The 57,671-nt window shown below is 73.4% G+C and carries 47 protein-coding genes, 3 tRNA genes and 1 pseudogene (1 of these 51 running past the window's edge); 16 read left to right on the forward strand and 35 right to left on the reverse strand.

Annotation, left to right across the window (positions count from 1 at the left end; translation table 11 throughout):
- Positions 1-68 precede the first annotated feature (68 nt).
- The 3 genes from ABZ570_RS06205 to leuC form a co-directional block, all read right to left on the reverse strand.
- Positions 69-752 (reverse strand): HU family DNA-binding protein, encoded by a 684-nt coding sequence (locus ABZ570_RS06205; protein WP_358057613.1) that lies wholly within the window; start codon positions 750-752, stop codon positions 69-71.
- 171 nt (positions 753-923) lie between these two features.
- Positions 924-1,511: a 3-isopropylmalate dehydratase small subunit gene (gene leuD, locus ABZ570_RS06210; RefSeq protein WP_358057615.1), complete on the reverse strand. Its 588-nt coding sequence runs from the start codon at positions 1,509-1,511 to the stop codon at positions 924-926.
- A gap of 15 nt (positions 1,512-1,526) precedes the next feature.
- Complete coding sequence (gene leuC, locus ABZ570_RS06215; protein ID WP_358057617.1) at positions 1,527-2,969, reverse strand: 3-isopropylmalate dehydratase large subunit; 1,443 nt, start codon at positions 2,967-2,969, stop codon at positions 1,527-1,529.
- 49 nt (positions 2,970-3,018) lie between these two features.
- On the opposite strand from leuC, the gene ABZ570_RS06220 reads away from it, so the two are divergent.
- Entirely contained in the window at positions 3,019-3,705 is a 687-nt protein-coding gene (locus ABZ570_RS06220) for an IclR family transcriptional regulator (RefSeq protein ID WP_358057620.1), read from the forward strand.
- A 153-nt stretch (positions 3,706-3,858) separates the two neighbouring features.
- Here ABZ570_RS06220 and ABZ570_RS06225 read toward each other — a convergent pair.
- The 4 genes from ABZ570_RS06225 to ABZ570_RS06240 all read right to left on the reverse strand — a co-directional run bounded on the left by ABZ570_RS06225 (position 3,859) and on the right by ABZ570_RS06240 (position 5,348).
- Positions 3,859-3,934 (reverse strand) — tRNA-Glu (locus ABZ570_RS06225).
- A 225-nt stretch (positions 3,935-4,159) separates the two neighbouring features.
- Positions 4,160-4,232, reverse strand: a tRNA-Glu gene (locus tag ABZ570_RS06230).
- Positions 4,233-4,366: 134 nt separating this feature from the next.
- A tRNA-Gln gene (locus ABZ570_RS06235) sits at positions 4,367-4,438 on the reverse strand.
- A gap of 106 nt (positions 4,439-4,544) precedes the next feature.
- Positions 4,545-5,348 (reverse strand): fumarylacetoacetate hydrolase family protein, encoded by an 804-nt coding sequence (locus tag ABZ570_RS06240; RefSeq protein ID WP_358057623.1) that lies wholly within the window; start codon positions 5,346-5,348, stop codon positions 4,545-4,547.
- Between the two features lie 225 nt (positions 5,349-5,573).
- Here ABZ570_RS06240 and ABZ570_RS06245 point away from each other — a divergent pair, with 225 nt between their 5' ends.
- Entirely contained in the window at positions 5,574-6,956 is a 1,383-nt protein-coding gene (locus ABZ570_RS06245) for a hypothetical protein (protein WP_358057626.1), read from the forward strand.
- 34 nt (positions 6,957-6,990) lie between these two features.
- A complete protein-coding gene (locus ABZ570_RS06250; RefSeq protein WP_358057629.1) occupies positions 6,991-7,866 on the forward strand; it encodes a 3-methyladenine DNA glycosylase in 876 nt (291 codons plus the stop codon).
- Between the two features lie 41 nt (positions 7,867-7,907).
- Here ABZ570_RS06250 and ABZ570_RS06255 read toward each other — a convergent pair whose 3' ends face one another.
- The 8 genes from ABZ570_RS06255 to ABZ570_RS06290 all read right to left on the reverse strand — a co-directional run bounded on the left by ABZ570_RS06255 (position 7,908) and on the right by ABZ570_RS06290 (position 14,168).
- Positions 7,908-8,486: a GNAT family protein gene (locus ABZ570_RS06255; RefSeq protein WP_358057632.1), complete on the reverse strand. Its 579-nt coding sequence runs from the start codon at positions 8,484-8,486 to the stop codon at positions 7,908-7,910.
- 59 nt (positions 8,487-8,545) lie between these two features.
- The gene (gene arfB, locus ABZ570_RS06260; RefSeq protein ID WP_358057635.1) at positions 8,546-8,971 is read right to left on the reverse strand and encodes an alternative ribosome rescue aminoacyl-tRNA hydrolase ArfB; all 426 of its coding nucleotides are present in this window, start codon (positions 8,969-8,971) and stop codon (positions 8,546-8,548) included.
- 9 nt (positions 8,972-8,980) lie between these two features.
- Entirely contained in the window at positions 8,981-9,283 is a 303-nt protein-coding gene (locus ABZ570_RS06265) for a hypothetical protein (RefSeq protein ID WP_358057638.1), read from the reverse strand.
- A 148-nt stretch (positions 9,284-9,431) separates the two neighbouring features.
- Positions 9,432-10,295, reverse strand: a complete 864-nt coding sequence (locus ABZ570_RS06270; RefSeq protein ID WP_358057641.1) for a trypsin-like peptidase domain-containing protein — start codon at positions 10,293-10,295, stop codon at positions 9,432-9,434.
- Between the two features lie 48 nt (positions 10,296-10,343).
- Positions 10,344-11,303 (reverse strand): VWA domain-containing protein, encoded by a 960-nt coding sequence (locus ABZ570_RS06275; protein WP_358057644.1) that lies wholly within the window; start codon positions 11,301-11,303, stop codon positions 10,344-10,346.
- A complete protein-coding gene (locus tag ABZ570_RS06280) occupies positions 11,300-12,343 on the reverse strand; it encodes a DUF58 domain-containing protein (protein ID WP_358057647.1) in 1,044 nt (347 codons plus the stop codon). The genes ABZ570_RS06275 and ABZ570_RS06280 overlap by 4 nt, the downstream gene beginning before the upstream one ends.
- Complete coding sequence (locus tag ABZ570_RS06285; protein ID WP_358057650.1) at positions 12,340-13,389, reverse strand: MoxR family ATPase; 1,050 nt, start codon at positions 13,387-13,389, stop codon at positions 12,340-12,342. The genes ABZ570_RS06280 and ABZ570_RS06285 overlap by 4 nt, the downstream gene beginning before the upstream one ends.
- Before the next feature lie 239 nt (positions 13,390-13,628).
- Positions 13,629-14,168 (reverse strand): hypothetical protein, encoded by a 540-nt coding sequence (locus tag ABZ570_RS06290; RefSeq protein ID WP_358057653.1) that lies wholly within the window; start codon positions 14,166-14,168, stop codon positions 13,629-13,631.
- 395 nt (positions 14,169-14,563) lie between these two features.
- Here ABZ570_RS06290 and ABZ570_RS06295 point away from each other — a divergent pair, with 395 nt between their 5' ends.
- Positions 14,564-15,499 carry an endonuclease/exonuclease/phosphatase family protein gene (locus ABZ570_RS06295; protein WP_358057847.1) on the forward strand — a complete coding sequence of 312 codons (936 nt, stop codon included), beginning with the start codon at positions 14,564-14,566 and terminating at the stop codon, positions 15,497-15,499.
- Between the two features lie 14 nt (positions 15,500-15,513).
- Here the strand turns inward: ABZ570_RS06295 and cimA are convergent, their stop codons facing one another.
- Positions 15,514-17,094: a citramalate synthase gene (cimA, locus tag ABZ570_RS06300; RefSeq protein WP_358057656.1), complete on the reverse strand. Its 1,581-nt coding sequence runs from the start codon at positions 17,092-17,094 to the stop codon at positions 15,514-15,516.
- Positions 17,095-17,456: 362 nt separating this feature from the next.
- On the opposite strand from cimA, the gene ABZ570_RS06305 reads away from it, so the two are divergent.
- From ABZ570_RS06305 to ABZ570_RS06320, 4 genes are all read left to right on the forward strand, one after another.
- Positions 17,457-18,017 (forward strand): peroxiredoxin, encoded by a 561-nt coding sequence (locus ABZ570_RS06305; RefSeq protein ID WP_358057659.1) that lies wholly within the window; start codon positions 17,457-17,459, stop codon positions 18,015-18,017.
- A gap of 2 nt (positions 18,018-18,019) precedes the next feature.
- Positions 18,020-18,550, forward strand: a complete 531-nt coding sequence (locus ABZ570_RS06310) for a carboxymuconolactone decarboxylase family protein (RefSeq protein WP_358057662.1) — start codon at positions 18,020-18,022, stop codon at positions 18,548-18,550.
- Positions 18,551-18,638: 88 nt separating this feature from the next.
- Positions 18,639-19,097 carry a PRC-barrel domain containing protein gene (locus ABZ570_RS06315; RefSeq protein ID WP_358057665.1) on the forward strand — a complete coding sequence of 153 codons (459 nt, stop codon included), beginning with the start codon at positions 18,639-18,641 and terminating at the stop codon, positions 19,095-19,097.
- 76 nt (positions 19,098-19,173) lie between these two features.
- Positions 19,174-19,905, forward strand: coding sequence for a tyrosine-protein phosphatase (locus ABZ570_RS06320; protein WP_358057850.1), 732 nt, complete (start codon positions 19,174-19,176; stop codon positions 19,903-19,905).
- Positions 19,906-20,052: 147 nt separating this feature from the next.
- On the opposite strand, the gene ABZ570_RS06325 is transcribed toward ABZ570_RS06320, so the two are convergent.
- Together ABZ570_RS06325 and ABZ570_RS06330 are read right to left on the reverse strand one after the other, a co-directional pair.
- The gene (locus tag ABZ570_RS06325; protein ID WP_358057668.1) at positions 20,053-21,150 is read right to left on the reverse strand and encodes a branched-chain amino acid aminotransferase; all 1,098 of its coding nucleotides are present in this window, start codon (positions 21,148-21,150) and stop codon (positions 20,053-20,055) included.
- A gap of 202 nt (positions 21,151-21,352) precedes the next feature.
- Entirely contained in the window at positions 21,353-22,384 is a 1,032-nt protein-coding gene (locus ABZ570_RS06330) for a 3-isopropylmalate dehydrogenase (RefSeq protein WP_358057671.1), read from the reverse strand.
- 148 nt (positions 22,385-22,532) lie between these two features.
- Here ABZ570_RS06330 and ABZ570_RS06335 point away from each other — a divergent pair, with 148 nt between their 5' ends.
- Complete coding sequence (locus ABZ570_RS06335; protein ID WP_358057674.1) at positions 22,533-23,402, forward strand: FAD:protein FMN transferase; 870 nt, start codon at positions 22,533-22,535, stop codon at positions 23,400-23,402.
- Between the two features lie 332 nt (positions 23,403-23,734).
- Positions 23,735-24,091, forward strand: a complete 357-nt coding sequence (locus ABZ570_RS06340) for a hypothetical protein (protein ID WP_358057677.1) — start codon at positions 23,735-23,737, stop codon at positions 24,089-24,091.
- A 64-nt stretch (positions 24,092-24,155) separates the two neighbouring features.
- On the opposite strand, the gene serA is transcribed toward ABZ570_RS06340, so the two are convergent.
- The 5 genes from serA to ABZ570_RS06365 form a co-directional block, all read right to left on the reverse strand.
- Positions 24,156-25,754 (reverse strand): phosphoglycerate dehydrogenase, encoded by a 1,599-nt coding sequence (serA, locus tag ABZ570_RS06345; protein ID WP_358057680.1) that lies wholly within the window; start codon positions 25,752-25,754, stop codon positions 24,156-24,158.
- A 367-nt stretch (positions 25,755-26,121) separates the two neighbouring features.
- Positions 26,122-27,135, reverse strand: a complete 1,014-nt coding sequence (gene ilvC, locus ABZ570_RS06350) for a ketol-acid reductoisomerase (RefSeq protein WP_358057683.1) — start codon at positions 27,133-27,135, stop codon at positions 26,122-26,124.
- 90 nt (positions 27,136-27,225) lie between these two features.
- A complete protein-coding gene (gene ilvN / locus ABZ570_RS06355; protein WP_358057686.1) occupies positions 27,226-27,741 on the reverse strand; it encodes an acetolactate synthase small subunit in 516 nt (171 codons plus the stop codon).
- Complete coding sequence (locus tag ABZ570_RS06360; protein ID WP_358057689.1) at positions 27,742-29,628, reverse strand: acetolactate synthase large subunit; 1,887 nt, start codon at positions 29,626-29,628, stop codon at positions 27,742-27,744. It abuts the gene before it with no gap.
- Positions 29,629-29,810: 182 nt separating this feature from the next.
- A complete protein-coding gene (locus ABZ570_RS06365) occupies positions 29,811-32,204 on the reverse strand; it encodes a bifunctional diguanylate cyclase/phosphodiesterase (RefSeq protein WP_358057692.1) in 2,394 nt (797 codons plus the stop codon).
- Positions 32,205-32,315: 111 nt separating this feature from the next.
- Here ABZ570_RS06365 and ilvD point away from each other — a divergent pair, with 111 nt between their 5' ends.
- Both ilvD and ABZ570_RS06375 read left to right on the forward strand, forming a co-directional pair.
- On the forward strand, positions 32,316-34,163 hold the full coding sequence (ilvD, locus tag ABZ570_RS06370) for a dihydroxy-acid dehydratase (RefSeq protein ID WP_358057695.1): 1,848 nt from the start codon (positions 32,316-32,318) through the stop codon (positions 34,161-34,163).
- 7 nt (positions 34,164-34,170) lie between these two features.
- A pseudogene (locus ABZ570_RS06375) lies at positions 34,171-34,650 on the forward strand (substrate-binding domain-containing protein); the annotation flags it as partial.
- Positions 34,651-34,676: 26 nt separating this feature from the next.
- On the opposite strand, the gene ABZ570_RS06380 reads toward ABZ570_RS06375, so the two are convergent.
- Positions 34,677-37,121, reverse strand: a complete 2,445-nt coding sequence (locus tag ABZ570_RS06380) for a bifunctional diguanylate cyclase/phosphodiesterase (protein WP_358057697.1) — start codon at positions 37,119-37,121, stop codon at positions 34,677-34,679.
- A 243-nt stretch (positions 37,122-37,364) separates the two neighbouring features.
- Between ABZ570_RS06380 and ABZ570_RS06385 the strand changes: the two genes are divergently transcribed.
- Positions 37,365-37,739, forward strand: a complete 375-nt coding sequence (locus ABZ570_RS06385; protein WP_358057700.1) for a PH domain-containing protein — start codon at positions 37,365-37,367, stop codon at positions 37,737-37,739.
- A gap of 34 nt (positions 37,740-37,773) precedes the next feature.
- Here the strand turns inward: ABZ570_RS06385 and ABZ570_RS06390 are convergent, their stop codons facing one another.
- Complete coding sequence (locus ABZ570_RS06390; protein ID WP_358057703.1) at positions 37,774-38,703, reverse strand: 2-hydroxyacid dehydrogenase; 930 nt, start codon at positions 38,701-38,703, stop codon at positions 37,774-37,776.
- A gap of 69 nt (positions 38,704-38,772) precedes the next feature.
- Here ABZ570_RS06390 and ABZ570_RS06395 point away from each other — a divergent pair, with 69 nt between their 5' ends.
- On the forward strand, positions 38,773-39,948 hold the full coding sequence (locus tag ABZ570_RS06395; RefSeq protein WP_358057706.1) for a PQQ-dependent sugar dehydrogenase: 1,176 nt from the start codon (positions 38,773-38,775) through the stop codon (positions 39,946-39,948).
- A gap of 88 nt (positions 39,949-40,036) precedes the next feature.
- The gene (locus ABZ570_RS06400; protein WP_358057709.1) at positions 40,037-41,659 is read left to right on the forward strand and encodes a metallophosphoesterase; all 1,623 of its coding nucleotides are present in this window, start codon (positions 40,037-40,039) and stop codon (positions 41,657-41,659) included.
- A gap of 16 nt (positions 41,660-41,675) precedes the next feature.
- Here the strand turns inward: ABZ570_RS06400 and ABZ570_RS06405 are convergent, their stop codons facing one another.
- From ABZ570_RS06405 to ABZ570_RS06415, 3 genes are all read right to left on the reverse strand, one after another.
- Positions 41,676-44,033 carry a 1-deoxy-D-xylulose-5-phosphate synthase N-terminal domain-containing protein gene (locus ABZ570_RS06405; protein WP_358057712.1) on the reverse strand — a complete coding sequence of 786 codons (2,358 nt, stop codon included), beginning with the start codon at positions 44,031-44,033 and terminating at the stop codon, positions 41,676-41,678.
- A 176-nt stretch (positions 44,034-44,209) separates the two neighbouring features.
- Positions 44,210-45,709 carry an Asp-tRNA(Asn)/Glu-tRNA(Gln) amidotransferase subunit GatB gene (gene gatB / locus ABZ570_RS06410; RefSeq protein WP_358057715.1) on the reverse strand — a complete coding sequence of 500 codons (1,500 nt, stop codon included), beginning with the start codon at positions 45,707-45,709 and terminating at the stop codon, positions 44,210-44,212.
- Between the two features lie 145 nt (positions 45,710-45,854).
- On the reverse strand, positions 45,855-46,958 hold the full coding sequence (locus tag ABZ570_RS06415) for a hypothetical protein (protein ID WP_358057718.1): 1,104 nt from the start codon (positions 46,956-46,958) through the stop codon (positions 45,855-45,857).
- Between the two features lie 103 nt (positions 46,959-47,061).
- On the opposite strand from ABZ570_RS06415, the gene ABZ570_RS06420 reads away from it, so the two are divergent.
- The gene (locus ABZ570_RS06420; RefSeq protein WP_358057721.1) at positions 47,062-48,021 is read left to right on the forward strand and encodes a helix-turn-helix domain-containing protein; all 960 of its coding nucleotides are present in this window, start codon (positions 47,062-47,064) and stop codon (positions 48,019-48,021) included.
- A 39-nt stretch (positions 48,022-48,060) separates the two neighbouring features.
- Here the strand turns inward: ABZ570_RS06420 and ABZ570_RS06425 are convergent, their stop codons facing one another.
- From ABZ570_RS06425 to ABZ570_RS06455, 7 genes are all read right to left on the reverse strand, one after another.
- Positions 48,061-49,410, reverse strand: coding sequence for an Ig domain-containing protein (locus ABZ570_RS06425; protein WP_358057724.1), 1,350 nt, complete (start codon positions 49,408-49,410; stop codon positions 48,061-48,063).
- Positions 49,411-49,558: 148 nt separating this feature from the next.
- Positions 49,559-51,034, reverse strand: coding sequence for an Asp-tRNA(Asn)/Glu-tRNA(Gln) amidotransferase subunit GatA (gene gatA / locus ABZ570_RS06430; RefSeq protein ID WP_358057727.1), 1,476 nt, complete (start codon positions 51,032-51,034; stop codon positions 49,559-49,561).
- Entirely contained in the window at positions 51,031-51,336 is a 306-nt protein-coding gene (gene gatC, locus ABZ570_RS06435) for an Asp-tRNA(Asn)/Glu-tRNA(Gln) amidotransferase subunit GatC (RefSeq protein WP_091190253.1), read from the reverse strand. The genes gatA and gatC overlap by 4 nt, the downstream gene beginning before the upstream one ends.
- A gap of 70 nt (positions 51,337-51,406) precedes the next feature.
- A complete protein-coding gene (locus ABZ570_RS06440; protein WP_358057731.1) occupies positions 51,407-53,962 on the reverse strand; it encodes an EAL domain-containing protein in 2,556 nt (851 codons plus the stop codon).
- 155 nt (positions 53,963-54,117) lie between these two features.
- Positions 54,118-56,253 carry an NAD-dependent DNA ligase LigA gene (ligA, locus tag ABZ570_RS06445; protein ID WP_358057853.1) on the reverse strand — a complete coding sequence of 712 codons (2,136 nt, stop codon included), beginning with the start codon at positions 56,251-56,253 and terminating at the stop codon, positions 54,118-54,120.
- Between the two features lie 122 nt (positions 56,254-56,375).
- Positions 56,376-57,389 carry an ADP-ribosylglycohydrolase family protein gene (locus ABZ570_RS06450; protein ID WP_358057733.1) on the reverse strand — a complete coding sequence of 338 codons (1,014 nt, stop codon included), beginning with the start codon at positions 57,387-57,389 and terminating at the stop codon, positions 56,376-56,378.
- Positions 57,390-57,420: 31 nt separating this feature from the next.
- On the reverse strand, positions 57,421-57,671 hold the 3' portion of the coding sequence (locus ABZ570_RS06455; protein WP_358057736.1) for a VOC family protein. 118 nt of this gene lie beyond the right edge of the window; the window shows 251 of its 369 coding nt (coding positions 119-369); its start codon lies off the right edge, out of view; the stop codon is at positions 57,421-57,423.

Consider the following 57,671-nt stretch of genomic DNA (forward strand, 5'->3'; position numbering starts at 1 on the left):
GGCCTTGTTGAGCGCTGCGGTGGTGAGCGTCGGGCGGAACGGCTCACCGGCCTCGCTCGTGCGGCGCCTCAGCGCCGCGCCGCGGTCTTCTTGGCCGGTGCCTTCTTGGCGGTCGTGGTCTTCTTCGCCGCCGTCGTCTTCTTGGCGGGTGCCTTCTTGGCGGGCGCCTTCTTCGCGGGTGCCTTCTTGGCGGCCGTGGTCTTCTTCGCCGCCGTCGTCTTCTTGGCGGCCGTCGTCTTCTTGGCGGCCGTCGTCTTCTTCGCCGCGGTGGTCTTGGCCGCCGCGGCCTTCTTCGCCGGCGCGGCCTTCTTCGCCGCGGCGGTCGTCTTGGCGGCCTTCGCCGCCGTGGTCTTCTTGGCGGCGCCGGCCGCGGTGGTCTTCTTCGCCCCGGTCGCCTTGGCCCCGGCCGCCTTCGCGCCGGCGGTCTTGGCGGCGGCCGCGGCGGTCTTCTTGGCGGCGGCCGTGTTCTTCGGCACCTTGCCGCTGGCCACCATCTCCTTGAAGCCAGCACCCGGACGGAAGGTCGGGACGGAGGTCTTCTTGACCTTCACCGCCTCGCCGGTCCGTGGGTTGCGCGCTGTTCGGGCGCCCCGGACGCGCTTTTCGAACGCTCCGAATCCGGTGATCGCCACCTTCTCGCCCTTGGTGACCGCCGCCTGGACCTCAGCGAGGACCGCGTCGAGCGCGGCCGTCGCCGTCTTCCGGTCCCCCAGGCGAACGGCGAGCGCCTCGATGAGCTCGGCCTTGTTCACGACTTCCTCCCGATTGTGCAACTGACTCGACGCGAGCCATTCTGCGCGCACGGTATGCCCTGTGCTGCCGGGACACAAACATTCGGTGGAAAAAAGCCGTTGTGTCGTAACGGATTCGCCCCCACCGGGGAACCGGTGGGGGCGAAAACGGATCTGCGCTCGGGCCTACGGCTATGCCACCGAGGGCAGGAAGGACCGCCGGCGGGCCTCGTACGCGCCGATCTCGGCCTCGTGTCGGAGGGTGAGTCCAATGTCATCCAAGCCCTCCATCAGCCGCCAGCGGCTGTGGTCGTCCAGCGGGAAGGCCCAGGTGGCGTCCCCCGCGTGGACCTGGCGGGCGGTGAGGTCGACGGTGACCGGAGTGGTGGGGTCGGATTCCACCAGATCCCAGAGTTCCTCCACCGCTTTCAATTCCAGCTCGACCGGGAGGAGGCCTTCCTTCAGCGCGTTGCCACGGAAGATGTCGCCGAAGCGAGGAGAGATCACGGCACGGAAGCCCCAGTCCCGCAGGGCCCAGACGGCGTGCTCCCGGGAGGAGCCCGTACCGAACTCGGGGCCGGCGATCAAAATCGACGCACCCGAATGGGCGGGATCGTTGAGAACGAATGACGGGTCCTCCCGCCACGCGCTGAAGAGCCCGTCGGCGAAACCGGTACGGGTCACCCGCTTGAGGTACACGGCGGGGATGATCTGATCGGTGTCCACGTTGGATCGGCGCAGCGGCACTCCGGTGCCGGTGTGGGTGGTGAACTTGTCCATCTCTCGGCTGCCCTTCTACAGGTCGGCGGGGGCGGCCAGCCGGCCGACCACGGCGGTGGCGGCGGCGACCGGCGGGGACACCAGGTGGGTACGCCCGCCCCGGCCCTGGCGGCCCTCGAAGTTGCGGTTGGAGGTCGAGGCCGAGCGCTGGCCCGGCTTCAGCGTGTCGGGGTTCATGCCCAGACACATGGAGCAGCCGGCGAAGCGCCACTCGGCGCCGGCGTCGGTGAAGACCTTGTCCAGCCCCTCCGCCTCGGCCGCCTCGCGCACCGCGGCGGACCCGGGGACCACCAGCATGCGTACGCCGTCGGCGACCTGGTGGCCGCGCAGCACGTCGGCGGCGGCGCGGAGGTCCTCCAGCCGGCCGTTGGTGCAGGAGCCGACGAAGACCACGTCGACGGCCAGGTCGCGCAGCGGGGTTCCGGGCTTGAGGTCCATGTATTCCAGGGCCCGGCGGGCGGCGGCCCGCTCCGGCTCGGTGACGAACTCCTCCGGGTCGGGCACGGCGGAGCCCAGCGGGGCGCCCTGACCGGGGTTGGTGCCCCAGGTGACGAACGGCGTGATCCGGCTGGCGTCCAGGGTCACCTCGGCGTCGAAGGTGGCCCCCTCGTCGGTGGGGAGCGTCTTCCAGTACGCCACCGCGGCGTCCCAGTCGGCCCCCTGCGGCGCGTTCGGCCGCCCCTTCAGGTACGCGAAGGTCGTCTCGTCCGGCGCGATCATGCCGGCCTTGGCACCCCACTCGATGGACATGTTGGCGATCGTCATCCGCCCCTCCATGGAGAGGTCACGGATCGCCGCGCCCCGGTACTCGACGATGTGGCCGCGCCCGCCGCCGGTGCCCACCTGCGCGATCAGGGCGAGGACCAGGTCCTTGGCGGTGACGCCGGGGGCGAGCCGGCCGACGACGTTCACCGCCATGGTCTTCGGCCGGGCCTGCGGCAGCGTCTGGGTGGCCAGCACGTGCTCCACCTCGCTGGTGCCGATGCCGAAGGCGAGCGCGCCGAACGCGCCGTGGGTGGCGGTGTGCGAGTCGCCGCAGACGATCGTCATGCCCGGCTGGGTGAGGCCCAGCTGCGGGCCGATGACGTGCACGATGCCCTGGTTCTCGTCGCCCAGCGGGTGCAGCCGTACGCCGAACTCGGCGCAGTTGCGGCGCAGCGTCTCGATCTGGGTGCGGGAGGTGGGGTCCGCGATCGTGAGCAGGTCGCCGCGCCGGGATCGGAACGCGGGATCGTCGTACCCGGTCGGGGTGTTGTGGTCCTCGGTCGCGATCGTCAGGTCGGTGCGGCGGACCCGGCGCCCGGCCAGCCGGAGCCCGTCGAACGCCTGCGGGCTGGTGACCTCGTGGAGCAGGTGCAGGTCGATGAAGAGCAGGTCCGGCTCGCCGTCGGCGGAGCGGACGACGTGCGCGTCCCAGACCTTCTCGGCCAGGGTCCTCGGTTGAGTGACTCCCACCATCTGGACATCCTAAATTCTGGGAGGTAAATTTCGGCTTGTGGGACACAGTATGAGCGGTGTCGGCGTTCTCGACAAGGCGGTGGTCATCCTGGCCGCCTGCGTCAACGGCGCCAGCCTGGCCGAACTCGTTGAACGCACCAAGCTGCCCCGGGCCACCGCGCACCGGCTGGCACAGGCGCTGGAGATCCACCGGATGCTGGTCCGGGACACCCAGGGACGCTGGCGCCCCGGCCCCCGGCTCGGCGAGCTGGCGAACGCCGCGCCGGACGTGCTGCTCACCGCGGCCGAGCCGCTGCTCTCCGCGCTGCGCGACGCCACCGGCGAGAGCGCCCAGCTCTACCTGCGCCGTGCCGACGAGCGCATCTGCGTGGCCGCCGCCGAGCGGGCCAGCGGCCTGCGGGACACCGTGCCGGTCGGTTCGGTGCTGCCCATGACGGCCGGTTCCGCAGCCCAGATCCTGCTCGCCTGGGAGCCGCCGGAGGCGGTCATGCCGCTGCTGCCCCGGTCGAAGTTCACCGGCCGCACCCTGGCCGAGGTACGCCGTCGCGGCTGGGCGCAGAGCGTCGCCGAGCGGGAGGCCGGTGTGGCGAGCGTCTCGGCGCCCATCCGGGACCGGACCGGCCGGGTGATCGCGGCGATCAGCATCTCCGGCCCGATCGAGCGCCTCGGCCGCCGCCCCGGCGAACGCCACGCCATGGCCGTCGTCCGCGCCGGCCAGCGCCTCTCCGGCCTCTGATTTCGCCCCGCTCGCTCGCCAGCCCCGTTGATCATGAGGTTGGCGGCAGTTCGAGAGAGCAAGAATGCCGCTAACCTCATGATCAACGGGCATCGGTGCGCCGGACGGGCGAAACGCGAGCGGCCCGCCCCGGGAGTGGGACGGGCCGTTCAGTGGTAGCCCCGACCGGATTCGAACCGGCGCTACCGCCTTGAGAGGGCGGCGTCCTGGGCCGCTAGACGACGGGGCCAGGCACTTTTCCTGCTTCACCGCCCTGACGAGCGGTGCGGGCAGTAGTCTACCGGCATCGCGTTCGCGCCTCGCGGCGGGGTCCCGGCCCTGGCGATCCGTCGACCGGCAGGACGCGGGCAGCACCGCGAGCCGAACGGGCGGGACGGGACCCGAGCATGGCCGGACGAGACCTGGGCATGACGAAACAGCCCGCCCCACCAGGTGGGACGGGCTGTGCACGCTGTAGCCCCGACCGGATTCGAACCGGCGCTACCGCCTTGAGAGGGCGGCGTCCTGGGCCGCTAGACGACGGGGCCAGAACCATCTGCTCCCCCGCCCGGAAGCGGGGAAGCTGACTCTATCAGAGATCATCTCCCGCCCCTCGGCTGAGGAGCGGAGCGGAGCTCCGCCAGAATCCAGCGTCCGGGATTCTCGCGAATCCGCGGCTGCGCTGGGGTACCAGGACTCGAACCTAGACTAACTGAACCAGAATCAGTCGGGCTGCCAATTACCCCATACCCCATCGGCCCCTTGCGGTGCCGGGAATGAACTTTACCCTCCCGGTGCCGGGGGGCCAAATCCAATCCCTCGAACCACCCCTGACCAGCGGAAACGAGACGTCGGACGGATCAGGCGACCGGCACCACCTGGTTGGTGAGCTCGCCGATCCCCTCGATCCGCACGGTGACGGTATCCCCGTCGGTGAGCGGACTAACCCCCGCCGGGGTCCCGGTCAGCACCACGTCGCCGGGGAGCAGCGTCATCACGTGCGAGATGTACGACACCAGCGCCGGCACGTCGAAGACCATGTCCTTGGTCCGACCGAGCTGCCGCACCTCCATCTCCTCCGGGTTGCGGCCCACCTCACAACGGACCTCCAGGTCGGTCACGTCCAGCCCGGTGGTGATCCACGGACCGAGCGGGCAGAACGAGTCGAAGCCCTTGGCCCGGGTCCACTGCCCGTCCGAGCGCTGCAGATCCCGGGCGGTGACGTCGTTGGCGCAGGTGTAGCCGAAGATGGCCCGCTCGGCGGCGGCCCGGTCGGCGCGCCGCGCGCCCGGCGCGCCGATGACCACGGCCAGCTCCGCCTCGTGCTCGACCTGCTTCGAGAAGATCGGCAGGCGGATCGCGTCCCGCGGCCCGATCACGGAGGTGGACGGCTTGAGGAAGAGCAACGGCTCCTTGGGCACCTCGCTGCCGTGCTCGGCGGCGTGCTCGGCGTAGTTGCGGCCGACGCAGACCACCTTGCTGGGCAGGATCGGCGAGAGCAGCCGGACGTCGGAGAGCGCCCACCGGGCACCGGAGAACTGGAGCTGCCCGAACGGGTGCCCCTCGATCTCGGCGATGGTCAGGCCCTGCGGCCCGACCCCCGGCTCCCCCTCGACGACCCCGAACGACATTCCCTTGGCATGAGCGAAACGAGCGATACGCACCCGGCCAATCTATCGCCGCCGCCGCGCGGGCCACGCCGGACGCCGGCGTGGCGTCATCGCCGGACGCGGCAACGCCCTGTCAGCCCTGGACGGCGGCGCGCCACGCCCTCGCCGGGCGTGGACGCGCCAGGGTACGCCGCCGCGCGCCGCCAGCGGCGGGAATGCCAACTTCGTACCCGCACGGCGGGCCGGGGCCCATAGCTTCGGGTCCGGGAGGTTCGGCCCATGACTGCAACGAGACGACACCACAGATCCCTGGCCGTGATCGTGAACTGCCTCGGGGTCATCGCCGCCCTACCGGCCCTGCCCGCCGCGGCGCCCCGGGCCGCGGCCGCACCCGCGAATCCGGCCCCGGCGGCGGCACCGGCCGCCCCGGTGGACCGCGCGACACCCATCCCGACCGGGGCGCCGGCGGCCCCACCGGCGGTGCCACCCGCGAAGCCGGCACCGGTCCCGATGTCGAATCCGCCGGTCACCGTGGCGATGACCGCGGCCAACACCCCGGCGCCCGGCTACCAGATCCAGCTGCGCAACGGCGGGAACAGCGTGGTCGAGACGACCGTACGGCAGCAGCTGCCGGCGGGATCGACAGCGACCATGGTGAGTTCGGGCGGTCGGGTCGCCCCCGGGGCCGGCTCCGCCAGCTCCCGCGAGGTGACCTGGCGGCTGCGGCTGCCGGCGCAGGGCACCACCACCCTGCACACCGCCCTCAGCACGACCGCGGCCGGGCGGCCGGTGTCCGCGCCCGCCTGCGCGTACGGCACGGACAGCACCCGGCCGTACGACTGCGCCACGGCGACCTGGACGGACGGCGCGACGGCCGCGGCGGCGACGGCGGCGACACCCGGGTGGCGCCGGCCGCCGGTGCTGCTGGCCGGGCTGGCCGTGCTCCTGGTCGTCACCCCCGGCGTGCTCGCGTGGCGGTTCCGCCGCCGGCAGCGTTCCGACCTGGCGCCGGCCGGTCCGGCGGCGACGAGCGCCGGCGCTCCGACCCTCGCGGGCGGGGCGGCCGGCCCGCCGGAGCGGGGCACGGTCTATCCGCGCCCGGCGCTGCCGACCCGGGCCGGGCGCCGCACCCCGCCGCTGTGGCTGATGGTCGGGGTCGCCGTGGCGGTGCTGGCCGGCGTGGTCGGGGCGGCGGCGTGGACCGCCACCCAGCGGGTCGCCGCGATCGACACCGCCAAGCAACCGACCAGCGGCGCGTGGATGGGCAGGAGCGTGACCGGGGCGGTCGGCACCCCGCTGCGCGAGTCCGCGTTCGAGTTCACCGTCTACCGGGTGGTCTGTGGTGCCGGGGCGCTGCCCTCCGCCACGGCCGGCGGCCGGCAGTGCCTGGCCACGGTCGGGGTGCGCAACCTCACGTCGGACGAGCAGACCTGGCACGGGGAGCTGCAACGGGCGTACCTGCCGGACGGCAACTGGGTCGCCGCCGACGAGGACGCCACCCGGGTCGCCAACCTCGGGCGAGACGTCTTCGCCCAGCCGGTCGCCGCCGGGAGCCGGGTGATCCTTCCGCTCGTCTTCACCGTGCGCGGCGGCGACCAGCCCAAGCAGTTGGAGCTGCGCAGCGGCGTCTTCTCGGCCGGCGTCCGGGTGGACGTGCCCTGACCGGAGGCCGGGCGGCGGTCGTACCCTGGGGTCCGTGACCGCCGCCCTCGCCCCCGCCACCGCGCTCGACGCGGCCGACTGGCAGACCCGGCGGCGCGCCCACGAGCAGCGGGTGGACGCCTGGCTGACACCGCACCTGGCCCGGCGGCGCTCCGGCGTGAAGCACCCGGTGGAGGACTTCCTCTTCACCTACTACTCGCACCGCCCCGCCCAGCTGCGCCGCTGGCACCCGGGCGCGGGGGTGGTGCTGCGCGACGCGGACCCGGCCGAGTTCGGCCGGGACTACTGCACCACCGCCGCCGGGCTCACCCTCGACACCGACCGGGTACGCGCGCGGCGCGCCGAGTCGATCGACTGGATCCGTACGCTGCTCGCGGCGACCGCCGCCCGCCCGGCCCACCTCGGCTGTTTCGGGATGCACGAGTGGGCGATGGTCTACCGGCAGACCCAGGACGAGGTACGCCACAACTCCTGGCCGCTCCGGCTCGGCCCGGAGGCCACCGCCGCCGTCGTCGAGGAGCGGGGCGTACGGTGCAGCCACTTCGACGCGTACCGCTTCTTCACCGCGCCGGCCCGGCCGCTGAACCTGCTGACCCCGACGCGGGAGACCCAGCACGCGCTGGAGCAGCCGGGCTGCCTGCACGCCAACATGGACCTCTACAAGTATTCCTACAAACTCTCGCCCCTGGTCCCCGCGGAACTCGTAGCCGACTGCTTCGAGCTGGCGAGAGAGATCCGGACCCTGGACATGCGGGCCTCCCCGTACGACCTCGCCGAGCTGGGCTACTCGCCCGTCCGAGTCGAAACCGTCGAGGGCCGGCACGAGTACGTGCTGGCACAGCGGTCGTTCGCGGAACGGGCCGCGCCCCTGCGTTCGCGCCTGATCGCGGAATGCGACCGACTCCGGTAGAGCTCCAGGATGTCCGCACGCCCCGGTCCCGATTGCCGGACTCAGCCCGCCGGGTACCCCCGGTGCGCGGCCCACTCGGGCGCGAGGATCGACATGACGGTGGCGTCGACCCAGTCGTCGCCGTCGCGGAGCACCTGGCGCAGCGTGCCCTCGGCGACGAAGCCGACCTTCTCGTAGACCCGGCGGGCGCGCGGGTTGAAGGCGAACACCTCCAGCGAGATCCGGTGCAGGCCGAGCTGCTCGAAGCCGTACCCGACGATCAGCCGGACCGCCTCGGTGCCGAGGCCCCGGTCGCGGCCGGCGGGCCCGATCAGGGTACGGAAGTTGCAGCTGCGGTTGTGGCCGTCCCACTCGTTGAGGACCACCTCGCCGACGCAGGCCCCGGTCGCCCGGTCCACCACGGCCAGGTCGAGCCGGTCCGGCTGGCTGTTGCGGGTGCCGTACCAGGCGCGGAGCCGGTTGAGGTCGAAGGCGTCCCCGGGCGGGCTGCCGGTGAGCCGGGCCACCTCCGGGTCGGCCAGGGCGTCCTGAAAGGCGGCGACGTCGTCGTCGACGACGAACGGGCGCAGCACGACCCGGTCGCCGGTGAGGGTGGGCTTGACGGAGAAGTCGACGGGCACGCGGCGAATTGTCGGCCGGGCGCGGGTGCGTCACAAACCGTTTTCCCGGGCGCGGCCGGTCAGTCGCCGTCCACCCGCCGCTCGCGCTTGCGCTGGGACTGGCGCTTCTTCTCGGCCAGGCGGCGCTCCTTCGCCGCGCGGGACGGGCGGGTCGGGCGGCGCGGCTTCGGCGGCGGGGCGACCGCCTCGCGCAGCAGGGCGGCCAGCCGGTCGCGGGCAGCCTCCCGGTTGGCCAGTTGCGCCCGGTGCTCGCTGGCGGCTACGGTCAGCACGCCGTCGACCAGCCGGCCGGCGAGCCGCTCCAGCGCGCGGGCACGCAGGGGGTCGGGCACGCTCGGCGAGTTGGCCAGGTCGAAGCTCAACTCCACCCGGGAGTCGGCGGTGTTCACCCCCTGGCCGCCCGGCCCCGACGAGCGGGAGAAGCGTTCCCGCAGCTCGGCGGCGGGGACCACGAGTCGCTCGGTCACCCGGAGTCCGTCATCCACGCCCTGAGGCTATCGCCGAACCGGGTGACCGGGGGTGGGGGTGGCGGTCGGGGTGGGCGCGGGACCCGCCCGCTCGTGGTCCGACCCGACCGCCGCGTAGGCGGCCGCGCCGACGAGCAGCAGGGCGATCACGCCCACCTTGGTGATGACCGCGCGGGTCGCCAGCCAGGCGGTCCGCCGGGCGCCGGGGACGATGTTCCGGGCGGTCCGGTAGTCCTTCCAGCCACGCTTCGCACGGGCGTATGCCGCGCCGATGCCGGCGCCGATGACCAGGCCCATCAGGAGGAGGGCCGCGATGACAGCTTGCTCCACCCACGCCAGTATCCATACTCACCGTAATATTTCCATGGCCCGATGGTCCCGCGCCGGATATCCGACAGTTCACCCGATCCGGCCGGAAGGTCTGAGAGCTTCCGCAGGTCACCGCCGCGGCCGTCGGCGCCGGCCGGCCGGCGCCGGGTCAGCCGCCCCGACCGATGATCGTGTCGGCGGTCTGCTGCACCTGGTCGATGGGGATCGCGAACCCGATGCCGATCGAGCCGTTGCCGTCGATCGTGGCGATGGCCGTGTTCACCCCGACCACCTCGCCCCGCGCGTTGACCAGCGGGCCACCCGAGTTGCCCGGGTTGATCGAGGCGTCGGTCTGTACCGCGGTGTGCCGGCCGTTGCCGATGCGCACCTGCCGGTTGAGCGCGCTGACGATACCGGCGGTCACCGTGCCGGCCAGGCCGAGCGGCGAACCGACCGCGAGCACCGGCTCGCCGACCCGGGTGGTGTTGGGCTTGGCCAGCGGCAGCGGTGACAGCCCGGCCCCCGCGGGCACCTTGAGCACCGCCAGGTCGCTGCTCGGCTCCCGACCCACCACCTCGGCGGTGAACCGGCGGCCGTCGGAGGTCTCCACGGTCACCGGGCCGGCGCCTCCCTTGGCCAGGATGTGGTCGTTGGTCACGATGTGCTGCTCGTGGTCGATCGCGAAGCCGGAGCCGCTGGCCGAGGAGGCGGACGCCCCGCCGACCATCACCGAGACCACCCCGGGCACCGTCTTCTCGGCGGCGGTGACCAGCTCCGCCGGTACCGGCGCGGCGGAGGCCGGGGCCGACCCGGGCCCGTCGCGGCCGGCCACCCAGGTGCCCGCCGCCGCCCCGGAGAACGTGGAGAGGGCCACCACCGCCAGCGCGCTCAACAGCCGGCCGCGCCAGGTCCGGCGCCCCGGGCCGGCCCGCTCCGATCCGGGTACGTCCCAGCGCCCACGCCCGTCCGGATCCAGCTCCGGTGAGACGAACCACGGGCCGCGCGGCTCGCCGAGTCCGGTCTGCACTGCCATACCTGGCTCCTCACGTGTCGTGCCGACATGCCGGGTGGGTGGTGCGGATCAGGGCAGCCGGGAGAACCACCGCAGGGATCCGGCGGCCGCGCCCATGGCGAGGACCAGTCCCAGGCCGATGAAGCGGGCGGAGATGTCCTGCCGTTCCTTGCGATAGCCGACCGACGTGCCGATGTCCTCGTACACGGCGCGCAGTTCGGCGCTGGTGCTCGCCTCGTGGAAGCCGCCCCCGGTCTCCTCCGCGACCGCCTTGAGGGTCTGCCCGTCGACCGGCACCTGGATCGGCCGCCCGCCCCGGTCCACGAACCCGGACGGGGTGCCGAACGAGATCGCGTGCACCGGGACCTTGTCCGTCACGGCCTGGGCGGCGGCCTCCATCGGGTCCATCCCGGAGGTGTTCGCGCCGTCGGACAGGATGATGATCCGGGCCGGCGGCGGATCCTTGGCGGCCTTGGCGTCGAGGCTCTTCACCGCGCCCAGCGAGGTGCTGATCGCCTCGCCGATCGCGGTGCCCTGGACGCCGGTGACCCCCTCGGCGAGCCGGCCGATCCCCTCGTGCAGGGCGTCCCGGTCGGTGCCCGGCGGGACCAGCACCGCCGCGCTGCCGGCGAAGGCGACCAGCCCGACGTTGAACTCCTTCGGCAGTCCGTCCACGAACCGGCGGGCGGCCTGTTTGGCGGCGGTCAGCCGGTCCGGGTCGACGTCGGTGGCGAGCATCGAGGTGGAGACGTCCACCGCCACCATGACGGTGGCCCGTTCCCGGGGCACCCGTACCTCGGCGCTGGGCCGGGCGAAACCGACCACCAGCAGCGCGAGCATGGCGAGGAAGAGCCCCGCCGGCACGTGCCGGCGCCAGGCCGGTCGGTGCGGCGCGACCCGGTCCAGCAGGCGCAGGTTGGTGAAGCGGACGGCGTACCGGCTCTGCCGGCGCTGCATCGCCAGGTAGCCGACGAGCAGGGCGGCGACGCCGAGCAGGAGCAGGAGCCGGGCGGGCGACTGCCAGGTCACGCGGTACCTCCCCGGGCCGCGGCGGGCGCGGTGGCCAGCCGGCGCTGGTGGTGCACGTGCCGCACGATGTCGGCGGCCCAGTCCCGGTCGGTGCGCAGCGCCAGGTGGGTCGCCCCGGCCCGGCGCAACACGTGGCGCACCTGGTCGCGCTGGGCGGCGGCGGCCTGGGCGTACCGCTCGCGCAGGCCGCGGTCGCCGGTCCACACCTCGCGGCGCTGCCCCGTCTCCGGGTCGACCAGGGTGACCAGGCCGACGTCCGGCAGTTCCAGCTCGCGCGGGTCGGTCACCTCCACCGCGAGCACCTGGTGCCGGACGGCGAGCCGGCGCAACGCCGTCTCCCAGGCCGGGGCGGCGTCCGGGTCGTCGGGCAGCCCGTCGAGGAAGTCGGAGACAACCACCACCAGGCCGCGCCGGGTGGCCACCCGCTGGACGCCGGCCAGCCCGTCGGTGAGGGCCGGTGGGGCGACGACTCCCGGTCGCGGCGCGTCCCGTGCCGGCCCGCCACCGGGCGTCCCGGACTCCTCGTACCCACCGGTGCGCGGCGCGCCGAGCAGAGCACGCAGCAGCCCGAGCAGGTGCGTCCGCCCGCCGCGGGCCGGGAACCGGCGTACGCCCCCGGGGGCGAGGATCTGCGCGCCGAGGCGGTTGCCGACGCCCGCGGTGAGGAACCCGACGGCCGCCACGGCGGCCACCGCCAGCTCGCGCTTGTCCAGCGTGGCGGTGCCGTACTCCATGCTGGGGCTGGCGTCGACCAGCAGCCAGGTGGTCAGCTCCCGGTCGGCGTCCACCTCGCGGACGTGCGGCACCGTGGTCCGCGCGGTGACCGCCCAGTCCATCCGGCGTACCTCGTCCTCACCGGGGCGGTACTCCCGGCTGCCGGCCACCTCGCTGCCGGGGCCGGGCAGCAGGCCGCGGTACTGGCCGTGCAGCAGCCCGTCGAGGCGGCGGGTGACGGCCAGTTCGAGTCGGCGCAGCCGCTGGTCGGGGGCGAGATCCACCAGGCCGGGCTCGGGCAGCGTCGCCGTGGCCCGGCGCCTCATGCCGCCGCCAGGTCGGGTGCCGCCTCGGGACGACCGGCGGCGACCCGGGGCGGCGGCACCGCCTCGATCAGCCGGCGTACCACCGCGTCGGCGGAGACGCCGTCGGCCACCGCGTCGAAGGTGAGCACCAGCCGGTGGGACAGCACGTCCACCGCCAGGTCCCGGACGTCCTCGGGGAGCACGTACTCCCGCCCCCGGATCAGCGCCTGGGCGCGGGCGGCGGCGACCAGTCCGAGGGTGGCCCGGGGACTGGCCCCGTACGCCAGCAGCGGCGCGATGTCGGGCAGCCCGAAGCGGCCCGGGTCCCGGGTGGCGAGGATGAGCCGGACCACGTACTCGGCGAGCGCGTGGTGGACGAAGACCTGACTGGCGCGGCGCTGGAGTTCGCGCAGTCGGGCCGGGTTGAGCACCGGTCGCGGTGTCGGCCGGTCGCTGCTCATGCGGTAGAGGATGGCCAGTTCGTCGGCCTCGCTCGGGTAGTCGACGACGATCTTCATGAGGAACCGGTCCCGCTGGGCCTCGGGAAGCTGGTAGACACCCTCCGACTCGATCGGATTCTGGGTGGCGAGCACCAGGAACGGCTCGGGCACCGGCCAGGTCCGGCCGCCGATCGAGACCTGCCGCTCGGCCATCGCCTCCAGCAGCGCCGACTGCACCTTGGCCGGGGCGCGGTTGATCTCGTCGGCGAGCACCAGGTTCGCCATGACCGGGCCCAACTCGACGTCGAAGGCCTCGGTGGAGGCGCGGTAGATACGGGTACCGACGATGTCCGAGGGCACCAGGTCGGGGGTGAACTGGATGCGGGAGAAGGTGCCGCCGACGACGGTGGCGAGGGTCTGCGCGGCGAGGGTCTTGGCCACGCCCGGCACGCCCTCGAGCAGGCAGTGTCCGTCGGCGACCAGGGCGGTGAGCAGCCGTTCGACGAGGCGGTCCTGCCCCACGATCACGCGTTTGACCTCGAATAGCGTCTGCTCCAACTCGACGTCGTCAGCATCGACGTCGACCGGGCTGGGCACGCTGGCCAGGGTGTCCGAGATGTCCGTCACGGTGCTTGCTTCCCGTGCTGCCACCGGGGCAAACGTGGGATTGTCGGCCCCTGACGGGTCGTTCCGGGCCGCTAAGAGGACGAGTCCCCCGACCGCGCCGCAACGGTACGAGCGGGGCGGGTCGGCGCAGGCCGGGCCGGACCGTACGGCCCGCCGGCGTGGGTACGGCGCTTGGCCCCTGCCGAAGGCGGGTACGGCGCTGGCCCCCGCCGGAGCGGGGGCCAGCTGGGCGGGGCGGATCAGTTGGCGATGACGATGTGGAACGGCTTGTCCGCGAACCCGCCGGAGGAGTTGCGGGTCTGCACGAAGACGGCGTTGGGGATCAGGTACCGGGGCGCGACCGAGACCTCGCCGCTCGGCGGGACGTTGTTCGGGTCGTTGGTGCCGATGGTCGCGCCGAACGCCTTGAGGTGCGCGTCGTAGTCGAGCGTCACCTGGTACTGCCCGGCGTTCTGGCCCGGCAGGTTGCTGGCGAACTTCGAGGCGGCCACGACGTTGCCCGAGTGCTGGAGCAAGGTGCCGTTGCTGCTGACGACGGCCCAGGCGACCGTGCCGGCGGCGGGCGGGGCGAGGGTGGCTCGCATCGCGGCGGTCGCCGCCCGGGACTCGGCGGCGGTCACCGGAGGCTGGTGGCCGGGCTGCCGGACGCCGGGTTGGGCGGCCTCGGCCGCAGCCTTCGCCGGCGGGTGGGCGGCGGCCGCGATGCCCCCGCCGGCCAGGGTGAGGGTCAGGACGCCGAGCGCTACCAGCGCCGCCTTGCGTCTGAGGAACATGGCCATGACAGGTCTCCCTTTTGTGACCGTGCTGATACGGCCGGCCCGCGATTCGCGGGTCGGTTCACTACCGGGGGAAAGCCGGGCGAAAAATAGCGGATCCATCGGGAGATCGAGCTACTCGCGCACCACACACACCCGACCTGAGCTGGGATTACTACGCAGAGTTGGGACGTCGCAACCACCTGGAAAGTAGCACCGCAAAAAGCAGCAGGTCAATAGCTCACATTTGCGTTTCGCCTCCTCGCGGCAGCTTGAAGAATCGCGAAAGGCGAATGGGCGACCATTCACGAAATGCCGTTGCGGGGCACGCCACGAGCCCCCGGGACGGTACGGTGACGGCCGTGACCACGACGACGGACGAGGCGCGGACCGGAGCCGGGACCCGCCGGATCGCGACGGTGGCGTGCTGGCTCCCCGTCGCGCTCGCGGCCGCCTGGGCGGTGCTCCGGCTCGGCTGGTCGGACCGGGGGCCGATGGTGCAGGCGATCGCCTTCACGCCGTACGCCGCGGCCGGCTCGCTGGTGCCGCTGGTGCTGGCGCTCGCCCTGCGGCAGCGCGGGGCGGCGGTGGTCGCGGCGGCCACCACCCTGGTGCTGATCATCGCGGTGGCGCCGCGCGCGGTCGCCGCCACCCAGCCGGCGGTCGACGGCCCGGCGCTGCGCCTGCTCACCGCCAACCTGCTCGTGGGCGGCGCCGACCCGGGCCGGTTGGTCGGTCTGGTCCGCGACCGGCGGGTCGACGTGCTGACCGTGCAGGAGTTCACCCCGCAGGTCGCGGCCGAGCTGGACCGCCACGGGCTGGCCACCCTGCTGCCGTACCGGGTGCTGAACCCGGAGGTCGGCACCACCGGCTCCGGCGTGTACGCGCGCTTCCCGCTGAGCGACGGCGGGTTCCGGCGCAACCAGGGCTTCTTCTTCACGCAGGCGTACGGGACCCTGGCGCTGCCGGGCGCGCCACCCGTGCGGGTGGAGTCGGCGCATCCGGCCGCTCCGTGGTCCGTCGGTGTCGTGCCGGAGTGGCGGACCGACCTGCGGGGGCAGCCACCGGCCACCCCGCGGGGGCGGCTGAGCATCCTGGCCGGGGACTTCAACGCCACGCTCGACCACGCCCCGCTGCGGGAACTGATCGCCACCGGGTACGTCGACGCCGCCGACGCGGCCGGCGCCGGGCTCGCCGGCACCTGGGGGCCGTACGACGGCGACCTGATCCCGCCGGTCACCATCGACCACGTGCTGGCCGACCGGCGCATCGCGGTCCGCTCGGTGGCCGTGTACGCGCTGCCCGGCAGCGACCACCGGGCCGTCCTCGCCGAGCTGCGCCTCCCGGCGGTGTGAGGAAGGGCCCGTCCTTACACCCGGGCCCGGTCGAGGCCGTAGGTGAGGGCGTCGACGAGGGCGTGCCAGCTCGCCTCGACCACGTTCGGGTGGACGCCGACCGTGGTCCAGTCCCGGCCCGCGCCGGCCGTCTCCACCAGCACCCGGGTCACCGCGCCGGTGCCGTGGCTGCCCTCCAGGATGCGGACCTTGTAGTCGGCCAGCTCGAAGTCGCGCAGCTCCGGGTAGTGCCGGGCCAGGGCCGCGCGCAGCGCCTCGTCCAGGGCGTTGACCGGACCGTTCCCCTCGGCGGTGGCGATCACCCGCTCGCCGCGTACCCGGATCTTGACGGTGGCCTCGGAGACCACCGCGCCGTCCTCGCGGTGCTCGACCAGCACCCGGTACGACTCCAGCGCGAACGGCCGGGGTACGGCCAGACCGGGCAGCTCCGAGCGGACCAGCAGCTCGAACGAGGCGTCGGCGGCCTCGAACGACCAGCCGCCGGCCTCCAGCTCCTTCACCCGCTTGGTGACGGTGGACAGGGCGTCCGGATGGCCGGACAGGTCCAGGCCCAGCTCACGGCTCTTGAGCTCGACGCTGGCCCGCCCGGCCATCTCGGTCACCAGGATCCGCATGCCGTTGCCCACCACCGACGGGTCCACGTGGTTGTAGAGCAACGGGTCGACCTTGATCGCGCTCGCGTGCAGCCCCGCCTTGTGGGCGAAGGCGGCGGCCCCGACGTACGCCTGGTGGGTGTCGGGGGCGATGTTGGCGATCTCGGCGATGGCGTGCGAGACCCGCACCATCTGTTCCAGGCAGCCCTCTGGTAGGACGGGCAGCCCGAGCTTGAGCTGGAGGTTGGCGACGACCACGAAGAGGTCCGCGTTGCCGGGGCGCTCGCCGTACCCGTTGGCGGTGCCCTGGAAGTGCCGCACGCCGGCCTCGACCGCCGCGATGGTGTTGGCCACCGCGCAGGCGGTGTCGTTCTGGCAGTGGATGCCGAGCAGCTCCGGCGCCACGCCGGTGCGCGCGGTGACGTCCGCGATGGCGGCGGTGACCTGGGACGGCAGCATCCCGCCGTTGGTGTCGCAGAGCACGAACCGCTCGGCCCCCGCGGCGAGTGCCGTCTCCAGCACCGCGGCGGTGTACGCCGGGTCGTGCCGGTAGCCGTCGAAGAAGTGCTCCCCGTCGACGAAGACCCGTCGGCCCTGCCCCACCATGTACCGCACCGTGTCGCGGATCATCGCGAGGTTCTCCTCGGCGGTGGTACGCAGCGCCCGTTCGACGTGCCGGAGGTCCGCCTTGGCGACCAGCGCCACCGCCGGGGTCTCGGCGTCGAGCAGCCCGCGCACCTGCGGGTCGGTCTCGACCGCCACCCCGGCCTTGCGGGTGGCCCCGAAGGCGACCAGGATCGCGTGCTTCAGGTCCAGCTCGGAACGGGCGCGCCGGAAGAACTCGGTGTCCTTGGGGACGGCGCCCGGCCAGCCGCCCTCGATGAAGCCGACCCCGAGGTCGTCGAGCAGGCGGGCCACCGCCAGCTTGTCGACCACCGAGTAGCTGAGCCCCTCACGCTGCGCGCCGTCGCGCAGCGTCGTGTCGTACACCTGGAAGGTCATCGGAGTCCTCTTCTCGAACCTCGGGGGAGCAACAAAAAGACCCCCCGCGGATGCGGGAGGTCTGCGCGCTCGGCGAGAGGGAAGGCCGGCGCGCTAGCTGCCAATAATCAGGGCGTGGCTGGTCACGATCGGTACTCTGCCACCCCCGCCCTGGTTTTGGGAGGAAGAATCCACATGCCGGGACGGTGACGGTGGGTGTTCACTACCCGATTGGCATACGAAGTCGCGGCAGAACCCGCCGCTCGTGATCAACTTCACAAGTCGACCGGCCGCTACCAGGTGAAAACAGCACTGCGGCAGAATCTGGAACCGATCCAGTTACCGGCCTCGCGCCGCTGACAAGCCACTGTCTAGGAGGACCTGTGCTCACCGTCGGTGACCGCTTCCCCGAGTACGAACTCACCGCCTGCGTGTCGCTGGACGCCGAGAAGGCGTTCGAGACGATCGACCACAAGTCCCACCAGGGCAAGTGGCGCGTGGTCTTCTTCTGGCCGAAGGACTTCACCTTCATCTGCCCCACCGAGATCGCCGAGTTCGGCCGCCTGAACGGCGAGTTCGCCGACCGGGACGCCCAGGTCCTCGGCGTCTCCGTCGACAACGAGTTCGTCCACTACGCGTGGCGCAAGGACCACCCGGACCTGCGTGAGCTGCCCTTCCCGATGCTCAGCGACATCAAGCGCGAGCTGACCGCCGCCTGCGGCGTGCTCGGCGAGGACGGCGTCGCCCAGCGGGCCACCTTCATCGTCGACCCGAACAACGAGATCCAGTTCGCGATGGTCACCGCCGGCTCGGTCGGCCGGAACGTCTCCGAGGTGCTGCGGGTGCTGGACGCGCTGCAGACCGACGAGCTCTGCCCGTGCAACTGGAACAAGGGCGGCGCGACCCTGGATGCCACCACGCTGCTCGCCGGTGCCGGGGCCTGACCATGGGTCTGGACGCGGTCAAGGCTGCGCTGCCCGAGTACGCCAAGGACATCCGGCTCAACCTCGGCTCCACCGTCGCCACCTCGACGCTCAAGCCGGAGCAGGCCTGGGGCACCGCCCTGGCCTGCGCGGTGGCGGCCCGCAACCCGATGCTGCTGAAGGAGGTCGCCGCCGAGGCGGCCGGTCACCTCACGCCGGAGGCGGTCGAGGCGGCCAAGGGCGCGGCCACGATCATGGCGATGAACAACATCTACTACCGGGCCAAGCACCTCATCGGCGACGAGCAGTACGCCACGCTGCCGGCCCGGCTGCGGATGCAGATCATCGCCCGGCCCGGTGTGGAGAAGGGCGACTTCGAGCTCTGGTGCCTCGCCGTGTCGGCGATCACCGGCTGCGGGGTCTGCCTGGAGTCGCACGAGAAGACCCTGCGCGCCGCCGGGTTCACCCGTGAGCAGGTGCACGAGGGGCTGCGCATCGCGGCCGTCGTGCACGCCGCCGCGGTGGCCCTGGACGCGGAGTCCGCGCTGGCCTGAACCGCCGGTGTAGCGACCTCCACAACCGGGTACGAAGGGTCCGACAGGGCACATCCCCCGAGAAAGTCGAGAAAGGGAGTGGACGCCGATGGATCGGCTCGACCCTCGAACGACCCACGGGACGCCGGACCCGCTGACCCAGGGTGGTCAGGGCGCCTTCGCGGGCGGCACGCCCGCGGGACGCTTCGATCCGTGGCGCTACCGGGACGACGCCGGCGTGTCCGGCATCGACCTGGTCGGCTACAAGGTGGAGGCGAGTGACGGCGGTATCGGCAAGGTGGACCGGGCCAGCCACGAGGTGAACTCCAGTTTCCTCGTGGTCGACACCGGGCCGTGGATCTTCGGCACGAAGGTCATGCTGCCGGCCGGCACCGTCAACCACGTCGACCACGACGAGCGGAAGGTCTACGTCGACCGGAGCAAGGACCAGATCAAGGCCGCGCCCGAGTACGACGCGAGCACCGACTCGGATCCGGCGTACCGGGAGAAGCTCGGCGGGTACTACGACGACACCTACTCGTCGATCCCGCCGGGCACCGCCCGGTAACGGAGTCACCTGCACCGGACGGCCGGCGGGGCACATCGCGGCCCCGCCGGCCGTTACCGTGTCAGGGGTGGAAACCATCGACGTCCCTTTCCGGAACCCCTTCCCGGCCCTGTTCAACTTCCGCGACGTCGGGGGCCACACCGGCCACGACGGGCGGATCGTGCGCCGGCGCCGGCTCTACCGCTCCGACTCGCTGCACCGCATCGACGAGACCGACCGGGCGGCGTTCGCCGACCTCGGCATCCGCACCGTCATCGACCTGCGCCGCCCTGAGGAGGTGGCCCGCGACGGCCGGGTGCCCGCGTACGACGGGCTCACCTACCGGCACATCCACCCGGAGCATCAGAGCTGGGCCGACTTCCGGTACGACCCGCGGGAGAGCCTGCCCCGCTGGCTCGCCGACCGGTACGCCGCCCTGGCGCAGACCGGCACGGCCGGCCTGGCCGAGGCGCTCGGGCTGATCGCGGACAGCGCCAACGCCCCGGTGGTGGTGCACTGCGTGGCCGGCAAGGACCGCACCGGGATCGTCTGCGCGCTCACCCTGGCCGTGCTCGGCGTGCCCGACGACGACATCGTCGCCGACTACGCGCTGAGCACCGAGGCGTCCGACCGGTTCAGCGCCTGGGTCGCCGCGACGCTGCCCGAGGCGGAGCAGCCGTCCCGCCCGTACCTCGCCTCCCCCGCCGAGGCGATGACGCTCTTCCTCACCGAGCTACGCGCGGGATACGGCTCGGTGGAGGGCTACCTGCGCCACGCCGGGGTGACCGACGCCCAGCTCGACGCGCTCCGCGACCACCTGCTCGACTGAAGCGCGCCGCCGCAGCGCGCCAGGGACAAGACGTCGAAGTCCCTGTCGCGCTGATGGCGTGAACGATTCAGCCTCGGGACGCTGGGCGCGAGCGCCCGGCGAAAGCCGCCGCCAGAGCGCCGCGACGGCTGTTCACCCGACCAGCGGTCAGAGCACCCGCTGCACCCAGCCGTGCCGGTCCTCGGCCCGGCCGCGCTGGATGTCGACCAGCCGCTGCCGCAGGGCCATCGTGGAACGTCCCGGCTCGCCGCCACCGATGAGGAACTCCCCATCGGGGAAGCGCACCCCGCCGATCGGGGTGATCACGGCGGCCGTGCCGCAGGCGAACACCTCGCGGAGCCGGCCGCTGGCCGCGTCCGCCTGCCAGTCGGCGAGGCTGATCGGCCGCTCCGCCACCTGGTGCCCGGACTCGGCGGCCAGGGTGAGGATCGCGTCGCGGGTGATGCCCGGCAGGATCGTGCCGGTCAGCGGCGGGGTGACCAGGGTGTTGTCGTCGTAGACGAAGAAGACGTTCATGCCGCCCAGCTCGTCGACGAAGCGCCGCTCCACCGCGTCCAGGAAGACCACCTGGTCGCAGCCCGCCTCGATCGCCTCGGCCTGGGCCACCAGCGAGGCGGCGTAGTTGCCGCCGCACTTGGCCGCGCCGGTGCCGCCCGGCGCCGCCCGGGTGTAGTCCGGGGAGACCCAGACCGTGATCGGCTTGACCCCGCCGGTGAAGTAGGCACCGGCCGGGGAGGCGATGACCGCGTAGAGGTACTCGTTGGCCGGGCGGACGCCGAGGAAGACCTCGCTGGCGAACATGAACGGCCGCAGATAGAGGCTGGCGTCCTCGTCCTCCGGGACCCAGTTCCGGTCGATCTCGACCAGCCGGCGCAGCGAATCGACGAAGGTCTCCGGCGGCAGCTCGGGCATCGCCAGCCGCCGGGCGGACGCGACGAAGCGGGCCGCGTTCGCCTCCGGACGGAACAGGGTGGCGCCCCCGTCCGCGGTCCGGTACGCCTTCAGCCCTTCGAAGACCTCCTGCGCGTAGTGCAGGACGGCGGCGGCCGGGTCCATCGGGATCGGTGCGCGCGCCTCGACCCGGGCGTCGTACCAGCCCTTGCCGTCGGCGTACCGGATGGTCACCATATGGTCGGTGAACACCCGGCCGAACCCGGGGTTCGCCAGCAGGGCGGCCCGGTCGGCGGCGGATACCGGCGCGGGATTCGGACGGATCTCGAAATCGAGCTTGTCACCACCGCTCATCGCGCTGACCTCCCTGCGGGTCCCACGGCATGCGCCACCGCACGCCGACGTCATTGGTGCCAGAAACTTACCCCGAACGGTCGTTCAGCGGATAGCTCCACCCCGACACATCGAACGCACCGAATGACGGTGCGGCGATCGACGCCCGCGGCGGCCCGGGTACGGGTCTGGCAGCCCGGATCCCGGGCCGGCGACGGCCCGGTCAGCCTACGGCGTACCCGGCGAGGCGGTCGCCGACCTCCTCGGTGCGCAGCGGAGCCCCCGGCGTACGGTCGGCCAGCTCGGTGGCGACGGCGGCGGTGACCCGCGCGGCGGCGTCGGCGTGGCCGAGCTGGTCGAGTAGGAGCGCGGCGGAGAGCACCGCGGCCACCGGGTCGGCGACGCCCCGGCCGGCGATGTCCGGCGCGGAGCCGTGCACCGGCTCGAACATCGACGGGTAGCGCCCCTCGGGGTTGATGCAGCCGCTGGCCGCCAACCCGATGCCGCCGGTCACCGCGGCGGCGATGTCGGTGAGGATGTCGCCGAAGAGGTTGTCGGTGACCACCACGTCGTACCGCTGCGGCTGGGTGACCAGGAACATCGCGGCGGCGTCGACGTGCTGATACTCGGTGGCGACGTCGGGGTGCTCGGCGGCGACGGCCTCGAAGGTACGGGCCCAGAGCGAGCCGGCGTGGGTCAGCACGTTGGTCTTGTGCACCAGGGTGACCTTGCGCCGCTCGCGGCGGCCGGCCCGGGCGAAGGCGTCCCGGATCACCCGCTCCACACCGTGCCGGGTGTTCAGGCTCTCCTCGGTGGCCACCTCGGCCGGGGTGTCCCGGTGCAGCGAGCCACCGGCGCCGGCGTACAGGCCCTCCGTGCCCTCGCGGACCACGACCAGGTCGACCTCGCCCGGCTTCACAGCGGCCAGCGGCCCGGGCACCCCCGGCCAGAGCCGCGCGGGGCGCAGGTTGACGTACTGGTCGAACGCGAAGCGGAGCTTGAGCAACAGGCCGCGCTCCAGCACCCCCGGCGGCACCGTCGGGTCGCCGACGGCGCCGAGCAGGATGGCGTCGTGCCCGGCCAACTCGTCGAGGACCGAGTCGGGCAGCACCTCGCCGGTGCGGTGGTAGCGGGCCGCGCCGAGGTCGTACTCGGTGGCGGTCACGCCGGGAAGCACGGCGTCGATGACCTTGCGGGCCTGCCCGACGACCTCGGGTCCGATCCCGTCCCCGGCCACCACCGCGATCCGTGTCACCTGCGCTCCTCACCTCGTCGTTTGGGCAACGGTACGCCGCCGTCCCGTCTCCCGGTACGCACCGTCCAACATTCGGGACGGCCGGACGTTCAGGATCCTCCCAGGTGGCATTCATGGTGCAGTCAAGTCCGCTGCCTAGGGTAAGAGAATGATCGACACGCGGCGACGGACCCAGTGGCCCGACGAGCAACCGCGGACCCGCTGGCTCGACCAGTCCTCCTTCCTCAGCCGCCCCGACCTGCGCCTCGGTGCCCGCAGCCACCGGCTGGACCGGGCGGGCGGCGCCGGCGTCGACCGGATCAGCGTCCGGCACACCGTCCGCACCTCCACCGCCGAGTACTCGCTGCTGCTCAACGCGCCCGACTGGCTGGGCCGGCGGGGCGTCGGGGAGGCGCTGCGGGACGCGGTCGCCGAACTGCGCGCCATCGACCTCACGTACGGGCCGAACCAGCCGGACAGCCTGGTGTCGAAGCTGCGCCGGGGTGAGATCAGCCCCGAGTCGTACCCCCCGCTGGCCGACCTGGTGGACCGCTGCGCCGCGATGCGGGCGGCGACCGACGGATGGTTCGACGCCTGGGCGGTGCCGGGCGGCTTCGACCCGGGCGGCCTGCTCGGCGGCTGGGCCGTGGAGCGGGCGGCAGCCCGGCTGCGCGCGGCCGGCGTGCACGACTACGCCGTGCTCTCCGGCGCCGACCTCACCGTGCGCGGCCACGCGCCGCACGGCGGTCCGTGGCGGGTCGCCGTGCACCACCCGACGGAGGCGCACCGGGCACCCCTGATGCTGGAGATGACGGCGGGCGCGGTGGGGACCTCCGGGGTGACCGGGCGCCGGGGGCACGTGGTGGACCCGCACACCGGCGAGCCGGCCGACCAGCTCCGCGCCGCGACCGTGGTGGGCCCGGACCTCACGGTGGCTGACGCCTACGCCACCGCCCTCTACGCCGCCGGGCCGGCCGGGCTGGCCTGGTTCGGCAACGGCTCGGACTACCGGGTGCTCTTCGCCCACAGTCGACGGTGAGCACCGGCCGGGCCTCGCCGCCCCGCCGGGACATGGTTCGCGATCGGCCCCCACGGCCTCGGCAACGACCGTGGGGGCCGGTCAGCGACGAGTGCGCGTGGCTCGCGCAATCGAGGGGTGCGGGCCGGTGGGCCGGACGCCCGACCGCGCCACCCGAAGACGGGCCGGAGTCTCAACTCAGCCAGTGACCGCACGAGTACGCTAGCGAATCGACGTAACTCGAGGCAAGAGTCTCCACAGCGGACCGCACGAGCCCACGGATCCGCGCTTCGGGCACCAACCTGGGCGCGGCAGGATGACGGACCGTGCCCGGGAATGGCACGCTGTCCGCCGTGAGTTTTGATCTGAGCGTGTGGGCCCTGCCCGCCGGGGCCACACCCGACCAGGTACGGGCGGCGGTGCAGCGGTGCCGCGAGGGGCGGCACGGCGAGCACCATCCCGACCCGAGGGTGGTCGGCTTCTACCGGGCGATCACCGCCGCGTATCCCGACCGCCCGGCCGGCCCCGGCACCCCGTGGGAGGTCGCTCCGCTGCACGCGGCCTGCGACCACGTGGAGATGAACCTCGTCCCCACCTGCGAGGACCAGGTGCTGCTCGACATCGAGCGGCTGGCCGCCGAGCACGACCTGATGCTCTTCGACGCCCAGGACGGCACCGTCTATCCACCACCGGCCCGCGTCACGCCCTGACCAGCGCCCGGATACGACGAGGGGCCCGGCCTGCCGGCCGGGCCCCGGATCCGTCGTGTGTGGACTACTCGTCGCGCAGGTCGGCCGCGCTGGCCGCGACCGCGCCGATCGAGTCGGCGGCCGAGTTGAGCAGGTCGGCGCCGAGCGCCTGGTCGACGGTGAGCGTCATCAGCGTCTCGCCACCGGCCTCCCGGCGGGCGACCTGCATGGCGGCGATGTTCACGCCCGCCGCGCCGAGCAGGGTGCCGACGGTGCCGACGACGCCCGGCCGGTCGACGTAGCGCAGGAAGACGAGGATGCCCTCCGCGCCGATCTCCACGTCGAAACCGTCCACCTCGGTCAGTTTCATGAGGTCGCGGGTGCCGGCCTGGGTCACCGTGCCGGAGACGCTGACCGTCCGGCCGTCCGGCAGCGCGCCGCGTACGGTCACCAGGTTGGCGTGGTCGACCGTCTCGGCCTGCGTGGTCAGGGACACCTCGACCCCGCGCTCGGCGGCCAGGTGCGGCGCGTTGACGTAGGTGACCTGCTCCTCCACCACGGAGCTGAACAGCCCCTTGGTGGCGGCGAGCTTCAGCACCGACACGTCGTGCGCGACGATCTCGCCGCGAACCTCGACGGTGACGCTGGCGGCCACCCCGCCGGCCACCGCGGTGAACGCCCGGCCGAGCTTCTCGGCCAGCGGCAGCAGCGGGCGGACGTCCTCGGCGACCACGCCGCCGGCCTGCACGTTCACCGCGTCCGGCACGAACTCGCCCTGGAGCGCCAGCTTGACGCTCTTGGCCACCGCGAGGCCGGCCTTGTCCTGCGCCTCGTGGGTGGAGGCGCCCAGGTGCGGGGTGGCCACCACGTTGTCGAAGGCGAACAGCGGCGAGGAGGTGCAGGGCTCCTTCGCGTACACGTCGACGCCGGCGCCGGCGACCCGCCCCTCGGCGATCGCGTCCGCCAGGGCCTGCTCGTCGACCAGGCCGCCGCGGGCGGCGTTGACGATCCGGACGCCCGGCTTGACGATCGCCAACTCCTTCTCGCCGATCAGGCCCACCGTCTCCGGCGTCTTGGGCAGGTGGATCGAGATGAAGTCGCTCTCCCGCAGCAACTCCTCCAGCCCGACCAGGCGGACGCCGAGCTGCGCGGCGCGGGCCGGCTGGATGTACGGGTCGTACGCGATCAGCCGGGTGCCGAAGGCGGCGATGCGCTGCGCGAAGAGCACGCCGATCCGGCCGAGGCCGACCACCCCGACGGTCTTGCCCTGGATCTCCACGCCGGTGTATTTGGACCGCTTCCACTCCCCCGCCTTCAGCGCGGCGCTGGCGCTGGCGGTGTTGCGGGCCACGGCGAGCAGCAGCGCGACGGCCTGCTCGGCGGCGGAGACGATGTTGGAGGTGGGCGCGTTGACGACCATGACGCCCCGCGCGGTGGCGGCCGGCACCTCGACGTTGTCCAGACCGACGCCGGCCCGCGCGACGACCTTCAGGCGCGGCGCGGCGGCGATCGCCTCGGCGTCGATCTGGGTGGCGCTGCGTACGATCACCGCGTCGGCCTCGGAGAGGGCGGAGAGCAGGGCCGGACGGTCGGTGCCGTCGACGTGGCGCACGTCGAAGTCGTGCGCGAGCACCTCGATGGCGGCGGGGGCGAGTTCTTCGGCGATCAGTACGACAGGATTCATCGGTCCTCGTAGACGCTCGTATGCGGTCGGCCTGGGGCGACGGGGCGCCGCGCTGCGCCCCTGCGCTGATCGATGCCATGGCCGTCAGGTGCCGATTACGCACCTAGGAAGGATCGTAGGGCGCGGTCCTGCCGGTGTGTCCCGGACTGCCGGGTGAGCGCCCTCACACAGTCGTGCGCGCTGCGCCGACCGTACGCGGCGTGAGGACCGTCACCAGCGCGATGGCCACGGACGCGGCTATGCCGGAGAGCGATATGCCTCAGAGGCATAAAAATGCCGCTGAGGCATATCGCCAGCACAGGTGCTGCCGGCCCCGGCACAGCGACCTGCCCGTCCGGCGGTCCGGCCGGGAGGGCGAGGGCGCTGGTCAGGCGGTCTCGGTGATGGGCCGGTCGACCCAGCTCATCATGGCGCGCAGCTTCTGCCCGGTCTCCTCGATCGGGTGCGCCGCGCCCTCGGCCCGCCACTTCGCGAAGTTCGGCCGGCCGGCCTCGTCCTCGGCCACCCACTCCCGGGCGAACTCCCCGGACTGGATCTCGCCGAGGATCTTGCGCATCTCCTCCTTGACGCGGGAGTCGATGATCCGGGGGCCGCGGGAGAGGTCGCCGTACTCGGCGGTGTCCGAGATGCTGTAACGCATCCGGGCGATGCCGCCCTCGTACATCAGGTCGACGATGAGCTTCAGCTCGTGCAGGCACTCGAAGTAGGCCACCTCGGGGGCGTAGCCGGCCTCGGTGAGCACCTCGAAGCCGGTCTGCACCAGCGCCGCCGCACCACCGCAGAGCACCGCCTGCTCGCCGAAGAGGTCGGTCTCCGTCTCCTCCTTGAAGGAGGTCTTGATCGCGCCGGCCCGGGTGCCGCCGATCGCCTTCGCGTACGCCAGGGCCAGGCCGAAGGCGTTGCCGCTGGCGTCCTGCTCGACGGCGACCAGGCAGGGCACGCCCTTGCCGTCGACGTACTGGCGGCGGACCAGGTGACCCGGCCCCTTCGGGGCGACCATCGCCACGTCCACGTCGGCCGGCGGCTTGATCAGGCCGTACCGGATGTTGAAGCCGTGGCCGAAGAAGAGCGCCTTGCCGGCGGACAGGTTGGGCGCGATCGCCTCGGCGTACAGGCCGCGCTGGGCGGTGTCCGGGGCCAGGATCATGATGACGTCGGCCTCGGCCGCCGCCTCGGCCGGGGTGAGCACCCGCAGGCCCTGCTCTTCGGCCTTCGGCCGGCTCTTCGAGCCGACGGGCAGGCCGATCACCACGTCGACGCCGGAGTCGCGCAGCGACAGCGCGTGGGCATGGCCCTGGCTGCCGTACCCGATCACCGCGACCTTGCGGCCCTGGATGAGGCCCAGGTCGGCGTCGTCGTCGTAGTACACCTCAACGCTCATTGAACTTCCCTTTCGTACGGCGGTGCCCGGCGGCCCGTCGTGGACTTGTGCGGTGGTTCGGGCGGCGCGCGGGCGCCGGTCCGGTCGGGGTCAGGCGGCGCGCAGCGCGGGGCCGGCGGTGATCGAGCGCGAGCCGCGCCCGATCGCCACCGTGCCCGACTGCACCATCTCCTTGATGCCGAAGGGCTCGAGGTCGCGCAGCAGCGCGTCGAGCTTGTCGGGGGTGCCGGTCGCCTCGATGGTCAGGGTGTCCGGCGCGACGTCGACCACCCGGGCGCGGAACAGGTTCACCGTCTCCAGCACCTGGGCGCGGGCGTTGCGGTCCGCGCGGACCTTCACCAGCAGCAACTCCCGGGCAACCGAGACCTGCGCGTCCAGCTCAACGATCTTGAGGACGTTGACCAGCTTGTTGAGCTGCTTGGTCACCTGCTCCAGGGGGGACGACTCGGCGTTGACCACGATGGTGATCCGGGAGACGTCCGGGTTCTCGGTCTCGCCGACCGCGAGGCTGTCGATGTTGAAGCCGCGCCGGGAGAACAGCCCGGAGACCCGGGCCAGGACGCCCGGCTTGTTCTCCACGAGCACGGACAGCGTGTGCAGGTTCATTTAGAGCTCGTCCTCGTCGAAGGCGGGGCGGACGCCCCGAGCGAACATGATCTCGTCGTTGCTGGTGCCGGCGGCGACCATCGGCCAGACCATGGCGTCCTTGCCGACCACGAAGTCGATGACCACCGGGGCGTCGTTGATCGCCATGGCCGCCTCGATGGTCTTGTCCACGTCGGCGGCGTTCTCGCAGCGCAGGCCGACACAGCCGAGCGCCTCGGCGAGCTTGACGAAGTCCGGGATGCGGTGCTTGTGGGTACCCAGCTCGGTGTTGGAGTAGCGCTCCCCGTAGAACAGGGTCTGCCACTGCCGGACCATGCCCAGGTTGCCGTTGTTGATCACGGCCACCTTGATCGGGATGCCCTCCAGCGCGCAGGTGGCCAACTCCTGGTTGGTCATCTGGAAGCAGCCGTCACCGTCCACCGCCCAGACCGTGGTGTCCGGCTTGCCGACCTTGGCGCCCATCGCCGCCGGGACGGCGTATCCCATGGTGCCGAGGCCGCCGGAGTTGAGCCAGGTGTACGGCTTCTCGTACGAGATGAACTGGCTGGCCCACATCTGGTGCTGCCCGACGCCCGCCACGTAGATCGTGTCCGGGCCGGCGATCTCACCCAGCCGCTTGATCACGTACTGCGGGGAGAGGGTGCCGTCGGCCGGCTCCTCGTACCCCAGCGGGTAGCGCCGGCGCAGGTCGTCGAGCTGGGCCCACCAGTCGCCGAGGTCGGCGGCCGGCCGGGCCGCCTGCTCGGTGGTGACCGCGGCGATCAGCTCGTCGATCACGTGCCGGGCGTCGCCGACGATCGGCACGTCGGCGTGCCGGTTCTTGCCGATCTCGGCGGGGTCGATGTCGGCGTGCACCACGGTGGCGTCCGGCGCGAACGAGTCCAGCTTGCCGGTGACCCGATCGTCGAAGCGGGCCCCGAGCGCCACGATCAGGTCGGCCTTCTGCAGGCCGTAGACCGCGGCGACGGTGCCGTGCATGCCCGGCATGCCCAGGTGCTGCCGGTGCGAGTCGGGGAACGCACCCAGCGCCATCAGCGTGGTGACCACCGGGATGCCGGTCAGCTCGGCCAGCCGGCGCAGACCCTCGGTGGCGCCGGCCTTGAGCACGCCGCCGCCGACGTAGAGCACCGGGCGGCGGGCGCTGGTGATCAGCCGGGCCGCCTCCCGGATCTGCTTGCCGTGCGGGTGCAGGGTCGGCCGGTAGCCGGGCAGGTCGAGGGTGGGCGGCCAGGAGAACGTGGTCTGTGCCTGGAGGACGTCCTTGGGGATGTCCACCAGGACCGGGCCCGGCCGGCCGGTCGAGGCCAGGTGGAACGCCTCGGCCAGCACCTGCGGGATCTCCTCGGCGGTCTGCACCAGGAAGTTGTGCTTGGTGATCGGCAGGGTGATGCCCTGGATGTCCGCCTCCTGGAAGGCGTCCGTGCCGATCGCCGGCCGCGCGACCTGGCCGGTGATCGCCACGATCGGCACCGAGTCCATGTACGCGTCGGCGATCGGGGTGACCAGGTTGGTCGCGCCCGGGCCGGAGGTGGCCATGCAGACGCCGACCTTGCCGGTGGCCTGGGCGTAGCCGGTGGCGGCGTGCCCGGCGCCCTGCTCGTGGCGGACCAGGATGTGCCGGACGGAGGAGTCGTAGAGCGGGTCGTAGGCCGGCAGGATCGCACCGCCGGGGATGCCGAAGACGACGTCGACGCCGAGCGCCTCGAGCGCCCGCACCAGCGACCCGGCGCCGGAGACCTGCGCCTGGGCGGGCTGCCGTACCGCCGGGGTGGCCGGGACGGCCCCGTTGCGGGAGTTGGAGGCGTGGTCGGCGGCGCCGGCCGGCTCGGTGGCCGGGCGGGCGCGCCGGACGGAGTGGGCGAGGGTCTCTGGCGTGGGTCTCGTCATGGCGGTTCAAGCCTTCGGCTGGAGTGGGTGATGCACTTCTCAGGATGGGGCGCGGGCGTCCCGGTGATGGTCCGATGGCAACAAAAACGGCCCACGTGCAGATGCACGGGGCCAGCGCACTCTCGATCAGCAGAGAGTGCGCTCAGGTAAGTACTCGCAGCGACCGGTTCGACGACATGTGGCTAAGCCTGACGCATCTCACGCGATGAGTCAACTGATCCCACATTTTGGTTAACGGACGTCGGCACGTCACCCCGCGACGCACCCTCGGCAGCCGGTCCCACCTGCGAAGATCCCTCATCTCGGCGCGGCGCGGGCACCGGTGCCACCGGTGGGGCGGGCGGTACCGCGGTGGGCCGCGCGCCGGGCGAGGTGGCCGCCTCCAGCATCGCCTCCAGGTGCTCGGCGGGCACGCCCCAGCCGAACAGCGCGCCCTGCCCGAACCGGCAGCCGGCGGCGACCACCGCGGCGAGTTCGGTGGGGGTGGTCACGCCCTCCGCGATCACCTCCAGGCCGAGCTGGTGGCCGAGGCGCATCACGATGTCCACCATCGGGGCGAACGCCGGGCCGTCCCGGCCGACCGGCCGGACCGGCTCGTGCTCGGCGACCAGGCTGTGATCGATCTTGAGGATGTCGATCGGCAGCCGACGCAGCTGCCCCAGCGACGAGTAGCCGGCGCCGAAGTCGTCCAGCGCGATCCGCACCCCGGTGAGTCGCAGCGCGGACAGGCGCCGGATCAGCTCGTCCAGGTCGGTGGCGACCGCGTGCTCGGTGACCTCCAGCACCAGCCGCTGCGGCGGCACGTGGTGGGCGCGCAGTGCCTCGGCGACCTGCACCACGTACTCCGGGGCGTGCAGCTCCCGCGGCGAGACGTTCACCGACACCCAGACGTCGTGCCCGTCGGCCAGCCAGCGGGAGAGCTGGTAGCAGGCCTGGTGCAGCACCCAGGCGCCCAGCTTCGAGATCATCCCGCACTCCTCGGCGAGGGGGATGAACTCGTCCGGGCGGACGTTGCCCAGCTCTGGGTGGTGCCAGCGGAGCAGCGCCTCGGCGCCGACCGGGCGGACCGACGGCAGCGAGGCCACCGGCTGGAACGCCAGCCGCAGCTCGTCCCGCTCGATCGCGCCACGCATCTCGTGCTCCAGCATGGTGCGCCGGCGCAGCAGCTGGTCGTACGTCGCGTCGTAGCGCTCGATCCGGTTCTTGCCCCGCTGCTTGGCGTAGCGCAGCGCCAGGTCGGCGTTGCGCAGCAGCAACTTGACGTCGGTCTGCCCGTGGTTGGCGGCCACCCCGATGCTGACCGAGAGGAAGACCGGCCCGTCCGTCTCCTCGTACGGGCGGCCGAGCACCCCGAGCAGTCGTTCCGCGACCGGCCCGGCGTCGCTCCCGCCGTGCATCAGCACCGCGAACTCGTCGCCGCCGAGCCGGGCGGCCAGGTCACCCGGACGCAGGTTGCCGCGCAGCCGCCGGCCGACCTCGGCCAGCACCGCGTCGCCGACGTCGTGCCCCCGCATGTCGTTGACGTTCTTGAAGCCGTCCAGATCCATCCCGAGCAGGACGCAGGGGACGCCGGCCTCGGCGCAGCGGTGCAGCGCGCGCAGCAGCCCGCGCCGGTTGGCCAGCCCGGTGAGCGGGTCGGTGTGCGCCAGCTCGCGGAAGTGGGCCTCCCGCGCGGCCAGCCGGCCGGCGTAGCCGCGGACGTCGTTGAGGGCCAGGTACTGCCGGGCCACCAGGGCGAAGCCCTCGACGCTGCCGGCCACGATGGCGAACGCGTCGAACCGGCCGCCCTGACTCAGGTGGTACATCGCCGAGGCTGCCATGGCGAACATCGGCACGAAGGCGTACTCGCCGTCGCGGCGGATCAGGTCGACGTCGACCTGACCGGGCGGCTCGACCCGGTGCACCGCCGTGGCGGTGGCCAGCAGGCCCACGGTCAGCAGCGCGGCGCCGGTGAGGACCATCACCGGTCCGGCCTGGCAGAGCCCGGCGGAGAGGAGCAACCCACCGCCGGTCACCCCGGTCGTCCCGGTGCCGAGCAGGACGAGCCGGCCGCGCGGCGGATCGGCCCGCAGCACCATGATCAGGGCCAGCCCGGCGGTGAGCGCCGCGCTCAGCGTGGCCAGCACGATGGGTACGCAGGCCCCGGGGGTGAGCGTGCCGAGCAGCCGGGTCGGCTCGCTGAGGACCACCCAGCCGACGAACCAGAGCGCGCTCGCCATGATCACGCCGTCGAGCAGCAACCGGGCGGTGGCGGCCCGGGTGGCCGCGGCGCCGGGCAGGCGGAGCAGGGCGGCGCCCAGGGCCAGCCCACTGAGCGTGCCGCCCACCGAGACGAGCGTCGCCCAGCCGGTGCGCGGCCCCTGCCGGTGGCCCCACTGGTCGCCGGCGGCCAGCGCGGCGGCGACCGCGACCAGGAGGCTGAGCAGCGCGATCCCGGCGGCCGCGGCGAGCAGCACGTGGGCCTGCCGGTGCGCCCCGACCCGGCGGCGGGCCGAGGCGACGAGCAGCGCGGTGGCACCGGCGGCGACCAACCCGCTCAGCACCGCGACGGCGACCACGCCCGGGGACGAATGCACGACCTCAACTCTGCCGGATCCGCGCACCCCGAGAGGTCCCGGGTGTGCAACTGTTGGGACACGACCCGCGCGCCCGGGGGCGGCGCGGCCGGCGGTGCCACACTGGTAGGCATGCCTGAGCTGCGGTCGAGGACCTCCACCCACGGTCGGACGATGGCCGGCGCCCGGGCCCTTTGGCGGGCCACCGGGATGACCGACGACGACTTCGGCAAGCCGATCGTCGCCATCGCCAACAGTTTCACCCAGTTCGTCCCCGGTCACGTACACCTCAAGGACCTCGGCGGCCTGGTCGCCGACGCGGTGGCCGAGGCCGGCGGGGTGGGCCGGGAGTTCAACACCATCGCCGTGGACGACGGCATCGCCATGGGCCACGGCGGCATGCTCTACTCGCTGCCCAGCCGGGAGCTGATCGCCGACGCGGTGGAGTACATGGTCAACGCGCACTGCGCGGACGCCCTGGTCTGCATCTCCAACTGCGACAAGATCACTCCGGGCATGCTGCTGGCCGCGCTGCGGCTCAACATCCCGACGGTCTTCGTCTCCGGCGGCCCGATGGAGGCCGGCAAGACGGTCGCCATCGAGGGGGTCGTGCACTCCAAGATCGACCTGATCGACGCGATGATCGCCTCCTCCAACGAGGCGGTCACGGACGACCAGCTCGGGCAGATCGAGCGGTCGGCCTGCCCGACCTGCGGCTCCTGCTCGGGGATGTTCACCGCCAACTCGATGAACTGCCTCACCGAGGCGATCGGCCTGGCGCTGCCCGGCAACGGGTCGACCCTGGCCACCCACGCCGCGCGCCGGTCGCTCTTCGTCGAGGCCGGCCGCACCGTCGTGGAGATCGCCAAGCGCTGGTACGACGCCGACGACGCCTCGGTGCTGCCCCGCTCGATCGCCGACCGGGCCGCCTTCGAGAACGCCGTCGCGCTGGACGTGGCGATGGGCGGCTCGACCAACACCGTGCTGCACCTGCTCGCCGCCGCCCGCGAGGCGGAGCTGGACTTCAGGGTGGCCGACATCGACGCCATCTCCCGCCGGGTGCCCTGCCTCGCGAAGGTCGCGCCGAACTCGCCGCAGTACCACATGGAGGACGTGCACCGGGCCGGCGGCATCCCGGCCATCCTCGGCGAGCTGGACCGGGCCGGCCTGCTCAACCGGGACGTGCACGCGGTCCACTCCCCCAGCCTGCAGCAGTGGCTGGCCGACTGGGACGTGCGGGGCGGCTCGGCCACGCCGGAGGCGGTCGAGCTGTTCCACGCCGCCCCGGGCGGGGTGCGCACCACCGAGCCGTTCTCCACCACCAACCGCTGGTCGTCGCTGGACACCGATGCGGCCGGCGGCTGCGTGCGGGACCGGGAGCACGCCTACAGCGCCGACGGCGGGCTGGCCATCCTGCACGGCAACCTGGCGCCGGACGGCTGCGTGGTGAAGACCGCCGGTGTGCCCGAGGAGTGCCTGACCTTCCGCGGGCCGGCCAAGGTCTACGAATCGCAGGACGACGCGGTCTCGGCGATCCTGGCCAAGGAGGTCGTCGCCGGGGACGTGGTGGTGATCCGGTACGAGGGCCCGAAGGGCGGCCCGGGCATGCAGGAGATGCTCTACCCCACCTCGTTCCTCAAGGGCCGGGGGCTGGGTCGCTCCTGCGCGTTGCTCACCGACGGGCGGTTCTCCGGCGGCACCTCCGGCCTGTCCATCGGCCACGTCTCCCCCGAGGCGGCCTCCGGCGGGCTGATCGCGCTCGTGCGGGAGGGCGACGAGATCGTCATCGACATCCCGGCCCGGTCGATCCACCTCAACGTGCCCGACGACGAACTGCAGGCCCGCCGGGTCGCCGAGGAGAAGCGGGACCGCCCGTACACCCCGGCCGACCGCGACCGTCCGGTGTCCGCGGCGCTGCGCGCGTACGCCTCGATGGCCACCTCGGCCAGCGACGGCGCCTACCGCCGCGTCCCGGAGTGAAAGGAGGGTCGGGCACCCGCGGATCGCCCGGGTCGGCGGGCTGGCCGACCTGCTGCACACCGAGATCCGCGACGACGCGTTCGGCGCGGTGTGCCGGCGGCTCGGGCTGGACGACACCACCACGATCTGGTCCGACTACACCGGCGAGGAGGGCGCCCGGGCCACCCGGCGGCTGCTCAGCTCCGCCAACCGGCCCACCGCGGTGATCTACGACAACGACGTGATGGCCATCGCCGGGCTCGCCGTCGCCCAGGAGATGGGGCTCGCCGTACCCGGCGATCTGTCCATCGTGGCCTGGGACGACTCCCCGCTGTGCCAGCTGGTGCACCCGCCGCTGACCGCCCTCGGGCGGAACATCCCCGCGTACGGGGCGCACGCCGCCCGGCAACTCCTCGCCGTGATCGCCGGCGAGCCGGTCACCGGGCTCCAGGACGAGACCGCCCACCTCACCCCGCGCGGCAGCACGGCCCCGCCCCGCAGCAGATGAACCGGTTCAGCCACCGGCCGGCCAGCTCACCGCGGTGCCGAGCCGAACTCCTCGAACCACGCCTCGACCCGCTCGGCGGTGGCCGGGCGGGCGAGGGCGAAGCCCTGGCCGTAGCGGCACCCGGCCCGGCGGGCCCCGGCGACCTGGGCGTCCGACTCCAACCCCTCGACCACCACCTCCAAGCCGAGGCGGTCGCCCAGGGTGGCCACCACCTCGATCAGCGGAAGATGCCCGTCGGATGCCGGCCCGACCAGGTGCGGGCCGACCTTGAGCAGGTCGATCGGCAACCGACGGAGCTGGGCCAGCGAGGCGTGCTCGGCCCGGAAGTCGTCCAGCGCCGTCCGCACGCCGAGCGAACGCAGGCCGGCGAGCCGCGCCACCACGGTGGGCAGCTCCGCGGCGACCGCCGGCTCGGGCACCTCCACCACCAGGCGCTCCGGCGGCACGTCGTAGGCGGCGAGCGCGGTCGCCGTCCGGGCCACGAAGTCCGGCGCCGCCAGCTCGCGGGGCGTGACGTTCACGGCCATCCACAGCTTGCGTCCCCCGTCCGACCAGTCGGCGAGCTGCCGGCAGGCCCGGTCCAGCACCCACCGCCCCACCTCGCCGAGCAGGTCCAGGTCGGTCGCGACGGGTAGCAGCTCGTCCGGCAGCACGGTGCCCAACGCCGGGCTGCGCCAGCGCAACAGCGCCTCGGTGCCCACCGGCTGCCGGTCGGCCAGGGCCAGCACCGGCTGGTAGACCAGGTCCAGCTCGCCCCGGGCGAGCGCACCCGGCAGCTCCCGCTCCAGGTCCAGCCGGCGGACGAGTTGCTCCTCCAGGTAGGCGTCGTACCACTCGACCCGGTCCCGGCCGAGCTGCACCGAGCGGCGCCGCGCCAGGTCGGCCTGGCGCAGCACGTCCTCCGGGTCACCGCCGGCCGTCTCGGCCAGCCCGACGCTGACCCGGATCCGCCGCACCCCCTCGGGCACCCGGTACGGCTCGGTCAACGCGGCCAGCAACCTGCTGCCGAGCCCGTACGCGACGACCGGCCCGACGTCGGTGAGCACCGCGAACTCGGCGTCGGCGAGGCGGACCACCAGGTCTCCGGGGCCGCAGCCGGACCGAATCCGTCGGGCGACCCCGACCAGCACGGACGGGTCCACGGCCGGGCCGTCGTCGGCCCCGACCAGATCGACGACGAGCAGCGTGCCGCCCTCCCGCCGGGCCAGGCCGCGCAGCAGGTCGTCCCGACCCGCCAGGCCGCGCAGCAGGTCGTCCCGACCCGCCAGCTCGACGAGCGGACCGGTCGCGGTGCGCCGGTCGTCGGCCGGGGCGGGCGTCCCCGTCTTCCCGACCAGCTGGTCGGCGCGGTGTCGCTGGTCGGCGACGGCGAGCAGTTCGCGCAGCACCATCGGTGGGATGATCGCCAACCCCAGCGCGATCGCGGGGGCCGGGATCTCCCCGGCCATCCACAGGCGGTGGCCGGCGGCGAGCGCGGCGATGGCGGCCGGCGCGGTCAGCCCGGGCCAGCCGGCCGGGAAGCCGTCAGGCCGGGGCCGCTCCCCGGTGGCCGTACGCGCGGCACCGCCGGCGGTGAGCAGCGCGCCGGCCAGCAGCGGGGGCGCGACGGCCAGGATGGCCCGGTCCGGCGCGCCGCCGCCGAGCAGCACCACGAGCAGGGCCAGCCCGGCGAGGGTGGCCGCCGCTCCGGTGAAGCAGCGGGCCGCACCCGGCCGACATCGCCGCTCCGCCCGCGCGGTCACCAGCAGCGCCACCGCCCCGACCGTGCCAACGACCCCCGCGGTGGCCATCATCGGCGGCACCGGGCCGGGCGGCAGCAGCATCCAGGCCGCGAAGACCAGGCTGACGCCGAGACCGAGGACGTCGACGGCCCGGCTGAGCCGCTCGGCGGCGGTGAGCCGGGAACGGCCGGGAAGCCGGAGCAGCGCCACGGCGTACAGCGGGGCGGTGACGGCGAGGCCGACCAGCGCGACCGGCAGCCGGTACGACGGGTCGGTCAACGGCAGCACGGCGACGGTGAGCCCGGCGGACAGCACGGCCGCGTCGAGGAGCGCGGCGCAGCGGCGGGACAGCGCCGCCCGCGGGTCGCTCCGACCGGACGACGGCACAACGCCGGCGTCCGGGGCCGGGCCGACAGCCGAGGCCGGGCCGACAGCCGAGGCCGGGCCGACAGCCGGGACCACCCCGGCAGCCGGGGCCGAAACAGCGGCCGGGACCACCCCGGCGGCCGGGGGCGAGCCGGTGGCCAGGGCCGGGTCCGGGGCGGCTGCGGCGGGCGGGGTGCCGGCCAGCCAGGCGAGCCGGACGCAGGCCAGGGCGCAGCCGGCGGCCACGGCGAGCGCGACAGCGGCGAGGGCCGGGACGAGGCCGGCGGTCCCGGCCAGGACAACCAGTGTGCCGGCGAGCGACACGACGAGGTCGAGCAGCGGTGGTCGGCGGCGTCGACCAGCGACGGGATGGGTGACGGGCACGGCGGGTCGCCTTCGTGAGGGGGCACGGGGCGGTGCTGTTGCGCCAAAAGCGGGTGTGGAGTCAGCGGATGGGCGGGGGACGCGGACGACCGGGCGAGGACCCGGCTCCGCCACGACTGGGAGCGAGTCGGGATCGTTCTTGGTGACGCAAGACTTTACGTGACGTCGGTCATATCTGTGCCGCGGATCGCGGCCGTCACGCCCCTCGGAGGTGGACCGCACCCGGGGTGCGATCATCGGAGGGTGACCCGCGTCGACACCATCCGCTTCCGCCACAACCAGGCCATTCTGGTCGCCGCGATCGTCGCGTTCGTCGGCGCGCTGCCGCTGGCCACCGCGAACCCGTGGCTGCTCTGGGTGCTGCTGGTTCCGCTCGCCGTGATGGTCTGGGCCTGGCGGGCGGGCACCGACGCGGACTCCCGCGAGCTGCGGCTGCGGGCGCTCGCCGGGCAGCGGCGGATCCCCTGGGAGCGGGTCGCCGAGCTGACCGGTGACGCCCGCGGCCGGGGGGTCGTCCGGCTCGACGACGGGGAGCTGCTCGTGCTCCCCGCCGTACGCGCCGACGACCTGCCCCGGCTGGTCTCCGCCACCGGGCAGGAACTGTCCGGCACCGACTGAGCCGGCCCGGGCAACGAGGGCCGGGCCGGCCGGGTCAGTACCCGTCCACCACCCGGTTCGCCAGCGGCTCGCCGGCCGCGAACCGCCGCAGCTGCTCCCCCACCAGCCGGTACGCCCGTGGCAGCAGGCCGCGTACCGAGCCGCCGACGTGCGGGGTGAGCAGCACGTTCGGCAGCTCCCAGAGCGGATGGTCTACGGGCAGCGGCTCAGGATCGGTGACGTCGAGGGCGGCCCGCAGCCGGCCGGAGGCCAGCTCGGCCACCAGCGCCGAGGTCCGGGCCACCGGGCCGCGGGCGGCGTTGACCAGCAGCGCGCCGTCAGGCATCGCGGCGAGGAACTTCTCGTCGACCAGCCCCCGGGTCTGCTCGGTCAGCGGCACCAGCAGCACCACCACGTCCGCCGCGGGCAGCAGCGCGGGCAGCTCGTCCACCCCGTGCACCCCCTCGGCGGGGCGCGGGCGGCGGGCGACCAGTGTGAAGGTCACCTCGAACGGGGCCAGCCGGGCCTGGACGGCCGCGCCGATCGACCCCGCCCCGACGATCAGCACCCGCTTGCCGGCCAGCTCGTCGGTCGGGGCCACCGCGTCGTACGCCCACTCCCGGCGGCCCTGGGCGCGGGCCAACGGGCCGAACCCGCGCAGCACGGACAGGATTGCGCCGACCACCCACTCCGCGGTGGCCGAGTCGTGCACGCCCCGGGCGTCGCAGAGGGTCACCCCGTCGGGGATCCGCCCCACCCAGGCGTCCGCGCCGGCGGACAGCAGCTGCACCACCGCCAGGTCGGACAGCTCGGCCAGGAGCGGGGTGGCGGCCGGGCCGGCAGAGAGGAACGGCGGCACCCAGAACCGCACGCCGGACGGGGACGACGGGGGCCGGGCCGGGTCTTCCAGCAGCTCCACGGTGACGTCTGGGGGCAGCTCACCGAGGAGGTCGAGACCGGCCCGGTGCGGAATCCATACCTTCACGACCGCCGACCATAGCCGCCGCGCCCGCTGTACCGGCCGGTCGGCCCCAGCCCGGCTACTCTGGGGCGGGTGAACGTCCGTCCTCCGTACCCTCGCACCAGCCGTTTCCGGCTGGCGCTGGCGGCGCCCTGCGCGGCGCTGCTGCTGGGCACCGCCGGCTGCGCGTTCGGCGAGCCGGAACCGGACCCGGCCGGCGCGCCGCCGAACCTGCCGACCCCCTCGGCCACGGCCAGCCCCGGCGGCGCCGGGCAGCAGGTGGTCGCCACGGTCCTGGCCAAGGGGCTGGCGGTGCCCTGGGCGATCGCCTTCCTGCCCGATGGCGGCGCGCTGGTGACGGAGCGGGACAGCGGGCGGATCCTCCAGGTCGGCCCGGCGTCCGGGCCGGAGGGGCTGAACGTCACCGTGGTGCAGACCGTGCCGGACGTGGCGGCCGGCGGCGAGGGCGGGCTGCTCGGCATCGCCGTCTCCCCGTCGTACGCCAAGGACCGCACGGTCTTCGTCTACTACACGACCGCCCAGGACAACCGGATCGCCAAGCTGCAACTGGGCGCGCGGCCCGCCCCGATCCTGACCGGCATTCCCAAGGCCGGCACCCACGACGGCGGCGGGCTGGGCTTCGGCCCGGACGGCTACCTCTACGCCAGCACCGGCGACGCCGGCAGGACGGCCAACGCGCAGGACCCGAAGAGCCTCGGCGGCAAGATCCTCCGGATCACCACGGACGGCCGGCCGGCCCCGGGCAACCCCACCCCCGGCTCGCCGGTCTGGTCGCTGGGGCACCGCAACGTCCAGGGCTTCGCCTGGACGCCGGACAAGCGGATGTACGCGGTGGAGTTCGGCCAGAACACCTGGGACGAGATCAACCAGATCAACAAGGGTGGCAACTACGGCTGGCCGCAGGCCGAGGGGCGCGCCGACGACCGGCGCTACGTCGACCCGATCGTGCAGTGGCCCACCGCCGACGCCTCCTGTTCCGGACTGGCCGCGGTGGAGCGCCTGCTGGTCACCGCCTGCCTGCGCGGGCAGCGGCTCTGGCTGGTCGAGCTGGCCGCGAACGGCACCGTGCTCGGTCAGCCCCGCGAACTGCTGACCGGCAAGTACGGCCGGCTCCGGGCCGCCACGGTCGCCCCGGACGGCTCGCTCTGGGTGAGCACGTCCAACCGGGACGGCCGGGGCAAACCGGCCGCGGAGGACGACCGGATACTCCGGCTGGTCTTCGCCGACGGCGGGGCCGGACGCAGCTGAGGCCCGGCCGCCGGACGGCGGCAGATCGAAAAAGACCCGGGCCCCCGGGTTTCCCAAGATCCCTCATTGGGCAGGTCAGGATTTGAACATGGACGGCCAGGAGAACGAGCAGCGCAGCACCGGGGACGAGGTCGCCCCGGAGAACGGCCGCGCCCGCCGCCGGGCGTTTCGAGGCCTGTGGGCGGGACGGTGGGGCACCGGGCTGCGCCGGCTCGGCGTGGTGCTGGCCGTGCTGGTGGTGACGCTGACCGGGATCGTCGTCGGCACGTACGCCGGTGGGCACCAGGGCACCGACATCGGGCCGTTCCGCGCGCAGCTCAGCCTGAGCCCGTCGCTGACCGGCGGCACCACCGTCGCCGTGCCGCCGCTCGGCTCGCTCCAGTTGGACAGCCATCAGGGGCCGGCCTACCTGACCGTGGAGCTGGGCTCGCTGGATCAGGGGCGTACCGAGGCGTTGCTGGACGACCCGGCGAGCATCAGCCGGGCCAGTCAGTCCGCCGTCGAGGACGTCCGCGCCGGGGTGCTGCGCCTCGGGTTCAAGACGCTCGCCTCGTCGGTGCTGGCCACCCTGCTGCTGGCTGGGCTGGCCTTCCGGGACACCCGCCGGACGGCCTGGGCCGGCGGCCTGGCGCTGGTGGTCACCGCGGGCAGCCTCGGGCTGGCCGCCGCCACCGTCCGCCCGCAGTCGATCGAGGAGCCCCGCTACGAGGGGCTGCTGGTCAACGCCCCCGCGATAGTCGGCGACGCGCGCCGGATCGCCAACGACTACACGAAGTACGCCGACCAGCTCCAGCGGCTGGTCGGGAACGTCAGCAAGCTCTACACCACCGTCTCGGCGCTGCCGGTGTACGAGCCGGCCCCCGGGACGACCCGGGTGCTGCACGTCTCCGACATGCACCTCAACCCGACCGGCTGGTCGCTGATCCGGACCATCGTCGAGCAGTTCGGCATCGACGTGGTGATCGACACCGGGGACATCACCGACTGGGGCAGCGAGCCGGAGGCGTCCTACGTCGGCTCGATCGGCCTGCTCAAGAAGCCGTACGTCTACATCCGCGGCAACCACGACTCGCCGCGCACCGCCGCGGCGGTGGCCCAGCAGCCGAACGCGATCGTGCTGGACAACTCGACGACGACCGTGTCGGGGCTGACCATCGCCGGCATCGGCGACCCGCGGTTCACCCCCGACAAGGAGACCTCGCCGGCCGGCAGCGGGCTGACCGCGCAGGTGGCCGACCAGATCATCGGCTCTGGTGAGCGGCTGGCCACCACGGTGCAGAACTCGCCGAACAAGGTGGACATCGCGCTGGTGCACGACCCGGCCTCGGCCGGGCCGCTCTCCGGCATCACCCCGCTGGTGCTGTCCGGGCACCTGCACGAGCGGCAGGTGCTCAAGCTGCCGCAGGTGCCGGGCAAGGATCCGACCACGCTGATGGTGGAGGGTTCCACCGGCGGTGCCGGGCTGCGCGGCCTGGAGGGCGAGAAGCCCACTCCGCTGACGATGACCGTGCTCTACTTCGACCAGCAGAAGATGCTCCAGGCGTACGACGAGATCACCGTGGGCGGCACCGGCCAGTCGCAGGTCAACCTGGAGCGGCACCTGATCAGGGAGCCGGCGAAGGGCGCCCAGGCGCCGGTCACCCCGACGCCCAGCCGGGGTGCGCCGGAATCGCCCACCCCGACCGGCCCCAGCCCCACCACGACCCGCTGAGCGACGGCACCCGCCGTCAGCGCAGTGAGAGCGCGGCGAGGGCGGCGTTGACGATGCTGCCGGGGAGCAGGTCGTGCAGCTCGTACAGCTCCCGGACGCTGCCGGACTGGCCGAACTCGTCCACCCCGAGCGGCACCGCCGGGGCGCCGAGGGCCGAGCCCAGCCAGGCCATCGCGTGCGAGGCGGCGTCGTGCACGGTCACCACCGGCACCCGGTCGACGAACGCCGACCGCAGCGCGCCGGGCACGCTCGGCACCGTCGCGGTCCGCACGCCCTGCCGCAGGGTCCGCTGCCAGGCCCGGTAGAGCCGGTCCAGGCTCGTCACGTCGACCACGTGCGCGGCGACGCCCTCCTCGGCCAGCTCCGCCGCGGCGGCGAGGACCTCGGGCAGCACCGCGCCGGAGGCGGCGAGCTGCACGACCGGGGCGTCCGCCAGGTGCGGGTACGCCTCGTGCGCGTCCACCAGCCGGTACGCCCCGGCGACCACCTGCCGGCGCAGCACCGCGTCGCCGAGCCGGGCCCGGGCCGCCTCGAACGGCGCCTGGTCGACGGGGCGGGTGCTGAGCCGGAAGTAGTATGCCCCGTCCTCGGCCGGCGCGGCGGTGGCGGCGGGCGCGGCTCCCCCGGCGATCTGACCGAGCGCGTCGCAGAGCAGCCAGTCGAGGCTGCCGGCGTACGCGGGCTCGAGGAAGGTGACGCCGGGCAGCTCCAGGCCGACGGAGGCGGTGATGGTGGACTGGTGGGCACCGCCCTCCGGGGCCAGGGTGATGCCGGACGGGGTGCCCGCCACCACGAAGCGGGAGCCGGAGTAGGTGCCGTAGAGGAAGGCGTCCAGGCCGCGCAGCACGAACGGGTCGTAGACCGTGCCGACCGGCAGCAGCGGCTGCCCGGACAGGTCCCACGACAGGCCGAGCTGGCCGAGCAGCAGGAACAGGTTCATCTCGGAGATGCCCAGCTCGATGTGCTGGCCCGACGGGCTCTCCGTCCAGCGCAGCATCCGGTCCTCCGTCCAGGACCGCTGCTCGGTGGGGGCGAAGACGCCGGTCTTGTTGATGAACCCGGCCAGGTTGGTCGAGGTGGCCACGTCCGGCGCGGTGGTGACCAGGTAGGGCGCCACCTGCGGGTCGCGGGCCAGGTCGACCAGCACCCGGCCGAAGACCTCCTGGGTGGAGACGGGCTTGTTCGCGCGTACCCTGGTGGTCTCCGGGACGGCGACCCCCAGCGCCCGCTCGCGCGGCGCGCGGGACAGCGCCTCCCGGCGCTCGCCGGCCCGGATCCCGGCCGGGGAGGCCGGGTCGAGGCGATCCCACTCGGTCTCGGCCGTCAGGCCGTGCGCGGCGCGCAGCGCGTCGACCTGCTCGGTGGTGAGCAGGGCGGAGTGGTTGCGCGGGTTGCCGGCGATGGGGAGCCCCCACCCCTTGACGGTGTACGCGAAGACCACGCTGGGCCGGTCGGTGACCGCGTCGCACTGGGCGTAGGCGTCGAGCAGCGCCTCGAGGTCGTGCCCGCCCAGGTCGGTGACGAGCGGACCCAGTTCGTCGTCGGGGAGGTCGGCCACGAAGGCGGACACCTCGGCCGGGGCGCCGTCGAGGAACTGCTTGCGCAGGGCCGGCCCGGCCAGCCCGAACAGCGACTGGTACTGCTCGTTCGGCATCCGGTCGATCCAGTCGCGCAGCGCCTCCCCGCCCGGCCGGGCGTACGCCTCGGCGAGCCGGCGGCCGTACTTGACCTCGACGACGTGCCAGCCGGCGGCCTCGAACTGGCCGCGCCACTGGTTGATCCGGATGCCCGGAACGACCCGGTCGAGGGACTGGCGGTTGAAGTCGACCAGCCACATCACGTTGCCCAGGCCGGTGGTGGCCGGGTCGGCGACGGCCTCCCAGATGTTGCCCTCGTCCAGTTCGGCGTCGCCGATGATGGCGACGAAGCGGGAGCGCGGCCGCTCGCCGAAGTGCGCGTCGACGTAGCGTCGGGTGGCCGCGGCGAACAGCGGAGCGGCGGCGCCCAGGCCCACCGAGCCGGTGGAGAAGTCGACCTCGTCCGGGTCCTTGGTCCGCGACGGGTACGACTGCAGACCGCCGCGCGCCCGCAGCTTCGGCAGGTACGACCGGTCCAGGTTGCCGAGCAGGTACTGGATGGCGTGGAAGACCGGCGAGGCGTGCGGCTTGACCGCGACCCGGTCCTCGCCGTTCAGGTGGGCGAACCAGAGCGCGGTCATCGCGGTGACCAGGGAGGCACTGGAGGCCTGGTGGCCCCCGACCTTCACCCCGTCGCCCGTGTTCCGGTCGTGGTTGGCCGCGTCCACGATCCTGGTGGCGAGCCAGAGCACCCGCCGCTGGATCTCGTCGAGGACGTCGAGGTCGTGCTGGTTCACGGTGACTCCATCCGGGCGTCGCCGTTGACGCCCACGCGAGGGGATGCGCGGATCGCGCGCGTACTCGAAGGATGCTCCGAAAGCCGCCGCCGGGTCACGACGGCGGCCTTCGCTGGAATGTGTTAGGAGGGGCCCCCTGCTACGCACCAGGCGTCAACAGGGCCCCTCCTTGCGGCTCAGCCCTGGACGCCGAGGCGCTCCAGGATAAGTTCGCGGACGGTCTTGGCGTCCGCCTGGCCGCGGGTGGTCTTCATGACCGCGCCGACCAGCGCGCCGGCCGCGGCGACCTTGCCGCCGCGGACCTTGTCGGCGACGTCCGGGTTGGCGGCGATCGCCTCGTCCACGGCGGCGGTGAGCGCGCCGGTGTCGGAGACCACCTCCAGGCCCCGGTTGGTCATGATCTCGGTCGGCGAGCCCTCGCCGGCCACCACGCCCTCCAGGACGGTACGCGCCAGCTTGTCGTTGAGCTTGCCGGCGTCGACCAGGCTCTGCAGCTCGGCGACCTGCGTCGGGGTGGCCCCGACGTCGGCCAGCTCCACGCCGGTCTCGTTGGCCCGCCGGGACAGCTCGCCCAGCCACCACTTACGGGCGGCGGCCGGGGAGGCCCCGGCGGCAACGGTGGCCTCGATCAGCTCGACCGCCCCGGCGTTGACGACCGACTGCATGTCCAGGTCGGACAGGCCCCAGTCCTGCTGGATCCGCTTGCGCCGCAGCCGCGGCAGCTCGGGCAGCGCGGCCTTCAGCCCGGCCACCCAGGCCGGGTCCGGCGCGAGCGGGACCAGATCCGGCTCCGGGAAGTAGCGGTAGTCGGTGGCGGTCTCCTTGGACCGGCCGGGCGTGGTGTCGCCGGTGTCCTCGTGGAAGTGCCGGGTCTCCTGGGTGATCTTGCCGCCGGCGTCGAGCACGGACGCCTGGCGCAGCATCTCCGAGCGGACCGCCCGCTCGACCGAGCGCAGCGAGTTGACGTTCTTGGTCTCGGTGCGGGTGCCCCACTCCTCGCCCGGCCGGTTCAGCGAGGTGTTGACGTCGCAGCGCAGCGAGCCCTCCTCCATCCGGACGTCGGAGACGCCCAGGGAACGGATCACGTCGCGCAGCTCGGTGACGTAGGCCCGGGCCACCTCCGGCGCGAGCGCACCGGTGCCGGGGATCGGCCTGGTGACGATCTCGACGAGCGGGATGCCGGCCCGGTTGTAGTCGACCAGCGACTCGGTCGCGCCGTGGATCCGGCCGGTGGCGCCGCCGACGTGCAGCGTCTTGCCGGTGTCCTCCTCCAGGTGCACCCGCTCGATGCCGATCCGCACCGTCTCACCGTTGACCTCGACGTCCAGGTAGCCGTCGACGCAGAGCGGCTCGTCGTACTGGCTGATCTGGAAGTTCTTCGGCATGTCCGGGTAGAAGTAGTTCTTCCGGGCGAACCGGCACCACTCGGCGATCGAGCAGTTCAGCGCGAGGCCGATCCGGATGGTCGCCTCGATGGCGGCCTTGTTGGCCACCGGCAGCGAGCCGGGCAGGCCCAGGCAGACCGGGCAGACCCGGGTGTTCGGATCGCCGCCGAAGTCCGTCGGGCAGCCGCAGAACATCTTGGTGTTCGTGCCCAGCTCGACGTGGGTCTCCAGGCCGATCACCGGTTCGTAGCGCGCGACGACCTCGTCGTACGCGGGCAGTGTCGTCGTCATCTGAGCTCCAGGCGCGATCCGGACGTAACCGTTCCAGCCTAATGGGGCTGCGTCCGGTCACCGCCCCCGGGCTTGCACCCGGGTCGGCGGCGGCCCGCCCGAGCACGATCCCGGGCGGGCGCCGCGGCCCACGCGGCGCGGCGGGTCAGCGCTCCTCGACCACGCCGAGGTACATCACCTGCGGATCGGCCGGGTTGAAGGCGACACCGGCGATCCCGTCGTGGGGGTTGTGCTGGGACGTCAGCCGGCCGGTCGACGCGTCGTACCGGTAGAGATCGGTGCCGTAGCCGCCGAACCAGGTGCCGTAGGCGAAGTACAGCACGTCCGGGTCGACCGGGCTCGGCCAGAGCGGGGTGCCGTTGACCAGGGCCGCCTGGGCGCCGTCGAGGACCGGCAGGAAGCTGCGGCCCCCGTCGGTGGAGCGCCAGATACGCCGGGCGGAGTTGTCGTTCCGGCTGACGTCGTAGCCCTCCAGCCAGATCGTCGACGGATCCGCCGGCGAGAAGGCCAGGGAGAAGCCGTTCGACCCCGGGGTGGCGCCGACTCCGGACGAGCGGGCCCAGCTGCGGCCGCCGTCAAACGTCACGTAGCTGCCGTGACCCATGGTGCCCACGACGAGGTGCTCCCGGTCGGCCGGATCGACGGCCGCCTTGTAGACGAACTCGTCCTGGCCGGGCGGCAGCCCCACGACGGTCCAGGTGACGCCGCCGTCGCCGGAGTCGTAGACCTGCCCGGCCTTGCTGACCGCCCGCAGGACCCGCCCGTCGGCCGCATCGACCGCCAGCCCGGCCACGCCGTCGCCCGGCACCGGGCCGTCGACCTTGGTGACCTGATCGCCCTGCACCCGGTAGATCGGCTGGTCGTTGATGCCGTACGCGTACGCGACCCCGTCCGGCCCGGCGGCCAGGTCGTAGGCCGCCAGGTTCTGCTCCGTGGCGGCGATCGGCTGCCAGCTGCAGCCCGCGTCGGTGGATCGCTGGATGGACTTCTTCGAGATGGCCACCAGGGTGTTGGGGGTGCTCAGCGCGGTGAGCTTGGGGTAGGCCACCGGGGTGAGGGGGGTCGTGGTGGGCGCCAGGAACACGCCGTCGGCGCGAGTGAACGTCACCGACCCGTCGCCCTGGACCACGCCGCACTGGGGGCGGTGCCAGCGGTCGGCTGCGGCGGCGGGGGCTGCGGTGGCGAGGTTGGCGGCACCGGCGGCCGTGACGGCCAGCACGAGTGCGCCGCTGAGTCGGGAGAAGATCATGAGGCATGTCTAGACGTGGGCATGCGCCGATCGCCACAGTTTCGGGTGTCCGAGCCCGGCCATGGCCGGTGTCGGACATCCCGCAAGGCGGGAAGGGGCTCGGATGTTCGAGTCGTTGGGCTTGACCCCGGTGGAAGAAGCGGTCTACCTGGCCCTGCTACGCCGACCCCAGTCGAGCGTGCCGGAGCTCACCCGACAGGTCGGGGAGAGCCTGCGGATGGTCCGGGCGGCCACCGAACGCCTGGAGGACCTCGGCTTCCTCAGCCGCCGGGTCGGCGCCGGCACCCGGCTGGTGGCGACCCGCCCGGACGTGGCCGTGAACGCCCTGGTCGTCCGACGCACCGAGGAGTTCGCCGCAGCCCGGCGGGCCGCCGAGCGGATGGCGGAGGAGTTCCCGCAGGACCTGCTGACCCGCCCCGACCAGCTGCTCGAGATCGTCACCGGCCGGGCGGCCGTCGAGGCCCAGTTCGTCCAGCTCACGCATGGCGTGATGAAGGAGCTGCTGGTCCTGGACCGCCCGCCGTACGCCCAGGAGGTGGCGTCCGCGAACGTCTCCGAGAACGAACTGCTCGGCCGGGACGCCACCGTGCGGGGGATCTACGCCCCGGAGGCCTTCGAGCTACCCGGCGCCTTCGAACAGGCGATGGCCTCCGTGGCCGCGGGCGAGCAGGCCCGGGTACACAGTGACGTGCCCCTCAAGCTGGCGATCGGCGACCGGTCCGTGGCGCTGCTGCCACTGGCCAGCGAACGGGCCGTCGACGCGGCGCTGGTGGTACGCGCGCCGATGCTCGTCTCAGCGCTGGTGAAGCTCTTCGAACTGCTCTGGATGCAGGCCACGCCGCTGCCGGCGTGGGACCCGGAGCGGCCCGCGACGGAGACCGACGAGCTGGATCTGCGGCTGCTGGGCCTGCTCGCGACCGGTCTCAAGGACGAGGCCATCGCCCGGGAACTCGGGGTGAGCGTACGCACCCTCGGGCGCCGCTCGTCCGCCCTGCTGGCCGCGCTCGGCGCCCGCACCCGATTCCAGGCCGGGTTGCAGGCCGGGCGCCGGGGCCTGGCCTGAACCCGCAGCGCCCGCCGTTACGACCCGCCTCGGCGGAGGTCACCCACCGGCCGTGAACCGCTGACGACGGAGGTGGAGCGCGAGGAGGACCATCCCACCGATGGCGATCGCGGCGACGCCCAGTAGCAGCATGGTGACCGGGTTCGATCCGGTGACCGGAAGCCCCGGCCCGGCGGTGGCCGACGGCGTCCCCGGGCTCGGCGTGCCCGGTGCCGGCGAGGTCGACGTCGGCGAGGGCGACGGCGAGGAGGGCGCGGCGTCGATGACGATGGTGACCTCGGCGGTGGCGCTCGTCGCGGTGCCGGCCGCCTTGACCGTGAAGGTGAAGCTGCCCTCGGCCTCCGGGGTGCCGCTGAGCACGCCGTCCGGGCCGAGGTTGAGACCGTCGGGCAGGTCACCGTCGGCCACACTGAACTTGATGTTGGAGTCGCCGGCGGCGGTGAATCGGAACGAGTACGCCTCGCCGACCGTGCCCTTGGGCGGCGCTCCGGACGTGATGGTGGCGGCCGGCTTGGCGATGACGACCGTGACGTCCTGCTCGGCGTAGAAGCCGTGCGCGTCGGTCAGCCGGATCCCGAACGAGTAGCTGCCCGTCGTCGTCGGCGTACCCGAGAGTGTCCCGGCCGACGCCAACGCCATCCCCGGCGGCAACGCACCCGCCCGCAGCGACGCGGCGTACGGCCCGGTGCCGCCGGAGGCCTTGAAGGTGTGCGTGGGGTACGGCTGCGCGGTGTACCAGGGTGAGGTGGGCACGCCGGAGGTGATGGTGATCGTGGGCGCCACCACCTTGACGGTGACGTCCTGCTCGGCGTAGAAGCCGTGCGCGTCGGTCATCCGGATCTCGAACGGGTAGCTGCCCGGCGTGGTCGGCGTACCCGAGAGCGTCCCCGCCGACGCCAACGCCATCCCCGGCGGCAACGCACCCGCCCGCAACGAGAGCGTGTACGGCGCGGTGCCACCCGACGCCGTGAACGTGTGCTCCGGATACGCCTCGTAGGCGGTCACCGACGAGGCGGGAGTGCCCGAGGTGATGGTGATGGTCGGCGCCACCACCTTGACGGTCACGGTTTGCTCGGCGAAGTCGCCGTTCGCATCCGTCATCCGGATCTCGAACGGGTACTCGCCCGGCGTGGTCGGCGTACCCGAGAGCGTCCCCGCCGACGCCAACGCCATCCCCGGCGGCAACGCACCCGCCCGCAACGAGAGCGTGTAGGGCGCCGTGCCACCCGACGCCGTGAACGTGTGCTCCGGATATTCCACGTAGGCGGTGACCGGGGAAGCCGGCGGACCGGAGGTGATGGTGATGGTCGCGGCGGCCGCCGGCTGCGCCGTGCCGAGGAGCACCACCATGAGCACCGAAAGAATCGCGATCGGCCGCAGCTTCTTCATCGCCCGTCCAGGAATTGAGTCACGGAAAGCGTGGTCACCAATGGAAGCAGACGCTATCCAATCAGGACCGGCGGCGAGGCGTAATGGACCGAACGGTGACCGCGTGTCGCCGTTCGCGGGGCGGCCGGCCGGCCGCCCCGCGAACGGGTCAGAGCGCGGGCGGGGTGAGGGTGCCGACCGCGGACTCCAGGGCGGCGGCGACCCGGTACATCCGGTCGTCGGCCATGGTCGGCGCCATGACCTGGAGACCGACCGGGAGCCCCTCGGAGAGGCCGCACGGGACCGAGATGGCCGGTCCGCCGTACAGGTTGGTCGGGATGGTGAACAGGTCGGCCAGGTACATCTGGTACGGGTCGGAGGTGCGCGCCCCGATCGGGAACGCCACGAACGGGGTGGTCGGCGAGATCAGCGCGTCCACCTGCTCGAACGCCGCGGTGAAGTCCCGGGTGATCAGGGTGCGGACCTTCTGCGCCTGCCCGTAGTAGGCGTCGTAGTAGCCCGAGGAGAGCGCGTAGGTGCCGATCATGATGCGCCGCTTGACCTCGGGGCCGAAGCCGGCCTCGCGGGTCAGCGACATGACCTCCTCCAGCGACCGGTTGCCGTCGTCGCCGACCCGCAGGCCGAACCGGACCCCGTCGAAGCGGGCCAGGTTGGAGGAGCACTCACTCGGCGCGATCAGGTAGTACGCCGGCAGCGCGTACCTGAAGTGCGGGCAGGAGACCTCGACGATCTCGGCGCCCAGCTTGGCCAGCGTCTCGACCGACTCGCGGAACGCGGCCATCACGCCCGGCTCGGCGCCCTCGCCGGTGAACTCGGTCACCACACCGAGCTTCACCCCGGTCAGGTCACCGGTCGCGCCGAGCCGCGCCGCACCGACCACGTCCGGCACCGGGGCCGGGATGGAGGTGGAGTCGCGTGGGTCGTGCCCGCCGATCACCTGGTGCAGCAGCGCGGCGTCCAGCACCGTACGGGCGCACGGGCCGGGGGTGTCCAGTGACGAGGAGAACGCGACCAGGCCGTAGCGGGAAGTGCCGCCGTACGTGGGCTTCGCGCCGACCGTGCCGGTGACCGCGCCCGGCTGGCGGATCGAGCCGCCGGTGTCCGAGCCGATCGACAGCGGCGCCTCGTACGCCGCGAGGGCCGCGGCGCTGCCACCGCCGGAGCCGCCCGGGATGCGGTCGAGGTCCCACGGGTTACGGGTCGGGCCGTACGCCGAGTATTCGGTGGAGGAGCCCATCGCGAACTCGTCCATGTTGGTCTTGCCGAGCATCACCGTGCCCGCGTCGCGCAGCCGCTGCACGATCGTCGAGTCGTACGGCGGGCGCCAGCCCTCCAGGATCTTCGAGCCGACGGTGGTCGGCACGCCCTTGGTGGTGAGCACGTCCTTCACGGCGACCGGCACGCCTGCGAGGGGGCCCAGCTCCGCGCCGGCGGCCCGGCGCTCGTCGACCGCGCGGGCGGCGGCCAGCGCGCCCTCGGTGTCGACGTGCAGGAAGGAGTGCACCCGGTCCTCGACGGCGGCGATCCGGTCCAGGTGGGCCCGGGTCACCTCGACCGCCGAGGTCTCGCCCTTCGCCACGAGCCCCGCGATCTCGGCTGCGCTCAGCTTGGTCAGGTCGGTCATGAAGCCACATCCTCGTCCAGGATCCGCGGGACGCGGAACCGCTGCTCCTCGGCGTCGGGCGCACCCGACAGCGCCTCCTGCGGGGTCAGCCCGGGCACCACCACGTCCTCGCGCAGGACGTTGGTCAGCGGCACCGAGTGGGAGGTCGGCGGGATGTCCGCCGCGGCGACCTCGCCGACCTGGGCGACCGACTGGAGGATCACGTCGAGCTGGCCGGCGAAGGTGTCCAGCTCCTCCTCGGTGACGGCGAGCCGCGACAGTCGCGCGAGGTGCGCGACCTCCTCGCGGGAGATGGCGGCCATGACGACCCCTTCCTGGCTGAGTGCTGCGTACCGACCTGCCGCGTGCCGCGCAGGTGGTGACGTGCCGAGTCTATGTGTCGGGCCCGCCGGCGGTGCCTCCGGCTCCCCGGCCCCCACCGTCGGCGTCGGCGGTCACCACGGGACGGACCGGGCGGTAGCGGGACAGCCAGGCGACCAGTTCGCCGGCCGGCATCGGCCGGGCGTGGAACCAGCCCTGGGCCACGTCGCAACCGGCGGCGTGCAGCAGCCGCCAGGTGCGCTCGTCCTCCACGCCCTCGGCCACCACGCGCAGCCCGAGCGCCCCGGCCAGCTCGATCATCGACCGGACGATCGCCGCGTCGTCCGGGTCCTCGGCCATGCCGAGGACGAACGACCGGTCCACCTTCACCTCGGACAGCGGCAGCCGGCGCAGGTGCTGCAGGGAGGAGTACCCGGTGCCGAAGTCGTCCAGCGCGATGCCGACGCCGATCCGGTGCAGCTGGGAGATGCTGGCCAGCACCCGTCGCGGGTCGGCCATCAGGGCCCCCTCGGTGATCTCCACCTGGAGCCGGTCCGGGGGTACGCCGTACCCGGCGAGCCGGTCGGCGATCTGGTCGGCGATCTCGCCCGTGTGCAGGTCCCGGACGCTGACGTTGAGCGCGGCCCGCAGGGTGAGGCCGGCCGCCGACCACTTGGCGAGCTGTTCCACGACGTCGTCCACCACCCGCCGGGTGAGCAGCCGCATCACCGCGCTCTGCTCGGCGACCTGGATCAGCTCGCCCGGATCGACCATGCCCCGGCGCGGGTGCCGCCAGCGCAGCAGCGCCTCGACCCCGACCACCTCGCCGGTGGCGATCTCGATCTGCGGCTGGTAGTACATCGTGATCTCGCCCGGGTCGCCGGCCGGATCGTCCGCGCCGCCGGCCGCCCGGGCCTCGGCCGCGCCGGGAAGCATCGTCGCGTTCGACGGGGCACCGCCGGTCGGTCCCTCGGGGTGGTCGTCGAACGCGGCCAGCGGTCGGTTCGCGTGGCCGACGCCGCCCGGCGGCGCGTCGGTGCCGACCGCCCGGGCGGCCCGGCGACGGATCGGGTCGGCGTTGGTGACGATCCGGTTGATCAGCTCGTCGTCGGGCGGCGCCTCGGCCCGTTCGCGCCGCCGCAGCCGCCACCGCCCCGCGCCCGCGCCCGCGCCCGGCCGGGCCGCGCCGCCGGCCCGGCCACCATTGCGGGGTACGCCGTCAGCCGGAGCCGGACCGGCCGGCCCGGTCAGGCCGGGGGCGGGCGCGAGAATGGCACCGTCGCCCCCGCGTACGGCGGACGGCGCCGCCACGGCGACGGCGGGCGTGGCCTCCAGGACGCGCCGCAGGTCGGCCAGGAGGCTGAGCCGCTCCGCCGAGTTGTGGTCGGACTCGGCCGCGTACACCGCCACCGTGTCGTTGCGGTGCTTGGCGTCGTACATGGCCACGTCGGCGTGGCGCATCAGGGTGGCGAAGTCCTCGCCGTGCTCGGGGAAGATCGCGATGCCGATCGAGCCGCCCACGTCCAGCGGCAGCCCGTCCAGCGGAACCGGCTCGGCGAGCGCGGCGACCACCCGGTCGGCCAGCTCACGCGCGTGGTCGGTGCCGGTGAGCCGGGGTACGACGATGGCGAACTCGTCGCCGCCGAGGCGGGCGACCAGGTCGCGCTCGCCCACCACGCCGGTCAGCCGGGCGCTCACCTCGACCAGCAGCCGGTCCCCCACCGCGTGCCCCAGCGCGTCGTTGACGTGCTTGAACCGGTCCAGGTCGAGCAGCAGCAGGGCCAGGTGGGCGTCCGGCTCGCCCCGGCCGGCCCGCTCGGCGTGCAGGTGCACCTGCTCGGCCACCTCGGCCAGCAGCGCCTTGCGGTTGGGCAGCCCGGTGAGCGGGTCGAGGGCGGCCAACTGCGCCTGCTCGGTGGAGAGCCGGGCCATCCGGTAGACGGCGAACAGCGGCACCAGCACCAGCGGGATCAGCGCGGCGCTGGCCCGGGCGGCGGCGACCAGCACCGGGGCGAGCAGCAGCAGCGAGCCGGTGGAGAGCAGCTCGTAGCCGAGGCCGAGTCGGACGTTGGGCCACCAGCGGTCGCCGAAGCGCAGCCGGATCGCGAAGCTGACCAGGACGTAGTTGACCACGAACCAGGCGACCGCGCCGCCACCCACCGCCGCCACGACCGTCCAGTGCAGCCGCCCGCCGTCGTACAGCTCGCCGGCGCCGAGCCGGGTGACCGCGTGCGCGGCGGCGAGCGCGCAGGCGTACTGGGCGGCGTTGAAGGCGGTCCGCCACGGGGCGTACCCCAGCCGCCAGCCGGAGACGGCGACCGCCACGGCCTGCACGGCGACCGCCGGGCCGAGCCCCCAGCCGAGCAGGATGGCGAAGGTGAAGCAGGTCGACGGGAAGACCGCCGAGGTATGCCGGCGGCCCGGTGGCACGAACGGTCGCGCGTCACAGGCGACGGCGAGCGCCGCCATGGTCCAGAACGCGGCCGGCATGCCGGGGAGCCGCTCGGGCAGCCCGGCCAGCGGACCGGCCGAGACGAGCACGGCCAGGACACCGACGGCGACGACGAAACCGAAGAACGGCGTACCCCGCCCGGGCGGCACGGAGTTTCGCGGATCGCCGGTCTCCATCGCACCTCCCGGGGACGCACCTGGCGTACACACGCCGTACGCCAATGAAACGCCCTCGGTGCCGGTTTCCCCGACACGACAGTCACGAATCGGTCGTAGTCGTAATTAAGTTGGTATACGCCGCACGCCCTGGCAAGGTCCACGCCCCGCCCGGGTCAGCCCTCGACGCGGGCCACCTCGCGGGCCGCCTCCGGGCCCGACTCCAGCAGCACCCGGAAGCCCTCCTCGTCGAGGACCGGCAGCTTCAGGCTGGCCGCCTTGTCGGCCTTGGACCCGGGATTGTCCCCCACCACGACGAAGCTGGTCTTCTTCGACACCGAGCCGGTGACCTTGCCGCCCCGGCTCTGGATCGCCTCGGACGCCTGGTCGCGGCTGAACCCGGCCAGCGTGCCGGTCACCACCACGGTCACCCCTTCGAGGGGGCGCGGCCCCTCCTCGCCGGCCTCCTCGGCCATCCGCACGCCGGCCTCGGCCCACTTGCGCACCACCTCGCGGTGCCAGTCGACGGCGAACCACTCCTTGATGCTGGCGGCGATGGTCGGGCCGACGCCGTCCACCGAGGACAGCTCCTCCTCGCTGGCCGCCTCGATCGCCTCGATCGAGCGGAAGTGCCGGGCGAGGGCCTGCGCCGCGGTCGGGCCGACGTGCCGGATGGAGAGCGCGACCAGCACCCGCCACAGGTCCCGCTCCTTGGCCACGGCCAGACTGTCCAGCAGCTTGCTGGCGTTGCTGCCCAGGCTGCCGTCCTTGTTGACGAAGAACGGCGAGCGGGCGAGCTGCTCGGCGTCGAGCTGGAACAGGTCACCCTCGTTGGTGATGATCTGCCCGTCCAGCAGCGCGGCGGCGCTCTTCTCGCCGAGCACCTCGATGTCGAGCACCTTGCGGTCGGCCAGGTAGGAGACCCGCTCGCGGATCTGGCCCGGGCAGGTGCGCGCGTTGGGACAGCGGATGTCGACGTCGCCCTCCTTGGCCGGCGCGAGCGGGGTGCCGCAGGCTGGACAGGTGGTGGGCATGACGAACGGCCGGGCGTCGGCGGGGCGCAGGTCGACCACCGGGCCGAGCACCTCGGGGATGACGTCGCCGGCCTTGCGCAGCACCACCGTGTCACCGATCAGCACGCCCTTGCGCTCGACCTCCTGAGCGTTGTGCAGGGTGGCCAGGGCGACCGTGGAGCCGGCCACGCGGACCGGCTCGAGGACGGCGAAGGGGGTGACCCGCCCGGTGCGCCCGACGTTGACGTCGATGTCGAGCAGCTTGGTGGTCACCTCCTCCGGCGGGTACTTGAAGGCGATCGCCCAGCGCGGCGCGCGGCTGGTGGAGCCGAGCCGCCCCTGGATCGAGACCGGGTCGACCTTGACCACCACGCCGTCGATCTCGTGCTCGACGTCGTGCCGGTGCTTGCCGTAGTAGGCGATGAATTCCGCCACCCCGGCCAGGTCCGGCACCACCCGCCAGCGGTCGCTGGTGGGCAGCCCCCACGCCTTGAGCGCCGCGTACGACTCGGACTGGGCGGACGGCTGGAACCCCCGGCGGGCGCCGATGCCGTGCACCACCAGGCGCAGCGGCCGGGAGGCGGTGATCCGCGGGTCCTTCTGCCGCAGGCTGCCGGCGGCGGCGTTGCGCGGGTTGGCGAACGGCGGCTTGCCCTGCTCGACCAGGCCGGCGTTGAGGTCGGCGAACGCGGCGACCGGGAAGTAGATCTCGCCGCGCACCTCGAGGAACTCCGGCACGTCCGGGAAGTCGTCGGCGGGGGTCAGCCGGGCCGGCACGTCCTTGATGCTGCGGACGTTGGCGGTGACGTCCTCGCCGGTGCGCCCGTCGCCCCGGGTGGCGGCCCGGACCAGCCGGCCCTTCTCGTAGGTGAGGTTGATCGCCAGGCCGTCGACCTTCAGCTCACAGAGGTAGGGCACCGGGCCGCCGGCGTCCCGCTCGACCCGCTCGGCCCAGGCGGCCAGCTCCTCGTCGGCGAAGGCATTGTCCAGCGAGAGCATCCGCTCGGCGTGGGTGACCGGGGTGAAGTCGGTGGAGAAGGTGCCGCCGACCCGCTGGGTGGGCGAGTCGGGGGTGCGCAGCGCCGGATACTCCGCCTCGAGCGCCTCCAGCTCACGCAGCTGCCGGTCGAACTCGGCGTCGGAGATGGTCGGCGCGTCGAGCACGTAGTAGCGGTACTGGTGGTCGGTGAGCTCCTGGCTCAGCGTGGCGTGCCGCTCCCGTGCCTCCGGGGTCGGCTCCGCGCCCGCCGCCGCCTCCTGCGCGGCGCTGACCGTCTGGGGAACCGCGTCCTCGGACACACTGGCGCTGTCGGACACCGCTTTCGACCTCCCGTGATCGTGCTACCTCCGCACGGTAGCGGGCGGGGCTGACAATCGTCCCACTACCCACCATGAGCTGGGCGTGGGCGCCGCCGAGCGGGTCAGTCGTGGGGGCTCGCGAGGGTGGACAGCTGGTCGGCGTACTCGATCCGGGTGGACCAGTCGGCGGGCCAGGCGGACATGCCGTGGGCGGCGCCGACGAACGCACCGGCCAGGGCGGCGATCGAGTCCGAGTCGCCGGCCGTGGTGGCGCCCCGGGCCAGCGCGCCGACCGGGTCGTCGGCGTGCCGCAGCGCGCAGAGCAACGCGGTGGCCAGGGCCTCCTCGGCGATCCAGCCCTTGCCGGTGAGCCGGCACGGATCGGCGCCGTCGTCCGGTCCGGCCAGGGCCGCGTCGAGCCGGTCGAGCACCCGCAGGCACTCGTCCCAGCCGCGGGCGATGAACTCCTCCGGCGTCGCCTCGCCGGGGCGCTGCCACAGGTCGCCGAGCCAGTCGGCCCGGTAGACCGTGCGCTGCTCCCGAGCCCGCCCGGCGAGCAGGGCGGGCAGTTCGGCGAGCGCGGCGCCGTCGCGCAGCAGCCGGACGGCGTACGCGGTCAGCTCGCTGGCGGCCAGACCGGTCGGGTGGCCGTGGGTCAGGCCGGCCTGGAGCTGGGCCAGCCCGGCGAGCGTGTCGAGGTCGACGTCGAGCAGCCCGACCGGGGTGACCCGCATGTTCGCCCCGCAGCCCTTCGAGCCGGCGACCGTCGCCTCCTGCCAGCGGATCCCCCGGCTCAGCTCGGCGCAGGCCCGCAGGCAGGTCATCCCCGGGGCGCGGTTGTTGTCCGGGCTGACCGACCAGTCGAGGAACCGCCGCCGCAGCAGCGGCTCCACCACCTCCGGCGCGTACGCGGGCGCGTCGTGCAGCGCCCAGGCCACCGCAAGGGCCATCTGGGTGTCGTCGGTGACCAGCACCGGGTCGCCGGTCAGCTCCCGGGGGCCGGAGGGGCCGTAGCGGCGGACGATCTCGGCGACGGTGAGGAACTCGGTGGGCTTGCCCAGGGCGTCACCGTAGGCGAGGCCGAAGAGCGAACCGGAGGCGCGGCGCGGCGAAGAGTCGATCACGGTGGCGATCATGCACCGCCGGCGCAAGCCACGCCGCCTGCGGTCAGTCCCAGCAGAGGCAGAACGGGTGGCCGGCCGGGTCGGCGTAGACCCGGAAGCCGTCACCCTCGCCGGGCAGCCGGCGCGCGCCCAGGGCCAGCGCCGCCTTCTCCGCCGCCTCGATGTCGTCCACCGTCACGTCCAGGTGGAACTGCTGCGGCCGGTCCGGATCGGGCCAGTCCGGTGCGCGCAGGTCGAGGGCCTTCTGAAAGGCGACCCGGGGCTGGTGCCCCGGCGGACCGCCGAGCACCACCC

The sequence above is a fragment of the Micromonospora sp. NPDC007271 genome, from assembly GCF_040634005.1.
In the GTDB taxonomy this organism is placed as follows: Bacteria; Actinomycetota; Actinomycetes; order Mycobacteriales; family Micromonosporaceae; genus Micromonospora.

What these genes read in the sequence shown, in the direction of transcription:
- ABZ570_RS06425 (WP_358057724.1), bottom strand. Translation starts at nt 49,410, where the DNA reads ATGAAGAAGCTGCGGCCGATCGCGATTCTTTCGGTGCTCATGGTGGTG.
- serA (WP_358057680.1), bottom strand. Translation starts at nt 25,754, where the DNA reads ATGAATCCTGTCGTACTGATCGCCGAAGAACTCGCCCCCGCCGCCATC.
- ABZ570_RS06290 (WP_358057653.1), bottom strand. Translation starts at nt 14,168, where the DNA reads ATGGCCATGTTCCTCAGACGCAAGGCGGCGCTGGTAGCGCTCGGCGTC.
- ABZ570_RS06335 (WP_358057674.1), top strand. Translation starts at nt 22,533, where the DNA reads ATGATCGACACGCGGCGACGGACCCAGTGGCCCGACGAGCAACCGCGG.
- ABZ570_RS06325 (WP_358057668.1), bottom strand. Translation starts at nt 21,150, where the DNA reads ATGAGCGGTGGTGACAAGCTCGATTTCGAGATCCGTCCGAATCCCGCG.
- ABZ570_RS06400 (WP_358057709.1), top strand. Translation starts at nt 40,037, where the DNA reads ATGGACGGCCAGGAGAACGAGCAGCGCAGCACCGGGGACGAGGTCGCC.
- ABZ570_RS06415 (WP_358057718.1), bottom strand. Translation starts at nt 46,958, where the DNA reads ATGATCTTCTCCCGACTCAGCGGCGCACTCGTGCTGGCCGTCACGGCC.
- gatA (WP_358057727.1), bottom strand. Translation starts at nt 51,034, where the DNA reads ATGACCGACCTGACCAAGCTGAGCGCAGCCGAGATCGCGGGGCTCGTG.
- leuD (WP_358057615.1), bottom strand. Translation starts at nt 1,511, where the DNA reads ATGGACAAGTTCACCACCCACACCGGCACCGGAGTGCCGCTGCGCCGA.
- ABZ570_RS06315 (WP_358057665.1), top strand. Translation starts at nt 18,639, where the DNA reads ATGGATCGGCTCGACCCTCGAACGACCCACGGGACGCCGGACCCGCTG.
- ABZ570_RS06280 (WP_358057647.1), bottom strand. Translation starts at nt 12,343, where the DNA reads ATGAGGCGCCGGGCCACGGCGACGCTGCCCGAGCCCGGCCTGGTGGAT.
- ilvC (WP_358057683.1), bottom strand. Translation starts at nt 27,135, where the DNA reads ATGAGCGTTGAGGTGTACTACGACGACGACGCCGACCTGGGCCTCATC.
- ABZ570_RS06440 (WP_358057731.1), bottom strand. Translation starts at nt 53,962, where the DNA reads ATGGAGACCGGCGATCCGCGAAACTCCGTGCCGCCCGGGCGGGGTACG.
- cimA (WP_358057656.1), bottom strand. Translation starts at nt 17,094, where the DNA reads ATGACCTTCCAGGTGTACGACACGACGCTGCGCGACGGCGCGCAGCGT.
- ilvD (WP_358057695.1), top strand. Translation starts at nt 32,316, where the DNA reads ATGCCTGAGCTGCGGTCGAGGACCTCCACCCACGGTCGGACGATGGCC.
- ABZ570_RS06450 (WP_358057733.1), bottom strand. Translation starts at nt 57,389, where the DNA reads ATGATCGCCACCGTGATCGACTCTTCGCCGCGCCGCGCCTCCGGTTCG.
- ABZ570_RS06245 (WP_358057626.1), top strand. Translation starts at nt 5,574, where the DNA reads ATGACTGCAACGAGACGACACCACAGATCCCTGGCCGTGATCGTGAAC.
- ilvN (WP_358057686.1), bottom strand. Translation starts at nt 27,741, where the DNA reads ATGAACCTGCACACGCTGTCCGTGCTCGTGGAGAACAAGCCGGGCGTC.
- ABZ570_RS06270 (WP_358057641.1), bottom strand. Translation starts at nt 10,295, where the DNA reads ATGGCAGTGCAGACCGGACTCGGCGAGCCGCGCGGCCCGTGGTTCGTC.
- ABZ570_RS06220 (WP_358057620.1), top strand. Translation starts at nt 3,019, where the DNA reads ATGAGCGGTGTCGGCGTTCTCGACAAGGCGGTGGTCATCCTGGCCGCC.
- gatB (WP_358057715.1), bottom strand. Translation starts at nt 45,709, where the DNA reads ATGACGACGACACTGCCCGCGTACGACGAGGTCGTCGCGCGCTACGAA.
- leuC (WP_358057617.1), bottom strand. Translation starts at nt 2,969, where the DNA reads ATGGTGGGAGTCACTCAACCGAGGACCCTGGCCGAGAAGGTCTGGGAC.
- ABZ570_RS06360 (WP_358057689.1), bottom strand. Translation starts at nt 29,628, where the DNA reads ATGACGAGACCCACGCCAGAGACCCTCGCCCACTCCGTCCGGCGCGCC.
- ABZ570_RS06420 (WP_358057721.1), top strand. Translation starts at nt 47,062, where the DNA reads ATGTTCGAGTCGTTGGGCTTGACCCCGGTGGAAGAAGCGGTCTACCTG.
- gatC (WP_091190253.1), bottom strand. Translation starts at nt 51,336, where the DNA reads ATGGCCGCCATCTCCCGCGAGGAGGTCGCGCACCTCGCGCGACTGTCG.
- ABZ570_RS06310 (WP_358057662.1), top strand. Translation starts at nt 18,020, where the DNA reads ATGGGTCTGGACGCGGTCAAGGCTGCGCTGCCCGAGTACGCCAAGGAC.